The 56,250-nt window shown below is 65.4% G+C and carries 51 protein-coding genes and 3 tRNA genes (1 of these 54 only partly in view); 34 read left to right on the top strand and 20 right to left on the bottom strand.

All coding sequences use genetic code 11. The annotated features are described in order from the left end of the window. Positions 1-2: 2 nt before the first annotated feature. Both fabB and fabA read right to left on the bottom strand, forming a co-directional pair. The gene (fabB, locus tag AXZ77_RS13970; protein ID WP_098411610.1) at positions 3-1,232 is read right to left on the bottom strand and encodes a beta-ketoacyl-ACP synthase I; all 1,230 of its coding nucleotides are present in this window, start codon (positions 1,230-1,232) and stop codon (positions 3-5) included. 31 nt (positions 1,233-1,263) lie between these two features. Further along, the gene (gene fabA, locus AXZ77_RS13965) at positions 1,264-1,773 is read right to left on the bottom strand and encodes a bifunctional 3-hydroxydecanoyl-ACP dehydratase/trans-2-decenoyl-ACP isomerase (protein ID WP_078520236.1); all 510 of its coding nucleotides are present in this window, start codon (positions 1,771-1,773) and stop codon (positions 1,264-1,266) included. A gap of 151 nt (positions 1,774-1,924) precedes the next feature. On the opposite strand from fabA, the gene irrA reads away from it, so the two are divergent. Next, complete coding sequence (irrA, locus tag AXZ77_RS13960; RefSeq protein ID WP_078520235.1) at positions 1,925-2,350, top strand: iron response transcriptional regulator IrrA; 426 nt, start codon at positions 1,925-1,927, stop codon at positions 2,348-2,350. Positions 2,351-2,468: 118 nt separating this feature from the next. Here irrA and AXZ77_RS13955 read toward each other — a convergent pair whose 3' ends face one another. The 7 genes from AXZ77_RS13955 to AXZ77_RS13925 form a co-directional block, all read right to left on the bottom strand. Beyond that, positions 2,469-3,416, bottom strand: a complete 948-nt coding sequence (locus AXZ77_RS13955; protein ID WP_078601658.1) for an AEC family transporter — start codon at positions 3,414-3,416, stop codon at positions 2,469-2,471. Continuing rightward, positions 3,416-4,219, bottom strand: coding sequence for an MBL fold metallo-hydrolase (locus tag AXZ77_RS13950; RefSeq protein ID WP_098411609.1), 804 nt, complete (start codon positions 4,217-4,219; stop codon positions 3,416-3,418). The genes AXZ77_RS13955 and AXZ77_RS13950 overlap by 1 nt, the downstream gene beginning before the upstream one ends. Continuing rightward, a complete protein-coding gene (locus tag AXZ77_RS13945; protein WP_098411608.1) occupies positions 4,216-5,034 on the bottom strand; it encodes a TatD family hydrolase in 819 nt (272 codons plus the stop codon). Before AXZ77_RS13945 ends, AXZ77_RS13950 begins: the two co-directional genes overlap by 4 nt. Positions 5,035-5,056: 22 nt before the next feature. After that, positions 5,057-6,181, bottom strand: coding sequence for a DNA polymerase III subunit delta' (locus AXZ77_RS13940; RefSeq protein ID WP_098411607.1), 1,125 nt, complete (start codon positions 6,179-6,181; stop codon positions 5,057-5,059). A gap of 215 nt (positions 6,182-6,396) precedes the next feature. Next, entirely contained in the window at positions 6,397-7,011 is a 615-nt protein-coding gene (gene tmk, locus AXZ77_RS13935; RefSeq protein WP_098411606.1) for a dTMP kinase, read from the bottom strand. A 6-nt stretch (positions 7,012-7,017) separates the two neighbouring features. Beyond that, positions 7,018-8,193: a D-alanyl-D-alanine carboxypeptidase family protein gene (locus tag AXZ77_RS13930; RefSeq protein ID WP_098411605.1), complete on the bottom strand. Its 1,176-nt coding sequence runs from the start codon at positions 8,191-8,193 to the stop codon at positions 7,018-7,020. 15 nt (positions 8,194-8,208) lie between these two features. Beyond that, positions 8,209-9,174, bottom strand: coding sequence for an SPOR domain-containing protein (locus AXZ77_RS13925; RefSeq protein ID WP_255266510.1), 966 nt, complete (start codon positions 9,172-9,174; stop codon positions 8,209-8,211). A gap of 182 nt (positions 9,175-9,356) precedes the next feature. Here AXZ77_RS13925 and AXZ77_RS13920 point away from each other — a divergent pair. The 11 genes from AXZ77_RS13920 (at position 9,357) to AXZ77_RS13870 (ending at position 19,730) form a co-directional block, all read left to right on the top strand. Then, positions 9,357-9,446 (top strand) — tRNA-Ser (locus tag AXZ77_RS13920). A gap of 372 nt (positions 9,447-9,818) precedes the next feature. Continuing rightward, positions 9,819-10,979 (top strand): transporter substrate-binding domain-containing protein, encoded by a 1,161-nt coding sequence (locus AXZ77_RS13915; protein WP_098411604.1) that lies wholly within the window; start codon positions 9,819-9,821, stop codon positions 10,977-10,979. Then, on the top strand, positions 10,976-11,632 hold the full coding sequence (locus AXZ77_RS13910; protein WP_098411603.1) for an ANTAR domain-containing response regulator: 657 nt from the start codon (positions 10,976-10,978) through the stop codon (positions 11,630-11,632). The genes AXZ77_RS13915 and AXZ77_RS13910 overlap by 4 nt, the downstream gene beginning before the upstream one ends. A gap of 41 nt (positions 11,633-11,673) precedes the next feature. Beyond that, positions 11,674-12,909: an urea ABC transporter substrate-binding protein gene (locus AXZ77_RS13905; RefSeq protein ID WP_098411602.1), complete on the top strand. Its 1,236-nt coding sequence runs from the start codon at positions 11,674-11,676 to the stop codon at positions 12,907-12,909. A 105-nt stretch (positions 12,910-13,014) separates the two neighbouring features. Next, entirely contained in the window at positions 13,015-13,887 is an 873-nt protein-coding gene (locus tag AXZ77_RS13900) for a branched-chain amino acid ABC transporter permease (protein ID WP_078520226.1), read from the top strand. Between the two features lies 1 nt (position 13,888). Beyond that, positions 13,889-14,959, top strand: coding sequence for an ABC transporter permease (locus AXZ77_RS13895; protein WP_098411601.1), 1,071 nt, complete (start codon positions 13,889-13,891; stop codon positions 14,957-14,959). Next, positions 14,959-15,675 (top strand): ABC transporter ATP-binding protein, encoded by a 717-nt coding sequence (locus AXZ77_RS13890; RefSeq protein ID WP_038079765.1) that lies wholly within the window; start codon positions 14,959-14,961, stop codon positions 15,673-15,675. The genes AXZ77_RS13895 and AXZ77_RS13890 overlap by 1 nt, the downstream gene beginning before the upstream one ends. Then, complete coding sequence (locus AXZ77_RS13885) at positions 15,668-16,381, top strand: ABC transporter ATP-binding protein (RefSeq protein ID WP_078541793.1); 714 nt, start codon at positions 15,668-15,670, stop codon at positions 16,379-16,381. The genes AXZ77_RS13890 and AXZ77_RS13885 overlap by 8 nt, the downstream gene beginning before the upstream one ends. A gap of 45 nt (positions 16,382-16,426) precedes the next feature. Next, positions 16,427-17,425, top strand: a complete 999-nt coding sequence (locus tag AXZ77_RS13880) for an acetamidase/formamidase family protein (protein ID WP_078570139.1) — start codon at positions 16,427-16,429, stop codon at positions 17,423-17,425. A gap of 228 nt (positions 17,426-17,653) precedes the next feature. After that, positions 17,654-19,192 (top strand): amidase, encoded by a 1,539-nt coding sequence (locus tag AXZ77_RS13875; RefSeq protein ID WP_098411600.1) that lies wholly within the window; start codon positions 17,654-17,656, stop codon positions 19,190-19,192. Between the two features lie 232 nt (positions 19,193-19,424). Next, positions 19,425-19,730 (top strand): DUF4342 domain-containing protein, encoded by a 306-nt coding sequence (locus tag AXZ77_RS13870; RefSeq protein ID WP_098411599.1) that lies wholly within the window; start codon positions 19,425-19,427, stop codon positions 19,728-19,730. Positions 19,731-19,805: 75 nt separating this feature from the next. On the opposite strand, the gene AXZ77_RS13865 is transcribed toward AXZ77_RS13870, so the two are convergent. The 4 genes from AXZ77_RS13865 to AXZ77_RS13850 form a co-directional block, all read right to left on the bottom strand. Further along, on the bottom strand, positions 19,806-20,882 hold the full coding sequence (locus AXZ77_RS13865; RefSeq protein ID WP_255266509.1) for an alcohol dehydrogenase family protein: 1,077 nt from the start codon (positions 20,880-20,882) through the stop codon (positions 19,806-19,808). Positions 20,883-20,988: 106 nt separating this feature from the next. Then, a complete protein-coding gene (locus tag AXZ77_RS13860; protein ID WP_098411598.1) occupies positions 20,989-23,283 on the bottom strand; it encodes an arginine/lysine/ornithine decarboxylase in 2,295 nt (764 codons plus the stop codon). Between the two features lie 129 nt (positions 23,284-23,412). Next, the gene (locus AXZ77_RS13855) at positions 23,413-24,144 is read right to left on the bottom strand and encodes an anti-sigma factor (RefSeq protein WP_098411597.1); all 732 of its coding nucleotides are present in this window, start codon (positions 24,142-24,144) and stop codon (positions 23,413-23,415) included. Beyond that, entirely contained in the window at positions 24,141-24,695 is a 555-nt protein-coding gene (locus AXZ77_RS13850) for a sigma-70 family RNA polymerase sigma factor (protein WP_176536046.1), read from the bottom strand. The genes AXZ77_RS13855 and AXZ77_RS13850 overlap by 4 nt, the downstream gene beginning before the upstream one ends. Positions 24,696-24,957: 262 nt before the next feature. Here AXZ77_RS13850 and AXZ77_RS13845 point away from each other — a divergent pair, with 262 nt between their 5' ends. From AXZ77_RS13845 to minE, 6 genes are all read left to right on the top strand, one after another. Further along, positions 24,958-25,737, top strand: coding sequence for a DUF4394 domain-containing protein (locus AXZ77_RS13845; protein WP_098411595.1), 780 nt, complete (start codon positions 24,958-24,960; stop codon positions 25,735-25,737). A 219-nt stretch (positions 25,738-25,956) separates the two neighbouring features. After that, positions 25,957-27,273, top strand: a complete 1,317-nt coding sequence (locus AXZ77_RS13840; RefSeq protein ID WP_098411594.1) for a hypothetical protein — start codon at positions 25,957-25,959, stop codon at positions 27,271-27,273. A 3-nt stretch (positions 27,274-27,276) separates the two neighbouring features. Further along, positions 27,277-28,086, top strand: coding sequence for a hypothetical protein (locus tag AXZ77_RS13835; protein ID WP_098411593.1), 810 nt, complete (start codon positions 27,277-27,279; stop codon positions 28,084-28,086). Between the two features lie 230 nt (positions 28,087-28,316). Further along, on the top strand, positions 28,317-29,081 hold the full coding sequence (gene minC, locus AXZ77_RS13830; RefSeq protein ID WP_098411592.1) for a septum site-determining protein MinC: 765 nt from the start codon (positions 28,317-28,319) through the stop codon (positions 29,079-29,081). Beyond that, positions 29,078-29,920 carry a septum site-determining protein MinD gene (minD, locus tag AXZ77_RS13825; RefSeq protein WP_078520208.1) on the top strand — a complete coding sequence of 281 codons (843 nt, stop codon included), beginning with the start codon at positions 29,078-29,080 and terminating at the stop codon, positions 29,918-29,920. The genes minC and minD overlap by 4 nt, the downstream gene beginning before the upstream one ends. After that, positions 29,917-30,237 (top strand): cell division topological specificity factor MinE, encoded by a 321-nt coding sequence (minE, locus tag AXZ77_RS13820; protein WP_176536045.1) that lies wholly within the window; start codon positions 29,917-29,919, stop codon positions 30,235-30,237. Before minD ends, minE begins: the two co-directional genes overlap by 4 nt. Positions 30,238-30,244: 7 nt before the next feature. On the opposite strand, the gene AXZ77_RS13815 is transcribed toward minE, so the two are convergent. From AXZ77_RS13815 to AXZ77_RS13805, 3 genes are all read right to left on the bottom strand, one after another. After that, positions 30,245-31,168: a DMT family transporter gene (locus AXZ77_RS13815; protein ID WP_098411591.1), complete on the bottom strand. Its 924-nt coding sequence runs from the start codon at positions 31,166-31,168 to the stop codon at positions 30,245-30,247. Between the two features lie 294 nt (positions 31,169-31,462). Beyond that, positions 31,463-32,593, bottom strand: a complete 1,131-nt coding sequence (locus tag AXZ77_RS13810) for a YeeE/YedE thiosulfate transporter family protein (RefSeq protein WP_255266508.1) — start codon at positions 32,591-32,593, stop codon at positions 31,463-31,465. Positions 32,594-32,595: 2 nt separating this feature from the next. Further along, positions 32,596-33,537 (bottom strand): sulfurtransferase, encoded by a 942-nt coding sequence (locus tag AXZ77_RS13805; RefSeq protein ID WP_098411589.1) that lies wholly within the window; start codon positions 33,535-33,537, stop codon positions 32,596-32,598. A gap of 306 nt (positions 33,538-33,843) precedes the next feature. Here AXZ77_RS13805 and AXZ77_RS13800 point away from each other — a divergent pair, with 306 nt between their 5' ends. From AXZ77_RS13800 to AXZ77_RS19860, 11 genes are all read left to right on the top strand, one after another. Beyond that, positions 33,844-35,517: an FGGY-family carbohydrate kinase gene (locus AXZ77_RS13800; protein WP_218000489.1), complete on the top strand. Its 1,674-nt coding sequence runs from the start codon at positions 33,844-33,846 to the stop codon at positions 35,515-35,517. 134 nt (positions 35,518-35,651) lie between these two features. Continuing rightward, positions 35,652-36,386 carry a DeoR/GlpR family DNA-binding transcription regulator gene (locus tag AXZ77_RS13795; RefSeq protein ID WP_078520204.1) on the top strand — a complete coding sequence of 245 codons (735 nt, stop codon included), beginning with the start codon at positions 35,652-35,654 and terminating at the stop codon, positions 36,384-36,386. Between the two features lie 132 nt (positions 36,387-36,518). After that, on the top strand, positions 36,519-37,574 hold the full coding sequence (locus AXZ77_RS13790) for an autoinducer 2 ABC transporter substrate-binding protein (protein ID WP_098411587.1): 1,056 nt from the start codon (positions 36,519-36,521) through the stop codon (positions 37,572-37,574). A 76-nt stretch (positions 37,575-37,650) separates the two neighbouring features. Then, positions 37,651-39,165 carry a sugar ABC transporter ATP-binding protein gene (locus AXZ77_RS13785; RefSeq protein ID WP_098411586.1) on the top strand — a complete coding sequence of 505 codons (1,515 nt, stop codon included), beginning with the start codon at positions 37,651-37,653 and terminating at the stop codon, positions 39,163-39,165. Then, entirely contained in the window at positions 39,162-40,139 is a 978-nt protein-coding gene (locus AXZ77_RS13780) for an ABC transporter permease (protein WP_098411585.1), read from the top strand. The genes AXZ77_RS13785 and AXZ77_RS13780 overlap by 4 nt, the downstream gene beginning before the upstream one ends. A 16-nt stretch (positions 40,140-40,155) precedes the next feature. Further along, on the top strand, positions 40,156-41,172 hold the full coding sequence (locus tag AXZ77_RS13775; protein WP_255266507.1) for an ABC transporter permease: 1,017 nt from the start codon (positions 40,156-40,158) through the stop codon (positions 41,170-41,172). Position 41,173: 1 nt separating this feature from the next. Then, positions 41,174-42,268, top strand: coding sequence for a DUF4432 family protein (locus AXZ77_RS13770; protein WP_098411584.1), 1,095 nt, complete (start codon positions 41,174-41,176; stop codon positions 42,266-42,268). Continuing rightward, entirely contained in the window at positions 42,261-43,193 is a 933-nt protein-coding gene (gene rbsK, locus AXZ77_RS13765) for a ribokinase (RefSeq protein WP_098411583.1), read from the top strand. Before AXZ77_RS13770 ends, rbsK begins: the two co-directional genes overlap by 8 nt. Positions 43,194-43,375: 182 nt before the next feature. Then, positions 43,376-44,305, top strand: a complete 930-nt coding sequence (gene deoC, locus AXZ77_RS13760; RefSeq protein WP_098412562.1) for a deoxyribose-phosphate aldolase — start codon at positions 43,376-43,378, stop codon at positions 44,303-44,305. Between the two features lie 11 nt (positions 44,306-44,316). Continuing rightward, a complete protein-coding gene (locus AXZ77_RS13755) occupies positions 44,317-46,677 on the top strand; it encodes an aldehyde dehydrogenase family protein (RefSeq protein ID WP_218000488.1) in 2,361 nt (786 codons plus the stop codon). 117 nt (positions 46,678-46,794) lie between these two features. Beyond that, the gene (locus tag AXZ77_RS19860; protein WP_098411582.1) at positions 46,795-47,406 is read left to right on the top strand and encodes a GNAT family N-acetyltransferase; all 612 of its coding nucleotides are present in this window, start codon (positions 46,795-46,797) and stop codon (positions 47,404-47,406) included. A gap of 276 nt (positions 47,407-47,682) precedes the next feature. On the opposite strand, the gene AXZ77_RS13745 is transcribed toward AXZ77_RS19860, so the two are convergent. The 4 genes from AXZ77_RS13745 to AXZ77_RS13730 form a co-directional block, all read right to left on the bottom strand. Next, positions 47,683-47,757: transfer RNA gene (locus AXZ77_RS13745), tRNA-Glu, on the bottom strand. Positions 47,758-47,784: 27 nt separating this feature from the next. Next, positions 47,785-47,859: transfer RNA gene (locus AXZ77_RS13740), tRNA-Glu, on the bottom strand. Positions 47,860-48,030: 171 nt separating this feature from the next. Beyond that, on the bottom strand, positions 48,031-49,773 hold the full coding sequence (recJ, locus tag AXZ77_RS13735; protein WP_098411581.1) for a single-stranded-DNA-specific exonuclease RecJ: 1,743 nt from the start codon (positions 49,771-49,773) through the stop codon (positions 48,031-48,033). A 90-nt stretch (positions 49,774-49,863) separates the two neighbouring features. Further along, positions 49,864-50,562 carry a DUF599 domain-containing protein gene (locus AXZ77_RS13730; protein WP_255266505.1) on the bottom strand — a complete coding sequence of 233 codons (699 nt, stop codon included), beginning with the start codon at positions 50,560-50,562 and terminating at the stop codon, positions 49,864-49,866. Between the two features lie 84 nt (positions 50,563-50,646). Between AXZ77_RS13730 and AXZ77_RS13725 the strand changes: the two genes are divergently transcribed. The 5 genes from AXZ77_RS13725 to AXZ77_RS13705 form a co-directional block, all read left to right on the top strand. After that, complete coding sequence (locus AXZ77_RS13725; RefSeq protein WP_098411579.1) at positions 50,647-52,080, top strand: FAD-linked oxidase C-terminal domain-containing protein; 1,434 nt, start codon at positions 50,647-50,649, stop codon at positions 52,078-52,080. A gap of 87 nt (positions 52,081-52,167) precedes the next feature. Next, complete coding sequence (locus AXZ77_RS13720) at positions 52,168-53,247, top strand: FAD-binding protein (RefSeq protein WP_098411578.1); 1,080 nt, start codon at positions 52,168-52,170, stop codon at positions 53,245-53,247. Further along, entirely contained in the window at positions 53,247-54,524 is a 1,278-nt protein-coding gene (gene glcF / locus AXZ77_RS13715; RefSeq protein ID WP_098411577.1) for a glycolate oxidase subunit GlcF, read from the top strand. Before AXZ77_RS13720 ends, glcF begins: the two co-directional genes overlap by 1 nt. A gap of 69 nt (positions 54,525-54,593) precedes the next feature. Next, positions 54,594-55,391, top strand: coding sequence for a serine protease (locus AXZ77_RS13710; protein WP_098411576.1), 798 nt, complete (start codon positions 54,594-54,596; stop codon positions 55,389-55,391). A gap of 5 nt (positions 55,392-55,396) precedes the next feature. Next, positions 55,397-56,250 carry the 5' portion of a serine protease gene (locus AXZ77_RS13705; protein ID WP_098411575.1) on the top strand. 28 nt of this gene lie beyond the right edge of the window, so 854 of the gene's 882 nt are visible here — the first part of the coding sequence; the start codon lies at positions 55,397-55,399; its stop codon lies off the right edge, out of view.

Raw genomic sequence — 56,250 nt, 5'->3', positions numbered from 1 at the left:
CGTTAGTCCAAATATTTGCTCATCACGAGCGACGCGTTGGTGCCGCCGAAGCCGAAGCTGTTCGACAGGACTGAGTCGAAATCGACATTGTCGATCCGCTCCATCGCGATCTCTTCGGGTTTGATCGCCGGGTCGAGCTCGGTGATGTTGGCCGAGGCCGTGATGAAATTGTTCTGCATCATCAGGAGGGAATAGATCGCCTCATGCACGCCGGTCGCGCCGAGCGAGTGCCCGGTGAGCGATTTGGTCGAGGAGATCTTCGGCACGTTTTCCTCGCCGAAGACGCGGCGTACGGCCTGCACTTCGGTCACGTCGCCCGCGGGCGTCGAGGTGCCATGCGCGTTGATGTAGGAAACCTTGCGGCCTTCGGGCAGGGTGCCGACCGCGAGCTTCATCGACCGCTCGCCGCCTTCGCCCGACGGCGCCACCATGTCGTGGCCGTCCGAGGTCGCGCCGTAGCCGGTGACTTCCGCGTAGATTTTCGCGCCGCGCGCCTTGGCGTGCTCGAGTTCCTCCAGCACGACGACGCCGCCGCCGCCTGCGATGACGAACCCGTCGCGGGTTGCGTCGAAGGCGCGCGAGGCCAGCTCGGGCGTGTCGTTATATTTCGACGACATCGCGCCCATCGCGTCGAACAGACAGCTCAGCGTCCAGTCAAGTTCCTCGCCACCGCCAGCGAAGACGATGTCCTGCTTGCCCATCTGGATCAGCTCGGTGCCGTTGCCGATGCAATGCGCCGAGGTCGAGCAGGCCGAGGTGATCGAGTAGTTTACGCCCTTGATCTTGAACGGCGTGGCCAGACAGGCCGAGTTCGTCGAGCTCATGCAGCGGGTGACCATGAACGGCCCCATCCGCTTGGGCGAGCCCTTTTCCATGACGATGCGATGCGCCTCGAAGAAGTTCGAGGTCGACGGACCGCCCGAGCCCATGATCAGGCCGCTGCGCGGGTTCGAGATGTCGCTCTCTTCCAGACCGCTATCGGCCAGAGCCTGCTCCATCGCGATGAAGTTATAGGCCGCGCCCGGACCCATGAAGCGCAGGTTGCGCTTGTCGATATGGTCCTCGAGCGTGATCTTCGGCTGGCCTTTGACCTGGCTGCGGAAGCCGCGCTCGGCGTAATCCTCGGCGAATACGATGCCGGATTTGCCGGCCTTCAGGCTGGCGGTGACTTCTTCGGCATTGTTGCCGATGGGCGAGACGATGCCCAAACCGGTGATGACGACGCGGCGCATGCGGGCCTCCTGTCTTGTCTGTCTATGGGGGTCAGCTCTCGGAGAGCGCGACCTTCATGTCCTTGACCTCGTAGATCACGTCACCGTCGGCCTCGACGATCCCGTCGGCGACACCCATGGTCAGGCGACGGGTCTGAATGGCCTTGGTGAAATCGACCTTGTAGGTCAGCATTTTACGATCGGGGCGGACCATGCCGGTGAGCTTAACTTCGCCCACGCCAAGCGCATAGCCGCGACCCTGCCAGCCACGCCACCCGAGGTTGAAGCCGGTAAGCTGCCACAACCCGTCGAGGCCGAGGCAGCCCGGCATGATCGGATTGCCGGGGAAATGGCATTCGAAGAACCACAGGTCGGGGGTGATGTCGAACTCGGCGACAACGTGGCCCTTGCCGTGCTTGCCGCCATCGCCCGAGATGTCGGTGATGCGGTCCATCATCAGCATCGGCGGCGCCGGAAGCTGTGCATTGCCGGGGCCAAACAGCTCCCCGCGTGCACATTTCAGAAGATCTTCTTTCCCGAAGCTCGTCGGAAACCCAGCCATCGGCGCTCCTTCCCGGTTTTGGCGTGCTTTTGCATCCCTCTATCACCGCGTGGCCGCGTGGCGCAAGGGCGACGGTGACAGGCCGCGCCCCTGCGCGGTTGCATTGAAACCTGAGTGGAAAAGTCTCATATAGGTACCGAGGAGACATGACATGGCTGTGACGAATTCGACCGAACAGCGCCGCGGGCAGGACTGGCTGAGCCGTGGCGGGCTGCGCCCCACCCGTCAGCGACTGGCGCTGGCCACATTGCTCGTGGGCGATGGGGAAAATCGTCATGTCACGGCCGAAAGCCTATATGCGGCCGCCTGCGATGCGGGCGAGAAAGTCTCGCTCGCAACCGTCTACAACACGCTCAAGGCGTTCTGCGACGCCGGGCTGATGCATGAGATAACGGTCGATGGCGCGCGCAGCTATTTCGACACGCGCATGGACGATCACCCGCACTTCTTCTGGGAAGACGACAACCGCTTGTCGGATGCCCCGGCCGAGGAGTTGAAGCTCGCCTCGATCCCGCAGGCCCCCGAAGGCGCCGAGATCACCCGCGTCGACGTGGTGATCCGCGTCCGCAAGGCCTGATTGCCGCTTCCTCTTGGCGAAAATATCCCGGGGTGAATGGCCGTAGGCCAAAGGGGCAGAGCCCCTCGATACGTCAGTCTTGTCGCCCTCCGGCGACGGGGGGCAGAGCCCCCGAACCTCACGGCAGGATCGCGAGCCAGCCCCAGATCGTCAGAATCGACAGCGCCGTTGCGATCAGCACGGCAGAGGCTGCGACTCTGCGCGCCACCCCGTAGATATTCGCGAAGAGATAGGCGTTGACCCCCGGCGCCATCGCCGCCGTCAGCGTGGCCGAACGCAGCGCGGTCGTGTCCACCTTGAAGGCGAAATGCGCGAGCCCATAGGTGATCGCCGGATGCAGCATCAGCGACAGGCCCGTGACCATCGCGATGGCCTTCGCATCGCCCTCGGGACGATAGCGATAGAGCACGCCGCCCAGCCCGAACAGCGCCGCAGGCAGCGCCGCGCGCGCCATCATGTCCATCCCCTCGCGGATCGGATGGGGCAGGGGCTGGCCGGTCAGCGTGGTGAGAATCTTGATCGCAAAGCCCGTCAGGATACCGATCACCAGCGGGGTCCGCAGCACGCCGATCAGCGCGTTGAGCCCGACGCGCCCAAGCGACGTGCCGGTGCCCGACGAGCGCACCATCTCCATCGCGAGGATGCCGATCGTGTAGAGGAAGGGCGAATGCACCGAGATGATCGCGAAATTGCCCGACAGCGCATCGGTGCCATAGGCGCGTTCGGTGATCGGCACGCCCAGCAGAAGCGAATTCGAGAACAGGCAGGCAAAGCCGATGGCGACGCTCTCCGGCCCGTTGCGCCCCATCGCGCGCGCGCCGGTGATCCCGATCGCGAAGGAGATCAGCGCGCCTGCGTAGAACGCCGCCATCATCGCCCAGTTATAGCTCTGCGTCAGGTCGAGATTGGCGATCGAGCGCGCCAGAAGCACCGGCACCGCGAAGTTCTGCGCGAAGCGCATCAGCCCGTCGATCGCGCCCTCGGAGAACAACCCGCGCCAGGCCACGACGTAGCCGAAGCCGATCACCAGAAAGACCGGCAGGATGACGTCGATCAGAACGCTCATTAGAGGCCGAAATCCAGAACCATCCCGTCATGGGCAGGGCGAATGTGATCCGGGGTTTCCTCGGCGACCGTGTCGTGGTCGAGGTCGATATGCATGTTGGTCAGTACCGCGCTTGCGGGCTGTGCGCGCTCGATCCATTCCAGCGCGCGGGCCAGATGCGCATGGGTGGGGTGCGGCGTGCGGCGCAGCGCGTCGAGCACCCAGCAATCGAGGCCTTCGAGATAGGCCCAGGCCTCTTCGGGAATGTCCGAGACGTCCGGCAGATAGGCCAGCCCGCCGATCCGGAAGCCGAGCGCGTCGATATTGCCATGCTCGACCTGAAAGGGCTGAAACTCGATCGAGCCGCCCGCACCGGTAATCTGGAAGGGGCGCTCGCGATGGATCGATTTCAGCTCGCAAATCGGTTTGTAATTGCTGTCCGAGGGCTGGACGAAGGCATAGGCGAAGCGGTCCAGAAGGGCGGCCTCGGTATCGGCATCGGCCCAGACGGGCAGGCGGGTGCGCATGTTGAAGACGATCTGGCGCAGATCGTCGAGCCCGTGGACGTGATCGGCATGGCTGTGGGTGTAGACCACCGCATCCAGCTCGCCCACGCCCGCGGTCAGCAGTTGCTGGCGCATGTCGGGCGTGGTGTCGATCAGCACCCGCGTGGTGCCCGACTGGGCGACCCGCTCGACCAGCATCGAACAGCGCAGCCGGTGGTTCTTCGGGTTCGCCGGGTCGCAGTCGCCCCAATTGTTGCCGATGCGCGGCACGCCCCCCGAGGAGCCGCAGCCGAGGATCGTGAAGCGCATCCGACTCATGCAGCGATGCTCCCCCGCTCGCCATGCTCGGCGGCTTTCCAGAACAGGCGGTCGAAATTGGCCTGCGTCGCGGCGGCGAATTCCTCCAGCGGCAGGCCGAAGACATCGGCGCCGACCTTGGCGGTGTGGGCCGTGTAGGCGGGCTCGTTGCGCTTGCCGCGATAGGGCGGCGGCGCGAGATAGGGGCTGTCGGTTTCCACGAGGATCCGGTCGAGCGGTGCGGCGGCGAAGATGTCGCGCACTTCCTGCGATTTCGGGAAGGTCGCGATGCCGGACATCGACAGGTAAAAGCCCAGATCGACCGAGACCTGCGCGAGGCGCGGCCCCGACGAATAGCAATGCATGACGCAGGAATAGGGCTTGGCCTTCATGCCCTCGGTCAGGATCGCTTCCATGTCCTCGTCGGCATCGCGCGAATGGATGATCAGCGGCAGGCCGGTTTCCTGGGCGGCTTCGATATGCAGGCGCAGCGAGGTTTTCTGAACCTCGGCGCTCTCGGCGGTGTAGTGATAGTCGAGCCCAGTCTCGCCCAGCCCTACGAATTTCGGGTGCTTCGCCAGCGCCACCAGTTCGTCCACCGTGGCCATCGGTTCTTCGGCGACGCTCATCGGGTGCGTGCCTGCCGCGTAGAAGACGCCGCGATGCGCCTCGGCGATGGCACGCACGGAGGGCTCGTTCTTCAGCTTGGTGCAGATCGTCACCATCCGCGTCACCCCGGCGGCATTGGCGCGGGCGATGATGTCGTCGCGCTCACCGTCGAAATCGGGGAAATCGAGATGGCAATGGCTGTCTGTGATCTCGGGCGGGAGGGTCAAAATCGGCTCCTTTCGCGCCGCATCAGGAGGCGGCGGCTGTGATCTCCAAGACGATATCCATCACGAGCGCGGCAGGGTCAAGGTTGACCGCCCGGCCGTGGGCTGCCCGCGCGCCCATGCTCTGATGGAGGGCAGCCCATTTCATCGCTGCCTGATCGTCAGGCGACAATCGTGCGAGAAGCTGCGCCTCGCCGGGGGCCGCCTCGGGATGGGGCGGACCCATGACGCCTGCGCGCGCGGCACGCGACAGAAACAGGTCGATCAGGTTGAGCACGAGGATAAAGCGGTTCTCATTCGCCTTGCCCACGCAGCTTTCGGCCAGCGCCAGCGCGCTCAGACGGTCGAGCCGGGGCAGGGTGCCCATCAGATCGACGAGCTTGGCATAGGTGGTCATGCCGTCCTGATTGATCAGCCGGATCGCGGCGCCGACGGAGCCACCCGACAGCGCGGCCAGCGCGTGGTGGTCGAGCTCCGGCGGCTCGCCTTCCTCTTCGGCGGCGGCGATGGCGGCTTCCATCTGATCAGGCGTGAGCGTGCCCAGACGCAATTCGCGACAGCGCGAGCGGATCGTCGGCAGGAGCCGCGCCGGCTGATGCGCGATCAGCAGGAAGGTCACGCGCGGCGGCGGCTCTTCGAGCAGTTTCAGCACCGCGTTGGCGGCCTGGGTATTCATCTCGTCGGCGGCGTCGATGATCACCACGCGCCGTCCGCCCTCGGCGGCAGACAGATGCAGGAAGGAGCGCAGCTTGCGCACCTCATCGACGCGAATGTCCTGCGACAGCGCGGATTCGGTGGCGTTGGCGCCACGCTTGAGCACGAAGATGCCGGGCTCCGATCCGGCGTGGATGCGGCTGAGCGCCGGGTGGTTCGGATCGGGATCGAGGCTGGTGGGCTGTTCCGGCTCGCCGAACAGGCCCGGCCCGTCGTCCTCGGGCCGTGTCATCAGGAAGCGCGTAATCCGCCAAGCCAGCGTCGCCTTGCCCACGCCGCGCGGCCCGGTCAGCAGCCAGCCGTGATGCAGCCGCCCCATGTTGAACGCGTCGAGGAAATCCTCTTCGGCCCGCGTCTGACCGACCAGACGCAGCGTGTCGCGCGGGTGTCGCGCACCGGGCGCAAGGGTTGGATCGGGAAGGTCGGCGAGGCTCATGGCGGCACTCTAGTTGCGCGCGCGGGCGGTTTCCAGCGGGGTTTTTGCGGAAGGCTGTTGGCGCGGGGCGACCAGCCCCGGGCCGCGCCCGACCCTCCCACCGGGAGGGCGCATTGGCGATGACATCGCAGGCACGCTGGTTTTCCTGGGCTTTAGAGATAAAACGCCAAGCCACCAACGTAGCGAAGCGCCCACCCGAGGGTCTGGCGCCGCCCTTAGCTCTGCAGTTCTGCCTGCACGGCGCTCAGCACATCGGCGGCAATCGCGTCGGCCTCGCGCGCACCGTCGATTACCCGGAAGCGGGGTGCGAATTCCTCGGCCAAGGACAGGAAACCCGCGCGCATCTTTTCCTGCAACCCGACGCCGAAATCCTCGAACCGCTCCTCGGTGCCCTGACGCCCCTTGGCGCGGGCGAGGCCGGTGGCCGGGTCGATGTCGATCAGGACGGTCAGGTCCGGCTCGCGCCCGATCATCAGGGTGTGCAGCTGATCGACCACGGCGCGCAGATTGCCGCGCGAGAGGCCCTGATACATCCGGGTCGAATCCGCGAAACGGTCGCAGATCACCACTTTGCCAGCGGCGAGCGCCGGTTCGATCACACGCTCCAGATGGTCGCGGCGTGCGGCGGTGAACAGAAGGATCTCGGTCTCTGCGGACCAGCGGTCGGGATCGCCCTCAAGCACCAGACGACGGATTTCCTCGGCCCCCGGGGAGCCGCCGGGTTCGCGTGTCAGAACGACCTCGCGCCCCGCGTCCCGCAGGGTTTCGGCCAGCATCCGCGCCTGTGTGGATTTACCCGATCCGTCGATCCCCTCGAAGCTGATGAACATGCGCGCTTAGCTGTTCACCCGTTCCATCGCGGCCTCGAACGCCTTGCCCGACAGCCGCGCCAGCGCCGCTTTCACGCGCACGACAAAGCCGCCTTTCTTGACGTCCTCGGTGGCGACGAGCGGCACTTCATTGGCATTGTCGAGGCCCGGCACGGTGATCACCAGCTTGCCGACTTCCTGACCTTGCTTGATCGGGGCCTGCAGCGGGCCTTTGAACACGGCCTCGGCGGTCACCTTGTCCTTCGCGCCCGCAGGGACCAGCAGCGACAGATCGGTTTTCGGCGCAAGGCCGACGGTCGATTTGCCGCCCAGCCAGACCGGCGCTTCGGCGAGCTGGGTGCCCGCCTTCGCGACGTCCTTCATCACGAACTGACGGAAGGCCCAGTTCGCGACCGCTTCGCCTTCCGACCGGCGCGCCTGCTCGGAGGGCATGCCTGCCAGCACGAAGACGATGCGGCGCTCGCCCATCACGGCGGAGCCCACGAGACCGTAGCCCGCTTCCTGCGTGTGGCCGGTCTTCATGCCATCGGCCTTCCAGTCGGCGGCGCGGATGTCCAGCAGCGGATTGCGGTTCTCGGCATTGGCCGGGGCGCGGTCCTTGTAGTTGAAATGGGTCTCGCTGAAGAAGTGATAATATTGCGGGAAATGGGTGATGATCCGGCTTGCGACGATGCCGAGATCATGGACCGACATGCGCTGGCCGGGGTCGGGCCAGCCGTTCGAGTTGGCGAACATCGAGTTCTTCATGCCCAGCTCATGCGCGCGCTCGGTCATCAGATCGGCGAAGGAGGACTCGGAGCCCGCCAGCCCCTCGGCCACCACGACGCAGGCGTCGTTGCCCGAGTTGATGATGATGCCCTGGATCAGGTCGCGCACGGTAGGCCGATCGGTCGTGTTGAGGAACATCGTCGAGCCGCCCATCGACTGCGCATGTTCCGAGACCGGGAAGGTCGTGTCCATCGTGACCCGGCCATCTTCCAGCGCCTCGAACAGCAGATCGAGCGTCATCAGTTTCGACATCGAGGCCGGGGGCAGCGGGATATCCGCGTTCTTCGCCATCAGGACGGTCTTGGTCGACAGGTCATAGACCCAAGCCGCATGGGCCTTGGTGTCGAAGGCGGCGGCGGGCAGGGCGAACAGGCAAGCTGCAAGCGTGGCGGCGATCAGGCGAATGAAGGTCATATCTTCTGCGTAGTCCTATTTCGAGACGGGGTAGGCGTCGGGATAGCCCAGCCCGTGAATTTTGGTCTTGAGCGCGTCGAGGTCGGATTTCGTGGGCGCGGGGCCCGCGATCACGCGCCAGAAGGTCTTGGAATGGCTTTGTTCCTTCCTGATCTCGGCGATCACGCCCGCCTTGGCCATCTGGCTCTGGGCGCGTTTCGCATTCGCCTCGACGGAGAAGATGCCGATCTGGATATAGCCTGCGCCGGTGCTCATTTTCGGCGTGCTCGGCTGCGGAGCCGCCGAAGCCACCGGGGCTGCGGGGGCGGGCGCCGGGGCAGGGGCCGCGCCGATTGCGGGCTTGACCGGTTTCGCCGTGGGTTTCGGCGTGCCTTGCGCCTTCGCGATGCCCGCTTCGGCGGTTGCGGTCACCTCGTCGAGCGACTTCTGCTCGACCGTTTCGGGGGCTGCGATCACCGGCTTGTCGACGAGCGGCGCGGGCTTGTCTTCCTTGACCGGCACCGTCTCGCGGCGCAGCGCCACGACGGAGAGCTCGGTCGGCGCGCCCGCCAGCAGCCCCAGCGCATCGGCCGCGTCCGAGCTGACCTGCAGTTTCGGCCCGGGATTGTCGGTCTCGCGCTTGAACAGCGCGCCGATGACGAATTTGCCGTTCGACGGGTTGCGGATGATCACCCGCTCGGGGTCTTTGACGTCCGGATGTGCGACCCAGACGCCGCCCAGCGAGGGACGCCCGTCCCACAGGCCCTTTTCATCGACCGAGAAGACCTGCGGCGCTTCGACGTCGCGCTCGATCATCTTCTGGCCGTTTTCGGTGACGGTCTCGGCGTCGCCGGGGCTTGCGGTCTCGTCCGCAGGTTTCTTCTTGAACATCCCGAACGGGGAGCCGCCGCTTTCCTGACAGCCTGCCAGCGCGATCCCCGCGCCCAGCATCAGGGCAAAGCCCGTCACCCGCTTGCGCGTCATCTTCTTCTGCTCAGTCATCCTGTGCCCCTCTTCGCGCGGTTTGCCCGCCTCTTGCCTGCGCGTCTGCACCGCTTGCGCCATGCGTTACGCGCGATCCTAGCGATTTGCAGAGCCCGTGAAAAGCTGCCCCAACGCCCACGCGCGGAAATCGGCGCGCAAGACTTTCAGAATCGCGTGAAGCGGTCTAAGCGAAGCCGGTCGGAGGAGTGGCAGAGTGGTTTAATGCACCGGTCTTGAAAACCGACGTAGGTGAAAGCCTACCGTGGGTTCGAATCCCACCTCCTCCGCCAGAGCATCGCTTCCATGCCCAAGAACGACCCCGTCGCACGCCGGCGATGCCTCCGTCCGCAGGGGATGATCGCTCACTCTCCGGACATCGCAGCTTCAGGGAAGGCGAGACCTGTCTGAGCATCCGGGTTGCGCTCAATTTGCGGGCAGTCCGCTTTGGGAACAGCTTCAATAACGTGCATGTGTGGGCTCAAGACGGGGGCGGTCACGGCGAAGTCACAAGCCTATTGACAGGTTCGTGAACGATTCCCTAGCGTGAGGTAAGCGCCGAGCAAATGTGCTCGTCATGGCGCGTTGAACCCTCAGATATGTCGGCAATTCCGCCTCCAAAGCAGTTTCTGCTTCTGGGGGTTTTTGTCGTTGGAAGATCGAAAATGACACGTCTCGACCTACAGATCGGCCTGCTTTTCTCGACCACCGGCGCATACGGTAGAGTCGCGCATACGCAGCTCAACGGCGCGCAGCTTGCCTGCGACGAGATCAATGCGGACCCGAGCGCGGCGGTCACTTTCCATCCCATCCATATCGACCCCGAGAGCGATCTGCACAGATACGCGCCGGCGGTTCAGAGCATGTTCGATCGCGGCATCCGTCATATCTGCGGCTGCTACACCTCGTCGAGCCGCAAGGAAGTGATCCCGCTCTTCGAGAAGCATGACGCGCTGTTGTGGTATCCGACGCATTACGAAGGCTTCGAGAGCTCGACCAACGTCATCTATACCGGTGCGGCGCCGAACCATCACATGTCGCCGCTCATCGATTTCCTCTGCGCGCGCTTCGGCCGCCGCGCCTATTGCATCGGCTCGAACTATATCTGGGGCTGGGAAAGCAACCGGGTGATGCGCGAAGAGCTGCAGCGGCGCCGCGGCGAAGTGGTGGCGGAGCGGTATCTGCCGGTCGGCGAGACCGATATGGCCGCCATCATCGAGGAGATCCTCGAGACCAAGCCCGATTTCGTGTTCAACGCGCTGATCGGCGACTCCTCTTACGCGTTCTTCCGGGCCTTCCGCGAGACCTGCGAGGCGCGCGGGATCGAGCAGACCACGCGCTTCCCCATTGCAAGCTGTAACCTGTCGGAGCCCGAGCTTCGCGCGATCGGGCCGGTGGGGGCCGATGGGCAGATCAGCTCCAGCGTCTATTTCTCGTCCCTCGCGGGAGAGCGCAACACGCGCTTCGTCGAGGCCTATGGCAAAGCCTTCCCCGAGGGGCCTGTCGTCTCCGCCGAAGCCGAAGCCGCCTATATCGCCATTCATATGCTCGCGAAATCCATCGCCGATGCGGGCACCGCGTCGGTGGGGGCGGTGCTCGAAGCGGCTGCGGGTCAGGTTTTCGACGCACCGCAGGGCCGGGTCACGATCGACCCCGAAACCTACCATGCCTCGCTCACGCCTCGCATTGGCTTGTCGCGCGCGGATTTCGAGTTCGACATCCTGCTCGAAGCGCCCGAACCCATCGCGGCCGACCCTTACCTCGTGTCCTCGACGACGGCCTTCGAGCCGGCGGAGCGGCGCAGGAACGTGAGGGTGGTTCAATGAAGACACCCCGGATCGCGCAAAACTTCCGCGGCCGCAGGGCCGTCATCTTCACCACCGAGGGCCGCTCGCTGGGTATTCTCGAAGCCACGCTGCGCAGGCTCGGGCTGGAGCCGGATACCCGTCCCCTCCCGCTGCGCCAGGACTTCGAGCTGCCCGAAGATCTCAGCCCGGAGGCCGACCTCGTCATCATCGACGGCGACCTGAACCTGCCGCCTGCATGGCCCGAGAGTTACAATCTGTCGCCCCAGCATGCGCCGTGTCCGACGGTCGGGCTGGTCGGCACGGAAGCGCCGAGCCGTCTCAAGGCGATGCTCCAACTCGGGGCCGCGTCCTTCCTGCAAAAACCGATCCATAGCGGAGCCGTCTATTCCGCTCTCTATCTGGGCGTGAACGCGTTCGAGCAAATCGACGGCCTCAAGGCGAGCCTCGACGATATGGGCGAACGCCGCCGCAAACGGATTTACGTCATCAAGGCTGTCGCTGCGCTCATGCGCCAGCGCGGGCTTAACGAAGATGCCGCATATGACCTTCTGCGAAAGGACAGCATGCGCGCGCGCGTCAGCGTCGAGGACCACTGCGAGTCCCTGATGCTGGCAAACCCGGACAGCGATCTCGATCGCGGTGAAACGAAAAAGAGGTGTCAGGCGCGCTAGCCCAGCAAGGCACCCAGGAAAACCTCAACAAGGAGTTGAAAATGAACAGGAAACTGATCAGCACCGCTTCGGTGCTCGCTACCCTATTGTCTTTTGCCGGCCCTGTGGCGGCTCAGGATGCGGAGCCGATCAAGATCGGTGTGCTCGAAGACCAGTCGGGGGATTTCGCCCTCGCGACCATCGGCAAGGTGCATGGCATCCAGCTGGCCACCAAGGAAATCAACGACGCGGGCGGCATCGCCGGTCGTCCGATCGAACTGGTGACCTACGACACCCAGTCGGACAACACGCGCTATCAGGAATTCATGCGCCGCGTGCTGCAGCGCGACAAGGTGGACGTGGTCTTCGCGGGCTTCTCCTCGGCCTCGCGTGAAGCTTACCGTCCGATCGTCAACCAGTTCGACGGGCTGGCCTTCTACAACAACCAGTATGAAGGCGGCGTCTGCGACGCGAACATGATCGTCACCGGCGCGGTGCCGGAGCAGCAGTTCTCGACGCTGATCCCCTACATGATGGAGAAGTACGGCAAGAACGTCTACACGATCGCCGCCGACTACAACTTCGGCCAGATCTCGGCCGAATGGGTGCGCAACATCGTCAAGGACAATGGCGGCGAGATGGTGGGCGAAGAGTTCATCCCGCTCGGCGTGTCGCAGTTCTCGCAGACCATCCAGAACATCCAGGCCGCCAAGCCCGACTTCGTGGTGACGCTGCTCGTGGGCACGGCGCAGTCGTCCTATTACGAGCAGGCCGGTTCGGCGAATGTCGACCTGCCGATGGCGTCCTCGGTGAACGTGGGTCAGGGCTACGAGCATAAGCGCTTCACGCCCCCGAGCCTGAAGGACATGTATGCGACGGTGAACTATGTCGAGGAAATCGACACGCCGGAAAGCAAGGCCTTCGTCGAGAAGTTCCACGCGATGTTCCCCGACGAGCCCTACATCAACCAGGAAGCCGAGAACTCCTACGCGGCGGTCTATCTCTACAAGGAGATGGTCGAGAAAGCCGGCGGCTCCACCGCTCTGGAAGATGTGCGCGCCACGCTCGCCGATGGCAACCTGTGCTACGACGCGCCCGAGGGTGAGATGTGCATCGATCCGAAGAGCCAGCACACCTCGCACACGATCTATCTGGCCCATGTGCTGGAAGATCACTCGATCGAGTTCCCGAAGAAATGGGATGACATCAAGCCCTACTGGCTGGGCGATGTCGGCTGCGATCTGACCCAGAACGATCCGAGCGACCAGTACACCCCGTCGCACCTGCCGACGGAGTAATCCGACGCATCGCGGATGCGGGGCCCCTTGGCTCCGCATCCGTCCCCTCCCGGATTTTCCTGCCCGGATTTCCCTGAACGACGGCCACCAAGAAAGGGACGGTCTATGGAGTTCCTCTACTCTCTTTTCAGCTTCTTCTACCAGTTCGGAGACGCGTTCGCCTTCCTCGTGCTCAGCGCCTGCGGCCTCGCGGTGATCTTCGGCATGATGGGCGTGATCAACCTCGCGCATGGCGAGTTCATCCTCTGCGGCGCCTATGTCTCGACGAGCGCCACCCATATGGGCGTGCCCCTTCCGATCGCGATCGCGCTGGGCTCTCTGGCCGCCGGTATCGCCGGGATGATCGTCGAGGTCGTGGTGATCCGACCGCTCTACAAACGTCCCCTCGATACGATCGTGGCTACCTGGGGGATCTCGATGATCGTCACCCAAGGCACGCTGATCGTGCTGGGCACGACGATGGCGGGCAGCGGCACGCCCTTCGGCAGCTTCACCGTCGGCGACTATTCCTATTCGATCTACCGCATCGTGCTCGTGGTAATGGCGCTCGCGACGCTGGCCGCGCTGTGGCTGATGTTTACCAAGACGCGCTTCGGCATCCTTGCCCGCGCCACGATCCAGGTGCCGCATGTGGCCGAGGCGCTCGGGGTCAACACCAACCTGATCTACAGCCTGACCTTCGGTCTGGGCGCGGCGCTCGCGGGGCTTGCCGGTGGGCTTTACGCGCCGACGATGACGCTCGTGCCGACGATGGGGGCCGCCTTCATGGTCGAGGCTTTCGTGACCGTCGTTGTGGGCGGCGCAGACATCTTCCTCGGGACGGCGCCTGCCGCGGTCGTGCTTGGCTTCATCAAAGCGTCGCTGACCTCCTGGCAGGGCCAGCTTGCCGGTCAGATCGGCATGCTCATCGCCGTCATCATCGTGATCCGCATCCTGCCGCGCGGCATCAGCGGCAAGATCCTGAAAGAAAGGGCCTGACGTGAGCAGCGCATCCCGTTTCACTTCCATTCTGAAGCTCATCGAGGGGCCGCAAACCCTCGGCAAGGGACCGAAATTCTGGTCGGGCTTCAGCGTCGTCCTGCTGGCCGCCTGCGCCTATCCGTTCTTCGCGGACAGCTATGACGTCGGCAATAACGTCTACTTCTTCAACTGGCTCTTCATGGCGATGGGGCTCAGCCTGATCTGGGGCTATGGCGGGGCGCTCAGCTTCGGCCAGACCGCCTTCTTCGGGGTCGCGGGCTACGCCTACGGGGTCCTGACGATCAACCTCGGCGACGCCTACGGCCTGACGCTGCTCTCGCTCGTGCTGGCGGTTGGCCTGAGCGCACTCTTCGCAGCGATCCTTGGCTACTTCCTGTTCTTCGGGCGCATCAGCGGCGTGTTCCTCGGCATCGTGACGCTCTCGGTGACGCTGGTGCTCGAGCGCTTCATGGCGCAGACGGCGGGGCCGGAATGGGCGATCGGCAAGGCGCGTCTGAACGGCTTCAACGGCATGGGCGCGATGCCCTCGCTGACGATCCCGTGGCCGGGCGGCAATATCGTGCTCTATCCGGACGTGACCCTCTATTACGTCACGCTGGTGCTGCTGCTGGTCTGCTATCTCGGCCTGCGCATCCTCGTGAATTCGCGCTTCGGCAATGTCATCGTGGCGATCCGCGAGAACCCGATGCGCGCCGAGATGCTGGGCTATGACGTGCGCAAGTATCAGCTTGCGACCTTCGTGATCGGCTCCGCGCTCGCGGGCCTCTCGGGTGTGCTCTACACCTCCTGGGGCAACTACATCACGCCTGCCTCGATGGGGATGACGGCGGCCTCGCTGCCCATCGTCTGGGTCGCGGTCGGCGGACGCACGGACCTCACCACCACGGTCATCGGCACGCTCGCGGTGCTCATGGTGTTCCAGTCGCTCACGATCTACGGCAGCCAATATGCGCTGATCGTGATGGGAACGCTGCTGGTGATCACCGTCCTGATCGCCCCGCGTGGCATCGTCATCGCGCTGCTCTCGCCCTTCATGCGCCGGAAATCCAAACTGGAAGGAGAGCGGTGATGGCCATTCTCGAAACACGCCAGCTCAACAAGCATTTCGGCGGGCTCCACGTCACGGGCAATGTCGATTTCGCGCTTCAGCCCGGAGAGATGCATTGCCTGATCGGCCCCAACGGGGCGGGCAAGAGCACCTTCTTCAAGCTGATCCTGGGCGAACATCTGCCCGATAGCGGAGAGATCCTCTATGACGGCGAGGAGATCACCCGCGCGAAACCCTTCGAGCGCATCCGCAAGGGGATCAGCGTGAAGTTCCAGGTGCCCGGCATCTTCAAGGAGCTGAGCGTCCAGCAGAACCTGACGATCGCGCTTCAGCACCATGTCGCGCCCGAGATCCTGCAAGAGGAGATCGACCGGCTGCTGGAGTTCCTCAAACTCTCGCAGGATCGCAAGCAGCTCGCCGGCAATCTCAGCCACGGGCAGAAACAGTGGCTGGAGATCGGCATGGCGGTAGCGCTGAAACCGCGCCTGCTGCTGCTGGACGAGCCGACCGCCGGGATGACGCCCGACGAGACCTTCGCCACCGGCGAGATGCTTCAGGAGCTCAACCGCGAGGGCATGACCCTGCTGGCGGTGGAGCACGACATGGCCTTCGTGCGCCAGATCGCCCACCAGGTCACGGTGCTCCATTTCGGCAAGATTTTCGCGCAGGGCACCATCGACGAGATCGTCGCCGATGAACGTGTCGCCGCCATCTATCTGGGAGAAGTCGATGCGTAAGGAAGTCCTTCTCGACGTGATCGAACTCAATGCGGGCTACGGCGGCAAGCCGGTGCTGCAAGGCGTCGATTTTCAGGTCCGCGAGGGCGAGATCGTCGCCGTGATCGGGCGCAACGGGGTCGGCAAATCGACCCTGATGAAAACGCTGATCGGGCTGTTGTCGACCGACAAGGGCTCGATCAACCTCGACGGCGCGTCGATCGACCTGCTCTCGGCGCATAAACGGGCGCGCAAGGGCATCGGCTATGTGCCGCAAGGCCGCGACGTCTTCCCGCGCATGACCGTGCTGGAAAACCTGCTCGTCGGCGAAAGCATCGCGGGCAAGTCCACACCGGGCAAGGTCGACGAGATCTTCCGCTATTTCCCGATCCTCAAGGAGCGCGCCGATCAACGCGCGGGAACGATGTCGGGCGGTCAGCAGCAGCAGCTCGCCATCGGGCGCGTGCTGATGGGCGATCCGTCGATGATCCTGCTCGACGAGCCGTCCGAGGGGATCCAGCCGAACATCGTGCAGGACATCGCGCGCATCATGGTCGAGCTGAACCGCGAGACCGGCGTGACCGTCGTCTTCGTGGAGCAGAATGTCGACATGATCCGGGCGATGGCGCAGCGCTGCTACGTCATGGACAAGGGCCGGATCGTCGCCGAGCTCGACCGCGAGATGCTGCAGGACCGCGACACGATCCGACGATACCTGTCGGTCTGATCTCCCCGGAACAATCATGGAATTTGCAAGTAAAAGGAGCAACTTATGAGCTGGTTTGAAGAATCCATCATGGCGCGCAAGGGCGTGGCGAAAGGTCAGACCCTCGAGAAACGCACGATCACCGAGGAAGAGCAGGGAAGCTATCCCTACATCTACACCGCCGGGATCGAGCCGGTCCTGACCGTCGATCCGGGCACCGTCGTCAGCGCCGAGACCCACGACGCGTTCGAAGGCGCGATCAAGTCGGAGACCGACAAGCCGACCGAGATCCTGAACTTCCCGTTCCTGAACCCGCAAAACGGCCCGATCTACGTCAACGGCGCCGAGAAGGGCGACACGATCGCGGTCTATATCGAGAGCATCGTGCCGCGCGGGCCGCAGCCGCGGGGGACCACGGTGATCATGCCCGAATTCGGCGGTCTGGTTCCCACCTTCGAGACCGCGCTCCTGACTGCGCCGCTGCCCGAGGTGGTGCGCAAGCTCGACATCACCGTCGAGGAGGGCACGAAGTGGAACGACAAGATCAGCCTGCCTTACGAGCCCTTCATCGGCACGATCGGCACGGCTCCGATTGCCGAGGCGATCTCCTCGCTGGTGCCGGATTATTACGGCGGCAACATGGACCTTCCCGATGTCGCACCGGGCGCGGTCGTCTATCTGCCGGTGCAGACCGAGGGCGGGTATCTGTTCCTCGGGGATTGCCACGCAGCCCAGGGCGACGGTGAGCTTTGCGGCGTCGCGGTCGAGCACCCGACCGTCACCACCGTGCGCATCGACCTGATCAAGAACTGGACGATCAGCACGCCGCGTCTGGAGAACGAAGAGTTCTACATGACGGTCGGCTCGGCACGCCCGATGGAAGACGCTGCGCGCGGCGCTTACCGCGAGCTGATCCGCTGGATGGCCGCCGATTTCGGCTTCGACGAGATCGACGCCTATATGCTGCTGACCCAATGCGGGCGCGTGCGCCTCGGCAACATGGTCGACCCGAAATACACGGTCGGGGCCTCGGTCCTGAAGTCGATCGTCGGCATCGCTGAATGAGCTTAGGGCCGCGCCCCTATCCCTTGTTGCGCGGTCTTTAACCTGTCGCCTCTGCCTTGGAGGGCAGCTTCTTGGGTGGAGGCGACCTTTTTCTTCCCGGCTTCGACCGTCCCTGCGGCCTCAGCGGTTCGCGCCACGGGTCGAGCTTCGTCACTTTCGATCCACCCCGCCCGGCTCCGGCTCGGGCGATGGCGGCACCATGCCCGCCAAACGGAAAAGGAGTCTCTCATGTCCGCTCAAACGAAACCCGATCTGCCCGATCTCGGAACGCTCACCGTCGCCGCCGTTCAGGAGGGGCTGGCCTCGGGGACGTTCACCGCAGAGGCGCTGACCGAAGCCTGCATCGCTCAGGTCAAGGCGCTGAACGGCAAATACAACGCGATCATCTTCGAGAATGACGCAGCCCTCGAAACCGCCCGCGACATCGACCGGCGGCGCGCTGCGGGCGAGGCGCTGGGGCCGCTGGCCGGGGTGCCGATCGTCGTGAAGGATCCGATGGATATGGCGGGCATCCCCACCACGGCGGGCTGGCGGCTGCTCTATTCCGGGACGGGCGGCGTCGACCTGATGCCCGAACGCGACAGCCCCGTGGTGGCCCGGATGCGCGCGGCCGATGCGGTGATCCTCGGCAAGACCAACGTGCCGATCCTCAGCTGGACCGGAACGCATGCCAATGACAGCTGGGCCGGTCCCACGATCAACCCCGCGATCGAGGACCGCGCGCCGGGCGGGTCGAGCGCGGGCACCGCGGCGGCGGTCGCCACCCATATGTGCGTCATGGGCCTGGCCGAGGAAACCGGCGGCTCGATCCAGAACCCGGCCTCGGCGCAGGGGCTGGTGGGCATCAAGCCGACCATCGGGCTGGTGCCGAATGCCGGTGTCGTGCCGCTGTCGGGCAATCGCGACGTGGTTGGGCCGATCGCCCGCACTGTCACCGATGCCGCCCTCGGCCTCGATGTGCTGGCGGGGTTCACCACCGAAGATCCCAAGACGCTCGCCAGCGTCGACAAGATCCCCGAAGGCGGCTACGCCTCGGGCCTGTCGAAGGACGGCCTGAAGGGCAAGCGGCTCGGGCTTTACGGGCCGGGCTGGCGGAAGAACGAACTCTCCCACGAGGCGGCGGATCTTTACGATCGCGCGAAGAGCGAGCTTGAAGAGCTGGGGGCGGTTCTGGTCGAGGATCCCTTCGCAGGCACCGATTTCGCAAGCTATCGCGAGATCACGCCGGGCACGCCTTTCTTCGACGGGCGCGGGCTGGAATCCATCCCCTATGACATGACGAAATATCTCGAACGGCTGGGCCCGAATGCGGCGATCAAGACGTGGGAGGAGTTCGTCGAGGCCACGAAGGAGGAAAACGTGCTCGCGAAGGGGGCGATCCTCGGCTTCCTCAACGAGCTGCCCGATTTCGTCGAGGCGGTGAAATCCCCGACTACGCCGCCCGCGCTGCCCGCGTTCACGGCCTTGAAGCGGACCTATCTGCTGCTGATGGAGGAAGTCTTCGCCCGGCACGAACTGGACGCGCTCGTCTATCCGCAGATGCTCTGCGAGCTGCCGGGCCTGCATTCGGGCGACGCGATCCTCGAGACCACCGTCGGGGAGCTGAACATCGCGGGCATTCCGGGCGTCACCGTGCCCGCGGGCTACTACGCCTCCGGCGCGCCGTTCGAACTGATTTTCCTCGGCCAGCAGTGGAGCGAGCACGCCTTGATCCAATGCGCCTATGCCTATGAGCAGGGCACGCTGCACCGCAAACCTGCGGTCTGATCGGGGCCAATCGGCGTCACAGCATCACGTGGCCGTTGCGGAGTGAACTCGGCTTTTGCCCGAGCGCACACCGCAGCGGCCCTTTTGTTCTGTGCCTGACGAAGATCAAGGCGCGGGCTTTGGAATCATGTTCCTTTCCATCTGCGCAGCGAGCCGTGGCAAAGCGATGTGCCTGACGCGCGCTGCCGAAATTACCTCCGTGTTTACCCCCCAAATCGAGAGGAACAGTTCGATGGAAGATGACAAGAAGCCCGAGCGCACCGTTTGGGAAGAAATCGAGGTCGCTGGCAACCAACTCGTCGATCGCGTCAAGGAATTGGCGCAGGAGGGGAGCGTGCGCCAGCTGCGTATCAGCTCCGCCGGCGGGGATCCCTTCGTCGAGGCGCCCCTCAATCTCAGCCTCGTCGTCAGCGGGGTCGTGGTGCTCGCAGCACCTTGGCTGGCCGTCCTCGGCGTGATCGCCGGATTGGCCACCCGGGTGAAGGTGGAAATCGAGCGGGTCGAGGAACCCGACGAAGACGATAAGAAGGACGAGTAGGCCCCGGGGCGGGCGGAGCGGGAGCGCCATTCGCGTGGTGCTTGCGCTCCGACCCGGATATCCGGCGCCAAAGCTTCAGGACGGCGGGATCAGCACGATCTTCCCGGCGTGGCGTTTTTCCTGAAACACCTTCTGCGCCTCGGCGATCTGATCGAGCGGGTAGGTGGCGGCCAGCAGGGGCCGGATTTCGCCCTTCTCGACATAGGAGATCAGGTTGCCGAAGACCGGCGCATCCCATGCGGTGCAGCCGATCAGCGTGATGTCCTTGAGATATAGGTCGCGCATGTCCAGCTCCACGACCGGTCCGGCAATCGCACCCGACGAGGCATAGCGCCCGCCGCGCCGGAGCAGTTTCAGCATCGTGCCGAATCCCGGCCCGGCGACGTTGTCGATCACCACGTCCACGCTGTTTTCGCCGATCGCCGCTACGGGGTCGTCTTCGCGGCAGAGCACCTGATCCGCACCGATCTCCAGCACGATCTCGCGCTTGGTGGCGCTGGTGATGGCGACCACCTCCGCGCCGCGCCGTTTGAGAAGCTGGATCAGCGCCGAGCCCACGCCGCCCGAGGCACCGGGGACCAGTACGCGCTCTCCCGCGGTGACGCCTGCGCGGTGGATCATGTTCTCGGCGGTGCCGTAAGCGCAGGGCAAGGTGGCGAGTTCGGCGTCGCTCCAATCGCTGTCGGTGGCGAAGACCTCGCCTGCGGGCACTTTCACATATTGCGCGAAGGCCCCGTCGAAATTGGAGCCGAGCCAGACCGTGTCCATCGAGGAGAAATCCGTCGCGCGCATGCAGGACCGCACCAGAACGCGGGTGCCGATCCGGGCCGCGTCGCCACCGTCGCCCACCGCAACGACCCGGCCGCAGCAATCGGTGCCTTGGATGAGCGGGAAGGGCGTGGCCCCGCTCCAGCCGCCATCGGCGTGCGGAGCGTCCTCGCGCGAGTCCTGCGTGCCGGATTTGACCTCGGAAGAATACCAGCCCAGCCGGGTGTTGATGTCGGTATTGTTGATGCCCGCCGCGAGCACCTTCAGCAGCACCTCGCCGGGCCCCGGTTCGGGCATCGCGACCTCGCGGCAGTCGAGCCGCTCGTAGCCGCCCGTTCCGGTCGTGACTACGGCCATCATCGTGCCTTTGGGCGTGTCGCTCATGCTGCTTTCCTCCCGAAACCGAACCCTTGGTGAAATGAGTCAGGGCGCGGTCGGGACAAACCGAACCGCGCCCTGAGAATGATAGCCGAACAGGGGGCGCGCAGGCTCAGCGCGCCACGCAATCCGCGAAGTAATGCGTCTTGCCGTCCTCGCCCGTCTCCGTCACGAGGCCGTGGATGTCGGTCTCGAACCCGGGGCATTCGCTGGCGAATTCGCGGTTGAAGCGCAGGTAATCCACGATCTTCGCGTTGAAGACCTCACCGGGAATCAAGAGCGGGATGCCCGGCGGGTAGGGGGTCACGAGGCTCGTCGTGATCCGGCCTTCCAGCTCGTCGATCGAGACGCGCTCGGTCTTTCGCCGCGCGATATGCGAGAACGCCTCCGACGGGGTCATCTCGGGGTGATGGTCGGTCAGGTAGATCTCGGTCGAGAGCCGCGCGACGTCGTATTTCGCGTAAAGCGAATGGACGTGCTGGCTGAGATCCTTCAGCCCCATGCGCTCGTAGCGCGGGAACTTCGCCGAGAATTCCGGCATCACGCGCCATAGCGGCTGGTTCTTATCGTAATGGTCCTTGAACTGCTGCAGCGCGGCCAGCAGCGTGTTCCAGCGGCCCTTGGTGATGCCGATCGTGAACAGGATGAAGAAGCTGTAAAGCCCGGTCTTCTCGACCACGACGCCATGCTCGGCGAGGTATTTCGACACGATCGAGGCGGGGATGCCGCTGTCGTCGAAACGCCCTTCGATATCGAGGCCGGGGGTGATGATCGTGGCCTTGATCGGGTCGAGCATGTTGAAGCCCGGCGCCATGTCGCCAAAGCCGTGCCAGCTATCCGAGCCGGTGGTCTCCACGCCCTCGGCATCGGTCTTCTTGAGAACCCAGTCGCGGGTCTCGGCCATGCCGTCGCCATCGGCGCGGAAATCGGTCGGGCCCCAGACCTGGAACCACCAATCCTCGGGGCCGTATTCCTCTTCGACCTTTACCATGGCGCGGCGGAAATCGAGCGCTTCGACGATGCTTTCCTCCACCAGCGCGGTGCCGCCCGGAGGCTCCATCATCGCCGCCGCCACATCGCAGCTTGCGATGATCGAATATTGCGGGCTCGTGGAGGTGTGCATCAGGTAGCTCTCGTTGAAGAGATGCCGGTCGAGCTTTTCCTCCTTGCTGTCCTGCACGAGCACATGGCTCGCCTGCGAAATCCCGGCGAGCAGTTTATGCACGGACTGCGTCGCATAGGTGATCGACTTGGTCGTGCGCTCGCGCTTGCGACCCATCGCGTGATACTGGCCGTAGAACGGGTGGAAGGCGGCATGCGGGATCCACGCCTCGTCGAAATGCAGGTTGTCGACCCAGCCGTCGAGCATCCCCTTGATCACTTCGGTATTGTAGAGCACGCCGTCATAGGTCGACTGCGTCAGCGTCATGATGCGCGGCTGCACCGCGTCGATATCGTAATCGGCGAGAAGCGGGTTCGCGCGCATCTTCGCCTTGATCGCCTCGGGTTCGAATTCCGAGCGCTGGATCGGGCCGATGATGCCCCAATGGTTGCGCGTGGGCTTCAGGAAGACCGGGATCGCACCGGTCATGATGATCGCGTGCAGGATCGACTTGTGGCAGTTGCGATCCACGACGACGACGTCGCCCGGCGCGACCGTATGGTGCCAGACCATCTTGTTCGAGGTCGAGGTGCCGTTGGTCACGAAGAAGCAGTGATCGGAGTTGAAGATCCGCGCGGCGTTGCGCTCGGAGGCGCCGATCGCGCCGTTATGATCGAGCAGCTGACCCAGCTCCTCCACCGCGTTGCAGACATCGGCGCGCAGCATGTTCTCACCGTAGAACTGGTGATACATCTGCCCGATCGGCGATTTCAGGAAGGCGACGCCGCCCGAATGGCCCGGGCAGTGCCACGAGTAGGAGCCGTCCTCGGCATAGTCGAGCAGCTGCTTGAAGAAGGGCGGCTGGATGCTTTCGAGATAGCTCTTCGCCTCGCGGATGATGTGCTTGGCGACGAATTCGGGCGTATCCTCGAACATGTGAATGAAGCCGTGCAGCTCGCGCAGGATATCGTTGGGCAGGTGGCGCGAGGTCTTGGTCTCGCCATGCAGGAAGATCGGCACATCGGCATTCTTCCAGCGCACTTCCTCGATGAAGGCGCGCAGCTTCTCGACCGCCGGGTCCAGTTCGGGACCGGAGGAGAATTCCTCGTCGTCGATCGCCAGTACGAAGGCCGAGGCGCGGCTTTGCTGTTGGGCGAATTGCGACAGGTCGCCGTAGCTGGTGACGCCGAGCACTTCGAACCCGTCGGCCTCGATGGCTTGCGCGAGTGCCCGGATGCCGAGACCGGAGGTATTCTCGGAGCGAAAATCCTCGTCGATGATGACAATCGGGAAGCGAAATTTCATCAGGGGGGTCCTCTCTCGGGCCTGTCTGGGTCGGGCGAATGGGGCGCGTGTGCGCGCCCTGTTCATTTCAGCCGAATATAGGCAAGGTCAAGCCCGTGCGGGAGACCCTCCCGCACGGGCATGGCCCGATCAGCTCTGGATATGGGCGAAGCCCTTGCCGAGGATCGGGCCGGTCGGGCGGCCTGTGGGCGAGCCGCCCGCGGGTTCCAGCGTGATCTCGTAAAGCTGCTGCGGTGCGGGGTCCGGCAGGGCCGGGCCGGTCAACACCGCAGGCGCCACCCGGTCGAGCGTGCCGAGCGACACCGGGCCCGTCTCTGGCGAGGGAAGCGTCCAGGCCTGAATCGTTTTGCCCGAGGGCAGCGTCACATCGGCCACGAAGCGGATTTTGGCATCGCGATTGCCGTAATCCTCGATCACCGCCTGCGGCTCGCCCGATGCATTCATCAGAACGGCGACCACGCGCGGCTCTGGCGTCGGGCGCAACGTGCCCGCGCCCAGACCCACCGCGAGACCGATGATCCCCGCCGCGATCAACCAGCGCCGCTTCGGGCGCGGGGCTTGCGGCAGGTTGTCGGCTTGCGGCGGGACCGGCGTGATCGTCACCCCCCGCGGGGTCGCGTCTTCGTGCGCAGGTTCCGCCGCGATGCGTTCGCGCAGGCGATCCATGAAATCGTCGGGGAGGTCAGCCTTGGGCGCGGAGAGATCGAGCGGCAGAAGCCCGTCGCGCAGCGCCGCCACGCGGGCCTCCAGCGCAGGGTCGCGCGTCAGCAGTTCCTCGAACAACTCGGCTTCGGTTTCCCCAAGCAGGCCAAGGACGTAATCGTCTGCGATGGCGTTGAGGTCGGTCCGGTTCAGGCTCATGACAGGCACTCCCTCAGGCTGGCCAATCCGCGACGGATCCAGCTTTTCGCCGTGCCCAGCGGCACCGATTGGCGCGCGGCGATCTCGCCATGGCTGAACCCGCCGACATGGGCGAGCAGGATCGAATGGCGGCTGGCCGGGTCGAGCGCCTCCAGACAGTCGCGCAGGCGGCTGGAGCCTGCGAGCATCTGCCAGCCCTCTTCGGGCACGCTCTGTTCACGCGCATCCTGCAACGCCCCCAATTCCTCGGGCGAGAGCAGGCTCAGCCGTTTTCCGTCGCGCAGAATGTTCAGGCAGCGGCTGCGCAGGACGGTATAGACCCAGCCCTTGGCCGACCCGGGATTGCCGCTGAATTGCCCGGCCTTGCGCCAGATGCGCACCAGCGCCTCCTGCAAGGCTTCCTCGGCCAGATCGGTGCGGCCCAGAATGCGCTTGGCCACGCCCAGCATCCGTCCGCCTTCCAGCGCCACCAGCCGCTCAAGCGCGCCCGCATCGCCCTCGGCGCAATCGTGCAGCGCCTGCGCAACGGGGCAGCTTTCCGCATTCGTCATAAACGCTCCCATGTTCCGCCTGCCGCGCGGCGGTCTCTCCCGGACCAAGTTCTTCACGATTTTCTCCCGTTTCCAAGCTCTAGACCCGCGAAACGCTCGATTGGATGAAATTTATTTTGCGGACGACCGATGAAAGTGCGGGGGCACGACCTCGCAGAAAAAAATTTCGATTTCCTGCATCCGATCCGCATCTGGCCGGGTCTAGGGGGCATGGACGGCGCGAAAGGCGCTTGCCGCGAACAGGGAAACGAAAGGAATAACCATGCTGAAACTGACCCTCTCGACCGCTCTCGTCACCGCAATGGGCGCAAGTGGCGCCTTGGCGGCCTCGGCCATCGGCCTCGTGGGCGACAAGACGCTCGTGATGTTCGATACCGACACGCTCGAAGTCACCGGCACGATGGATGTCACCGGCACCGCGAAGCTGCACGGGATCGATCTGCGCCCGTCGAACAAGACGCTGGTCGCGGTGGATGCCGATCAGGCGCTCTACACGATCGACATGGAAAGCGGCGCTGCGACGAAACTCTCGCAGATGGACAAGATGCTGCCCGTGGACGGGCCGGTGATCGTCGATTTCAACCCGAAGGCCGACAAGCTGCGCTTCATGTCGGGCACCACCAATCACCGCGTGAACGTGGAAACCGGCGAAGTGACCGTCGATGGCAGCCTCGCCTTCGAGGGGGCTGACATGCATGCCGGTGAAGCGCCTGCGATCGCGGCTGCCGCCTATGCCAACAGCTACGGGATGCCCGACAGCACCGCGATGTATGACGTGGACTCTACCATCGTCGCGTTGATCCAGCAGACCTCGCCCAATGACGGCACGCTCGCCGCCATCGGTAAGTTCGGCATCGACATGCCGGGCGAAGGCTATGCGTTCGACATCCAGACCACCGAAGACATGACGAACACGGCGTGGCTCGCCACCGGGAACATGCTCTACACCGTCGACCTCGAGACCGGGGACGCGACGGGCAAGGGCATGGTCGAAGGGGCCGGAGGCGACATCCGTGACTTGACGATCCTGCCGGCGATGTAAGTGGGGCGCCGGCAGCGGCCGGTTCGTCAAGACGGGGCCATCCGGAGTCTTCCCGGGTGGCCTCAGTTTTTCCGCGATCAGGGCCTGCGTCGGACGAGGCGTCGGACGTGACGTTGCGGGGGAGCGAAGTAAACTATTCTGTCCAAACCCTTAAAATTCACGTCGCCGTGCCCCAATTGTGATCAATTCCGATCCCATTCCCGAGAAGGGCGAGCGCAGATGACAGATCCTAGCAAAAGACTGAGCGCGGCCGAGACCAAGGGCCTGCGCACCGCCAAGGAATTGGAGGGCCATCTTGCCTGGCTCGACACGATCACACCTGCGGCGCTGGGCGTGCTGGCGATCGCCTCGGGGATCTACACCTATCTCGGCGTGTCCTCGATCCTCGAGGATAACGGCGCGATGAGCTTCTTCGCGGCGCTGGCCTATTCCATCGCCGTCTCGGTCGGGATTTTCGTCTTCTGGAGCTACATGCTGCGGCTTCTGCCCGCGATGCGCACGGCCAGCGGCTTTGTCGGGCTGACGGTGTCGACCATCGTGGGCTCGCTCGCCATCGTCGCGATGTCGAGCTGGCTCAATGCGGCGGCGCTGGCGGGTTCGGCGGCGGTGGAGCAGCATCTGGACACCACCGTGCGCGACTACCAGTCCGCGCTGGAGCAGGCCCATGATATCACGCTCTCGGCGCAGGCGCTGGGCCGCGAGGTCGAACGCGCGCGGGCGGCCTTCGAGGCGCTGGCGGATCAGGAACAATCGGGCCAGCTCTCGGGCACGGCAGGGCGGGGCGCGGTGTTCCGCGTGCTGACCCAGAAGACCGAGGAACTGGCCAATCTCGAAGAGCAGATCCGCGCGCAGCAGCCGCTGATCGACGGCTCGTTTGAGACCGGCAACCAGATCCTCGGGCGGATGCGCGCGCTGATCGTGGCGCCCGGCCCGGTGGAGAAACGCTCGGTCGAATTCGCCGAGCAAAGCGTGCGGCTGGCGGGCGTGATCGCACGGCTCGATCAGCTGTCTGTCGCGCCGCTGGTGGCCCGCGCGGCGCAGGATTTGCCCGCCTCGGTGGTGCTGCCGGAACTGGACGGGCGCACGACCAATGTCCGCGATGCGCAGTCGTCGACCATCGATTCCGTGCTGGAAGCGCTCGATCAACGGGGGCGCACGCTCGAGCGCGCCGCCGACGAAGTTCTGGCCCGCGATCCGCCGATCCAGACCGCCTATAACCCGATCACCAGCGCCGAGGCCGTGATCCGCTACGCGGGCAGTTTCGTGCCCTCCTGGGCCGGGGCGATCGCGATCGACCTGCTGCCCGCCGTGCTGGTTTTCGTGCTGGCGGTGACGCAGGCCGCGATCCGCTCGGGCCGCGACGGGCTACCGATCGAGGAGACGCTGACGCTGGCCGATCTGAAGGCCGCGCTGAACGCGATGCGCGATGTCGAGCAGACGATGAGTGGCGCGGATGCTGAGATGCTCAAGCGGGTGTCCGAGAAGGTCGATCCGCCTGCGCCCGCGGATCCGCCGCCGCGCCCTGCGGAGAGCTGAGCGATGCGCCTGTCGCTGCCAAACTTCGACCGGTTCGACGTGCGCCGCTGGCTGCGCGCCGTCTTGCTGGTGCAGGTCGGCATCGCCGTGGTGATGATCGCGGGCGACTGGCTGGGGCGCTATCGCCCGCAGCCGCCCTCCGCCGTGCCCGAGATGACCGAGCCGGTCGCGCCGGGCGATCAGCGCCGCCGCTTCGATCCCGCGCGCCCGACGCCACGCCGGGATGCGCCTGCGCTGCCGCCGGGGATCGAGCTGCCGTCGAGCTATCCCGACCGGCTGACCTTCGCGCGCGAAGAGGTCGAGGGTATCGGCACGGTGCTGCTGCTGAACGGGGCCATCGCGCCGGGCGATGCGGATCGGCTGGAAACCTATCTCGGGCGTTTTGCCGAAGGCGACGCGACCGAGGAAACCCCGACGACAGTCGCGCTCAGCAGCCCGGGCGGCGAGGTGACCGAGGCGCTGGCCATTGGCCGCGTGCTGCGCGAGGCCGAGAAGAGCACCGTGATCCTGCCCGGCATGGCCTGCATGTCGGCCTGTCCCTATGTCCTCGCGGCAGGTCAGGAACGACGTGTCTCGCCCGACGGATATGTCGGGATGCACCAGCATTACTACGACGAGAACCTCTACATGCCCGCCTATTTCGCGGTCGAGGAAATCCAGCGCGGGCAGGGGCGGACGATGGAGTACCTGATCGACATGGGCGTCGATCCCGGCGTGATGATCTATTCGCTGACGACCCCGCCGGAGGACATCTACATCCTGCTGCCCGAAGAGCTTCTCGACAGCCAACTCGCGACGGCGATGCTCGAGTGATCCGGCGCGGCGATACCGCCTGACGACGCTGGGTCAACCTGCGGTCCGGGCCCGCCCCTGCGCCTGAACACGAAAACTTCGTCTACTTCCGGTTGACGGCAGGATTTAGCCGAGTAGAGAGGCCATCGCGATTTTGTGCTGGCGTTTGCAGTGCGTGATCCGACACAACAAAGAAAAACAACGCGGGTGCACGATGCGCCCCGACTCCTGAGCAGAAGCGAGCTACCCTCGTGTCAGATACCCTATCTCCGACCGGGCAGAAGCCTGCGCCGGTCTCGGTTCAGCCCTTTCAATTCCGCGGTCTGTTCCTGACCGCCATCGCGCTACGGCTCGAGACCGACGCGCCCGATGACGTGTTCTATGCAGCACTCGATGCGCAGCTTGCGAAAACGCCGCATCTGTTGGCCGGAGCGCCGATGGTGCTCGATTTCGCGCAGGTGCCGGAGTTCTCGAAACCGGCCGATGTGCGCGACATGATCGACAACCTCTTCGCGCGCGATCTGCAGATCTTCGGGGCGCAGAACGCCACCGAGGCCCAGCTAAACGCCGTGAAAGGCTACGGAATTATCCCGATCAAGGTGGGCCGCGAGACCGCGATGCCCGAGCCGAAGCCGCCAAAACCGCAAAAGCCGCAGCCCGCGGCGAAGCGGGCGGCGCCGCCGGCCCCGCGCAACAAGGTCGTGAAGACGCCGGTGCGTTCGGGGCAGATGATCGTGGCCGAACATGGCGATCTGACGGTGATCGGCTCGGTCGCGTCGGGCGCGGAACTGGTCGCGGCAGGCAATATCCATGTCTATGGCGCGCTGCGTGGTCGGGCCATGGCCGGCGCGCATGGCGATGAGAGCGCCCGCATCTTCTGCCGCCAGCTCGACGCTGAATTGCTCGCGATCGCGGGCCTATACAAAACGAGCGAAACCATCCCCGCGGAGCTTCGTCGCAAGCCCGTGCAGGTTTTCCTCGACGATGACAAACTCTGTGTGGAGGCGTTCGAATGACGCAACTCAAGGACGATTCGCCGCTCGGCAAGGTGATCGTGATCACCTCGGGCAAGGGGGGCGTGGGCAAGACCACTTCCGCCGCCGCAATCTCTGCCGGTCTCGCCAAGCGCGGCCATAAGACCGTCGTGATCGATTTCGACGTGGGCCTGCGCAACCTCGACATGATCATGGGCTGCGAGCGCCGCGTGGTGTTCGACTTCATCAACGTGATTCAGGGCGATGCGCGGCTCAAGCAGGCGCTGATCAAGGACAAGCGGGTGGAGACGCTCTCGATCCTGCCGACCTCGCAGACCCGCGACAAGGACGCGCTGACGCAAGAAGGCGTCGAGAAGGTGCTCGACGAGCTGCGTCAGGAATTCGACTACATCATCTGCGACAGCCCTGCCGGGATCGAGCGTGGCGCGCAGCTGGCGATGTTCTTCGCCGACGAGGCGGTCGTCGTGACCAACCCCGAAGTCTCTTCGGTGCGCGACAGCGACCGGGTGCTGGGCCTTCTGTCGTCGAAGACCCGCCGGGCCGAAAGCGATGGCGAGCCGGTCAAGGCGCAGGTGCTTCTGACCCGTCACGACCAGTCGCGCATCGACAAGGGCGAGATGATGACGGTCGAGGACGTGCTGGAGCTTCTGGCGGTCCCGCTGATCGGTATCGTGCCCGAAAGCACCGCCGTTCTGCGCGCGTCGAACACCGGTATGCCGGTCGTGCTCGACGAGCCCTCCAGCGCTTCGGCGGCCTATGACGACGCGGTCTCGCGCCTGCTGGGCGAGGACATTCCGATGCGCATTCCGGGCGAGAAGCGTCCCGGCTTCATCGGTCGTCTCTTCGGGCGGTCCGCATGAGCCTGTTCGGTTTCTCGCTCAAACCCCGCCGCGCGAAGTCGGCGCAGACGGCCAAGGACCGTTTGCAGATCCTTCTCGCGCATGAACGCGGAAGCGGGTCGGCGCAGGCCGACTACCTTCCCGATCTGCAACGCGACATCCTCGCGGTGATCCGCAAATACATGCAGATCGAAGAGGATGGCGTCGATATCCGGATGGAGCGCAACGACGATATCTCGAGCCTCGAGATCAATATCGAGATGCCCTCGGATGCGGAGAAAACCGCCAAATCCGCGAAGCCCGCAAAACCGGCTGCGAAGCCGGCGGGCCGGAAATAAGCGGTCTCTAGAGATGCTCCGGTGCGGCTGACTGGCTGCGCCGGAGAACGCTTTGCCGATGGCCCGCGTGCCAGAGATAAAGCACCAGGCTCCCGATCACGATCGCCCCGCCTGCCAGCATCGCGCGGCTCGGGGCCTCGCCCGTTCCCCACCAGACCCAGATCGGCCCGAGGATCGTCTCGAGCAGCATCAGCAGGCTGACATTCGAGGCCGAGGTGTAGCGCGAGGCAAAGGACAGCGACATGAAGGAGATCGGCAGCACCACGCCGCCTGCGAGAACGATCGCCCAGACCTGACCGCTGGCGATGCCGCCGCCGAGACCGAAACCGCCCGTCCAGATCAGCGCCGCGACGCCAGCGAGGGCAGCGCCCGTGCCGACCGCGAGAAGGATCGGCAGATGCGGATTGCGCCGGATCGTGACGAAGGTCAGCGACAGGCATAGCGCGACCCCAAGCCCCGCAAGCGCGCCGTAGACCGGATTGCCGCCCACGCTCGCCGGGGCAGGGCCGAAGACGGCCAGCCCGATCCCGCTGAGAACGGCGGCGATGGCGAGCCATGTCGACCAATGGGTCTTCTCGCGCAGGATCAGCCGGGACAGCAGCGCCGCGAAAACCGGCACGGTCGAGATGCTGAACAGCACGACCGAGACCGGGGCGGCGGCGATCCCCACGGCAAACAGCGTCATGTTCGAGAAATGGCAGGCGACCAGCACGAGACCCGCGCCGCTGGCGAGCGCGCGCAGGTCCCGCTTCAGGTGACGTCTGCGCAGGACGATCGAGGTCAGCCACATCGCGCCGCCCATCAGCAGGCCGCGCCACATCACCATCTGCGCGCCGCTCATCTCGGACCAGCGCATCAGCAGCGTGTCGGGCGAAATCGCCAGCGCGCCGAACAGCGCGAGCAAAATCCCGAACATCGGATGTCTGGTCATGATGGGGCTCCCTGCGCGCGGATCGCGCGTCTGGCGATCTCTAGCGGGCTACGCGCGCGGTTCCAAGGCCGGGCAAGAGAACACCGGCCCGAGGGAAGCGGGCCGGTGTCCCAGATCGCAAGGATTTTGGGAGATCAGTTCGGCAAGGCTCCGCAGAACCCGCCGCTTGCGACCTGACCGGATCCGAAGGCAAAGGCCGGGGGGCTTGGTAGGGATTGAGCGGCGCTCCGATCAGATCGGCGCCGATCAGAAGAAGCAGCCCCGCGAGGGCGGTGAAGGCAGTCGCTTTCCGGGTCATGCGCGCGCCTCCAGTCCAAGGAGGGGCCGCAGGCGGATGCCGACGAAAGCACCCGCGAAGGCGGCGGCGAACCAGACCCAGCCATGCAGGCTGCCCGTCGAGATCCCCGAGAAGAACGCGCCCACGTTGCACCCGAAAGCCAGCCGCGAGGAATAGCCCAGCAGGAAGCCTGCGATGATCGTCGCGACCCAGGCGCGGGCCGGGTAGCTCGGCAGTTTCTGCGACAGCCCGCCCTGACGCCATGCGGCGACGCCGAACGCACCCGCGATCAGGCCGATATCGGTGAGCGAGGTGTAGTCGGTCAGCAGGCTCTCCTTCACGCGGGTGATCGAGCCGGGGGCTGCGTAGAAGGCCGATTGCGTGAGGTCGAAGCCCATCCCGTTGACGCCCTTGGCGACCCAGAGGCCCAGCCCGTAGACCACGCCCCAGGGCTGCCCCGCGACCAGCAGGTTTGCGATGGCGAGCGCTGCGAGAACGAGGGCCGCGATGACGTAGCGCCGCGGCAGGCTCCGCGAGCCACGCTTGCCGAGGAAGAAGACGGTGGCCGCGACCAGCGCCAGCAGGACCAGCGTCACGGTCAGCCCGCTCGTGCCGCGCAGCGTCAGGATCGGCAGCGCGCCGAGATTGGTCCACCAGATCAGCCCATAGGCGCCGAAGAAGCTGCCGATGGCGAAGAACGGGAGCGCGAGCAGCCCGATCGGGTTGCCCGAGCCCGCATTGACCAACGTGCCCGAGCCGCAGCCCATCACGACCTGCATCGCCGCGCCGAAGACGAACGCGCCGCCGACCATCGCGAAGCCGATCGGGGCCTGCGCGCCGGTCAGCTCGCCCGGATGGCTCGAGATCGCCGGGATCGCGACGATGGACACCAGCGCGATCGCCAGAAGCTGCGCGAGGATGCCCGCAGGCTCACGCCGCACGATCATCGCGCGCCACGGGCCCGCAAAGCCGAAGCGCAGCCCTTCGAGCGCGATGCCGAAGCCCAGCCCGATCGCCAGCATGAAGCCGTAGCGCGCGCCGCCGAACAGCGCGAGAGCTGCGACCGCTGCAAGGGCCGCGAGGATCAAAGCACTGCGCCGGGCGATTCCGCCCGACGCTGCCTGCCGTTCAAGAATGGCAGTATTCATCATCAGCCTCCGGTGAGCTGGTTCAGCAGGTTGCGCAACAGGCCGGGCGTGTTCGCCATCTCACCGTCGGTCTTGGAATATTCCACCATCGAACCGGGGTAGATCTTCACGTTCTCGATGCCTGCGAGCTCGGACATGGCGAACCAGTCGGTCGCCGCCCAATGCCCGGTATTGCAGAAGGACACGACCTCTTCGCCATCCTTGATGCCCAGCTGCTCTTTCAGAGCGGCTGCGTCGGCTTTCGCGTCGATCACCGTCGCGCCGGAGCGGAAGAAGTTGGTGTAGGGCAGGTTCTCCGCACCGGGCAGGGTGCCGGGACGCGCTGCGGCGGAGTGGGCTTTCTTGCCCTCGAAAAAGGCCGGCGGACGCGCATCGACGAGCACAGCCTTGCCCTTGCCGTTGACGAGATCGCTCACCGCCGGGGTTTCCGCCGTCCAGCGGTCATTCCACGTCAGATCGAGATCGGTCGGCATCAGGTTCTCGGTCACGTCCGACATCGGCAGGCCCGCATTGGCCCAGGCGGTCGTGCCGCCATTGAGGATCGACAGATCGGTGAAGCCGGTGCTTTTCAGCGTCCAGTAGACACGTGCGGCGGCGCCGAAGTCGGTATCCGTGTCGCCCTGCGCGATGATCACGACGGGACGGTCGGGCTCGAGCCCGATCTGCTCGAAGGAAGCCTCCAGTTTGGCAATCGGCGGCACCTGACCGGGATTGTCATCCGGGCCGCGGAACAGCGAATAGGGCGCATAGACGGCCCCATCGATATGGCCTTTTTCATAGCTGCCGGTGCGGATGTCGAGCAGCACCGGATCGAGCGTGTCGATCTCGGCGCTCAGCTCGCTCGGGGTGACGAGCGGACCGAGGTCGCTGGCCATCGCGGCACTGGCGGCGAAGAGAGCAGCGCCGGTCGCGGCGGCTGCGGAAATACGTGCGAGACGGGTCATGGGAAACCTCGCTGGTTAGGGATTTTGTCCCAAATTGTTCAGGATTTCCGTGATAGCAAGTTTATGCCGGTCGCTGATCCTATTGCGCGGAAGGAAAATATTCCGGTATCGGCGTGGTTCGCGAGATTTGCGTCCCGTTCCGGAGGGCAGGTTGGACGCGCGGTCTGTCGCGGTGCTGAAGGGCGCGACCGCGTTTTTATTCGCAGGGGAACGGCTTTCGGCCCCGGTAGCCGGGATTTCGGCAGTGGGCCCGCTCCACGCCGTGAGAATCGCCTGCCGCGCCCCCGGGTTGGCAGTCGCCGCCCGATGCCGTTAAGGATTGGGCGAGGTGCGCGTCTGGGGAGGATCAACGTGAGCAAGTTATTCGTCGGTGTCGATGTCGGAACCGGTTCGGCGCGCGCAGGGATTTTCGATCGGGAGGGCACGCTTCTCGGCGTCGGCAAGCGCCGGTTGGAGATGTGGCAGGACGATCATGGCCATGTCGAGCAATCGAGCGCCCAGATCTGGCAGGCGGTTTGCGATGCGGTAAAAGGGGCCTTGGCGGCCTCGGGGACCGACCCGCGCGATGTCGCGGGGATCGGGTTCGACGCGACCTGTTCGCTCGCCGTGATCGGCCCGGAGGGCGGGCTGCCCGTGGGCGATCCTGATGCGCCCGAGCGCGATGTCATCGTCTGGATGGATCACCGCGCCCGCGATCAGGCGGCGCGGATCAATGCGGGCGATCACGACGTGCTGCGCTACGTGGGCGGGCGCATTTCGCCGGAGATGCAGACGCCGAAACTGATGTGGCTACGCGAGGAGCGCCCCGAGATCTACGCGCAGGCCGTGCAGTTCTTCGACCTTGCCGATTTCCTGACATGGAAGGCGAGCGGCGCGCTGGAGCGCTCCGCCTGCACGGTCACCTGCAAATGGACCTATCTCGCCCATGAGGGCCGCTGGGATCCGGCCTATTTCCACGCGATCGGCCTTGGCGATCTGGCGGAGGACGGTTTCGCCCGGATCGGCGCGCGCATCGTCGATCCGGGCACGCCGCTTGGGGCTGGACTGACCGAGGAAGCTGCTGCGCAGATGGGCCTGACGCCCGGAACGCCGGTCGCGGCCGGGCTGATCGACGCCCATGCCGGCGGGATCGGCACCGTGGCGGCACAGGGCGGGTCGGGCAATCCGGCGCACTGTCTGGGCTATGTGTTCGGGACCTCCTCCTGCACGATGACTTCGACGCGTGAGCCTGCCTTCGTGCCCGGCGTCTGGGGTCCGTATTTCTCGGCGATGATCCCGGGGATGTGGCTCAATGAGGGCGGCCAATCGGGCGCGGGGGCGGCGATTGCGCAGCTCGTGCAACTGCATCCGGCGGCAGCCGAAGCGCGTGACCGGGCTAAGGCCGCAGGCAAATCCGTGCCCGAATTCCTCGCCGATCTCGCGCTCGAGACGGCGGGTTCACCCTCGGAGGTGGCACGGCTTGCCGAAGCGCTGCACGTGGTGCCGGAATTCCTTGGCAACCGCGCGCCCTTTGCCGATCCCGATGCGCGGGCGGTGATCGTGGGACAGGGGATGGAGGCCGGTCTGGACTCGCTCGTGGCGCTTTATGTCGCGGGGGTGTGCGGGCTGGCCTATGGCCTGCGCCAGATCATCGAGGTGCAGGCCGAACATGGCGCGCCGATCTCGGAGATTTCGATCTCGGGCGGGGCGGGGGCGCATCCCGTCACCCGCCAGATCATCGCCGATGCGACCGGGCGCGACGTCGTGGTCACGCGCTGCGAGGAGCCGGTGCTGCTGGGGGCTGCGATGCTCGGCGCGGTCGCGGCGCAAGGCTTCGACGATCTGCAAGGCGCGATGGGAGCGATGTCGCAGGTCGCGACCCGGTTTGCGCCCGCAGGCGGCGCGGTGGAGCGTTTGCACGCGGCGCGGTTCAACGCCTTCCTGACGCTGCAATCGACGGCGCGATCCGTGCGCGAGACGATGGCCAAGGCGGCCGAGTGACGAGATTGGGTAACAAGGTGTGACGCTGCGGCGCAGTCTTGGTTGGAACGCAGTGCTTGCTTTCGCAGGTCCGGTTTCGGACACTCTGCGGATTATAGAATGCGTTTCGAAACCCAAATCTTGAAAGCCAAATCGTGACCAGACCCAGCCGCCAACAAGAGCGGATCGACCAGATAACCGCCTTGCTCGATGTCTCGCCCGCCCTGCGTTTGCGCGACCTGTCCGAGCAGATGGGCGTGACCGAGATGACCCTGCGGCGCGACGCGGCGCAGCCCGAAGCGGGGTTTGCCTGCCGGGGCGGCTATATCGTCACCACCCGCACGACCGAGCATTACGACTTCGACGCGCAGATGAACCGCGCCATCGACGCCAAGCGCGCGGCGGCGGGTCATGCGCTGGAGCTGGTGCCCGAGGGGGCTGTCGTGTTCCTCGATACCGGGACGACGCTGCCCCATCTCGCGCGGCTTCTGGCGCAGGGCAAAGCGCGGCGAATCATCACCCATTGTCTGACCACGGCGGAGATCCTGCAGGGGCGCAGCAGCGTCCCGGTCGAGTTTCTGGGCGGCGAAATCAAGTCGAGCACGCGTTCGTGTCATGCCGGAAATCCGCAGGACCGATTGGCGCCTTTGGGTGTTGATGTGGCGTTCCTGTCGGCGGGCGGGCTCGATTCCGACGGGGCGCTGAGCTGTTCGCACGAGTACGAAGTCCCCTTGAAACGTGCGGCGATAGAGCTTTCAAAACAATGTTTTGTGGTGATGGACGCCAGCAAGATCGGCCAGCGAAAGCCGGTCGTTTTCGCCACGCTCGACGAGGTTTCGGGCGTCGTTACCGAGGCCGGGCTTCTCGCTGCAGCGCAGCTTAAGATGTAGTTGACACTTCTCTTCACGATCTAGATGGTTCCGAGTTATGTTGCGATCGTAACATTACTTGGAGGGCCGGTTTCGGCATGTGCCTGAACCGGAAATTGCGGACGAGGAGGTCCGCGTGAAGGGAGAATTATCATGAAGTTCGGATTCATTCCGGCGGCTGCGCTCGCGGTTGCTGTCGCTACCCCCGCGCTCGCTCAGCAGGTTGTCGATACGAGCAATGTCGACAAGGAAATGCTCAGCTCCGACAAGACCTACCACATCGCGACCGTGGTGAAGGTGGACGGCATCGCGTGGTTCGACCGGATGCGTGACGGCGTGAAGCAGTTCGGCGACGACACCGGCAGCGATACCTGGATGGTCGGCCCCTCGCAGGCGGATGCGGCAGCGCAGGTGCAGCTGATCGAGAACCTGATCGCGCAGGGCGTGGACGCCATCGCCGTCGTGCCGTTCTCGGTGGAAGCGGTCGAGCCGGTGCTCAAGAAGGCCCGCGATCGCGGCATCGTCGTGGTCAGCCACGAAGCCTCGAACATCAAGAATGTCGATTACGACATTGAAGCCTTCGACAACAAAGCCTATGGCGCGGAGCTGATGGATCACCTCGCCAAGCAGATGGGCGAGAAGGGCAAATATGTCGCCACCGTCGGCTCGCTGACCTCGAAGTCGCAAAACGAGTGGATCGACGGCGCGATCGAGCGTCAGAAGCAAGCCTATCCGGACATGTCGCTCGCGACAGATCGTCTGGAGACCTATGACGACGCGAACACCGACTACAACAAGCTGAAAGAGGCGCTGACCGCGCATCCCGATATCACCGGTGTCGTGGGTGGTCCGATGCCGACCTCGGCGGGCGCCGGTCGTCTGATCGCGGAAGGCGGCCTGCAGGGCAAGCTGCACTTCGCGGGCACCGGTCTTCCGTCGGTCGCGGGTCAGTACATCTCGCAGGGCGATATCAGCTACATCCAGTTCTGGGATCCGGCGGTTGCTGGCTACGCGATGAACATGATCGCACTGGCCGAGCTGAAAGCGCGTGATGCGGGCAAGGACCATGCCGATATCAAGGCGGGCACCAACCTCGGTCTCGAAGGCTATACCAACCTCAAGGAAGCCGATAGCGCGGACGCGAAAGTGCTCTACGGGGCCGGCTGGGTCGGCGTGACCAAGGACAACATGGATCAATACAACTTCTGATCCCTGACGGTTCTCAAGCTCGGGTGGCGCGCGCAGTCGCGCCACCCGTTGCCGACCTGCCTGCGAGGAGACCCCCATGGCCACCGCTCCCCTGATCGAGCTGCGCAACATCTCGAAGCGCTTCGGCGGCGTGCGCGCGCTCGATGACGTGTCGCTGACGCTCGACGCCGCCCGCATCCACTGCCTCGCCGGCGAAAACGGTTCGGGCAAATCCACCCTGATCAAAATCGTCTCGGGCGTCTATCAGCCCGACGAGGGCGAGATCCTGATCGACGGCAAGCCGGTCGGCAAGCTCGACCCCGCGACCTCGATCGCCCATGGCGTGCAGGTCATCTACCAAGATTTCTCGCTGTTCCCGACGCTGACGGTCGTCGAAAACCTCGCGCTCAACACCTTCCTGCGCGAAGGCAAGACCCGGATCGACTGGCGCCGGGCGCGCAAGATGGCGCGCGACGTGCTGGCGCGGCTCGATGTGACGCTCGATCTCGATGCGACCGTCGAGACACTGCCCGCCGCAGGCCGCCAGATCGTGGCGATTGCCCGCGCGATGCTCGCCGATGCGCGGCTGATCATCATGGACGAACCCACGACGACGCTCACGGGGCGCGAAGTCGAACGCCTCTTCCGCATCGTGCGGGATTTGCAGGCCGACGGCATCGCCACGCTCTTCGTCAGCCACAAGATGCGCGAGATGCTGGAAATCTCCGAACGTCTTACCGTCTTCCGCAATGGCAAGAAGGTCACCGAGGGCCCGATCTCGGATTACGACGAACGCTCGATCACCCGGGCGATGACCGGGCGCGATTTGCATCAGGGGCATTTCATAGCCCCCGATGTCAGCGGGCGCGAACCGCGGCTGGAGCTGCGCAACGTGACCGTCGGTGACAAGGCGCAGGGCATCAACCTGACGCTGATGCCGGGCGAGATCGTCGGCATGTCCGGCCTGATCGGCGCAGGCCGCAAGGCCATCGCGCAGGCGATCTTCGGTCTGCGCAGCGACATGAGTGGCGAGATGCGGGTCGACGGCAAACCCGTGATGCCGAAGAACGTCCCCGAAGCGATCGCGGCGGGCATCGCCTATGTGCCCGAGGATCGCCTGTCGGAGGGGCTGTTCCTGACCCGCTCGATCCGCGACAACGCCATCGTCTCCTCGCTGAGCCGCTTCGCGCCGCATCTGTGGCTCGATGCCGAGAAGGCGGGGGAGGAGACCCACAAGATGTTCGGCGAGATGGCGATTTCCGCGCCGGGGATCGACGTGCCGGTGGGCACGCTCTCGGGCGGGAACGCGCAGCGCGTCATGATCGGCCGCTGGCTGATGACCGATGCGCGCGTGCTGATTCTGAACGGCCCGACCGTGGGCGTCGATGTCGGCTCGAAAGAGCAGATCCACGGCATCATTCAGGACCTGACCCGCAATAACGATCTGGCGGTGCTGATGATCTCGGACGACCTGCCGGAGCTGGCTGCGAACTGCAATCGCGTGCTGTGCATGACCGAGGGCCGCATCACCGGAGAACTCGCGGGCGACGCGCTGACCGAAGAGGCGCTCGACGCGGCGCTGTCCAATGAGAAACAAGGAGAGCCCGCATGAGATTCCTGCGCAGCTCCGACGCGATCATTCTGGCGATCCTTGCGGTCGCGATGATCTTCATCGGGTTGGTGAACCCGGCCTTCTGGCAAATGTCCAACCTGTTCAGCCTGCTCAAGGAAAACGTCGTGATCGGTATCATGGCGCTTGGCGTGCTGCTGGTGATGATCTCGGGCGGGATCGACGTGTCGTTCACCGCTTTCGCGGTCGCGGGGATGTATCTCGTGGTCCGCTCGATGGTGGCGCTCGATTATAACGGGCTGGTGCTGCCCTTCGCCTCGGCGATCATAATCGGCGGGCTTCTGGGCCTGATGAACGCGGGCATCATCCACAAGTTCAAGATGATCCCGCTGATCGTGACGCTCGGCACGGCCTCGGTCGTGCGCGGGCTGGTGCTGGGCTTTGTCGGCACCTCGAACGTGAACATCAACAAGATGCCCGAAGCGCTGGTGAATTTCGGCAAGACCGACCTGTTCGTGCTCGAGCGCGCGAATGGCTCGACCTACGGGCTGACCGCGATGATCGTGATCTATCTCGGCCTCGCCGTCGCGCTGCATCTGGTGCTGAAGCACACGATGATCGGACGCTCGGTCTATGCCTATGGCGCGGATCCGGAAGCGGCGAAACGTGTAGGCTTTTCGACCGGCCGCACGATGATCTTCGTCTATGTCACGGCGGGCGCGCTGGCGGGCTTTGCGGGGCTGTTGCACAGCTCGATGATCTGGCTCGCCAATCCGCGCGACTTCGTGGGGCTCGAGCTCGACGTGATCGCGGCGGTCGTGCTGGGCGGGGCGTCGATCTTCGGCGGGCGCGGCACGGTGCTTGGCACGGTGCTGGGCGTGTTCATCCTCGTGATGATCCAGAATTCGCTGATCCTGATGGGGATCGATACGACATGGCAGCGGGTCGTCGTGGGCGCGATGCTGGTTGCGGCTGTGACCGTGACGGCGCTGCGCGACCGCCGGGCTTTGGTGTGAGGCAGGGGAGATGATGATGAGCGAGACCAAGACCAACCCCGCCTCCGGACCGCGTAGCTGGTTCAAGGGCGAAGCCTCCCAGACCAACGTGATGCTGGCCGTGACCTGTGTGCTGGTGCTGATCGCGATGACGGCGCTGCGGCCTTCGATGTTCCTGTCGTCTTACAACTTCGAGTCGATGGCCTTCTTCATGCCGGAGCTCGGGATCCTGTCGATCGCGATGATGATCGCGATGCTGACCGGGGGGATCGACCTGTCCATCGTAGGCGTCGCGAACCTCGCGGGCATCACGGCCGGAACCCTTTTCGGCGCGATGGCGGGCGATGGCGGCTCGGGCGCATTGGGCCTTGGCCCGGTGACGCTGGGCGTGAGCGCGGCCCTGATCGTGGGGCTGCTGGCAGGGCTGCTGAACGGCTTCCTGATTTCGGTGCTGAAGATCACGCCGATCCTTGCGACGCTGGGCACCGGTCAGGTGTTCATCGGGATGTGCCTCGTGCTGACGGGCGGGCCTGCGATTGTCGGCTTCCCGCCGGGCTGGAACGCGATCGGCAACGGCAAGCTGCTGGGCATCCCGGTGCCGCTGGTGATCTTCGTGCTGGTCTGCATCGCGCTGTCGTTGCTGCTCGCGCGGACCTCCTTCGGGCTGCGGCTGAAGCTGATCGGGACGAACCCGAAAGCTGCGGTCTATGCGGGCGTGAAGCGCGGCCAGATGATCCTCTATTCCTACATGCTGACGGGGATGCTGGCCGCGATGGCTGGGATCCTGCTGTCGGCGCGGACCAATGCGGCGAAGTCGGATTACGGCGCGTCCTACCTGCTGCAGGCGGTGCTGATCGCGGTGCTGGGCGGGACCAACCCGGCAGGCGGTCGCGGCAATGTGCTGGGCGTGGCCCTTGCACTGATCTCGCTGACGCTGTTGTCCTCGGGCTTCCAGATGATGCGGGTCTCGAACCACCTGATCGATTTCGTCTGGGGCGCCTTCCTGATCGGGGTCATCGCCCTCAACTCGTGGCGTCGCCGGAAAGGAGCGTAAGATGAGCGTGATCATTCCTCTTCCGCGTGAGCGGTTCGGGCCGGCCCCGAGCGTGCTCGCCAAGACCGACGGTTTCACCGTCACCGGCTGGCGCACCGCGCTTGGCATCGAGATGATCGGCGTGGACACCCCGCGCGGCCGGGTCGAGATGCTGCCCTACATGGGCCAGATGCTCTGGGATGCGGTGTTCGACGGCGTGCGCCTGACGATGGACAGCGCCTTTCCCGAGCCGCGCCCGGCGCAGGTGATCGTCGAGACCTATGGTTGTCTCGCCTATCACAGCGGTTTGCTGCGCAACGGCTGCCCCGGTCCGCAGGACGACCATCCGCTGCATGGCGAGATGGCCTGCGCCACGATGGACGCGGCCCATCTGGAGATCGGCGAAGACGGGCAGGGCGCGTTCGTGCGCCTTGGCGGTCACGTCGATTACATCCGCGGCTTCGGGCCGCATTACCGGGCGATGCCCTCGATCACGGTGCGGGAAAACACGCTGATCGAGATGGCGATGACGGTCGAGAACCGCTCCGCCCTGCCGATGGACCTGATGTATATGTGCCATGTGAACTTTGCCTTCGTCGAAGACGGGCGCATCCATCAGGCAGCCCCTTTCACACCGGAGCGCACGCGCGTCCGCCGCGACGTGCCCGCCCATGTGCAGCCGACGCAGGCCTATACCGATTTCATCGAACGGCTGGCCGAGGCGCCCGAAGACAGCGCGACCCTCGACGCGCCCGAGAAATGGAACCCCGAGCAGGTTCTCTATATCGAGCGCCCGGCTGCCGATGCATCGGGCGAAAGTCATGCGCTGCTTGAGCGGCCCGCGGGCGACGGCTTCGCGATGAGCTGGCGGCCCGATCAATTCGACCACCTCGCGCGCTGGATCCTCAACGGCGAGGACGCCTCGGTCGCGGCCTTCGCGCTGCCGTCCACCTGCGAGCCCGAGGGCTACACGGCGGAGAAGGCGAAGGGCCATGTCCGCAGCCTCGCAGCCGGAGAGACCGCGCATTTCGCGACCCGCTTCGGCTATACTGACAAGGCCGAGACCACCGCGCTCGCCAAGACGATTTCCGACCTGACGGAGAAAGAGAATGCCTGAGAAGATAGCCGTCGTCGGCTCGAACATGATGGATCTGGTGACCTATATCGACCGGATGCCGGGACGCGGCGAAACCTTGGAGGCCCCCGATTTCGCGATGGGGTTCGGGGGCAAGGGCGCGAACCAGGCGGTTGCCGCCGCGCGTCTGGGCTCGGATGTCGCGATGGTCACCTGCGTGGGCGATGACGGATTCGGCCCGCAGGTCCGCGCCAATCTGGAAACCAACGGGATCGACACGACCCATGTGCGCACTGTCGCAGGCTCGGCCTCGGGCGTGGCGCCGATCTTCGTCGAGCGCGATGGCGAGAACGCGATCCTGATCGTGAAAGGGGCCAATGCGGCGCTGGCCCCTTCGGATGTCGATGCGGCGGCCGAGACGTTGCGCGCGGCCTCCGCGATCCTGATGCAGCTCGAGGTCGATCTGGAAACCGTCTATCACACCGTGGCCTTCGGGGCGCGCGAGGGGGTGACGACGATCCTCAACCCCGCGCCTGCGCATCCCGATCTGGATATCGCGCGGCTCGACGGGCTCGACTGGTTCTGCCCGAACGAGAGCGAGCTGGCGATGCTCTCGGGTCTGCCCACCGGCACCGATGACGAGGTGATCGCCGCCGCGCGCAGCCTGATCGAACGCGGCATCCACAACGTCGTCGTGACGCTCGGCGGGCGCGGCGCACGCCGGATCACCGCTGACACCGTCGAAGAGATCGCCCCAGTTTCCGTCAGCCCGGTCGATACCACCGGCGCGGGCGACGCTTTCATCGGCAGCTTCGCGCATTTCCTCGGTCAAGGGATGGAGCCCACCGCGGCGCTGACCCGCGCCGCGCGCTATGCCGCATTGTCGATCACCCGTCGCGGCACGCAAACAAGCTACGCGACGCCCGCCGAATTCGACGACTTTCTTTCCGAGCATGGGCTCGGCTGACTTATGCTGATCTTGTCCCGATCGCGCACGCCCGGGAATTACTCCGGACGTGGCGGCGAGGCTGTGACGAGTCCCGATTTAGGAGACACGCAATGAAGACCGAAATGAAAACCGAGACGCGCGCGGAAGGGGCTTTGGTGCCCACTGCCGCTGCCGCAGGGGAGCATGTGCGCAACCCCGGCATGGCGCTCGATGTGGGCATGTTCGAGGCCCACCGGGTCAACCGCGCCGCCGCCGAGCGCCGCTGCGCGACGCTCACCACCCGGCGCAGCGTGAAGAAGGCGCATCAGGCGGCGTGGCTGGTCAACGCGGTGCGCTGCGTCGATCTGACGACGCTTGCGGGCGACGATACCGAGGGCCGGGTGAAGCGGCTTTGCGCGAAGGCGCGCAAGCCCTTGGCTTCGCATATCGAGGCGGGGCTGGACCTGAGCGCGGGCGAGCTGACCGTGGGCGCGGTCTGCGTCTACCCGACGATGGTGCCGCACGCGGTCAAAGCGCTGGAAGGGTCAAATATCCCCGTGGCCTCGGTCGCGACGGGCTTCCCGGCGGGTCTGATGCCGCTGCATCTGCGGCTCGAGGAAATCCGCTGGGCGGTGGCGCAGGGCGCGGCCGAGATCGACATCGTGATCAACCGCGAACTGGCGCTGACCCGGAACTGGCAGGGCCTGCATGACGAGATCGCCGCGATGCGCGAGGCCTGCGGCGACGCGCATATGAAGGCGATTCTGGCGACTGGTGAGCTGGAGACGCTCAACAACGTCTATTCCGCCTCGATGGTCGCGATGCAGGCGGGGGCCGATTTCATCAAGACCTCGACCGGCAAGGAAAGCGTCAACGCGACGCTGCCCGTCAGCCTGACCATGCTGCGCGCGTTGCGCGATTACGGGATGGCAACCGGCCACCGCATCGGCTTCAAACCCGCTGGCGGGATGAAGCAGGCGAAAGAGGCGCTGGCCTGGCAGATCCTGATGAAAGAAGAGCTGGGCCGCGACTGGCTCAACCCCGACCTGTTCCGCTTCGGCGCAAGCTCGATGCTGGGCGATATCGAGCGCCAGCTGGAGCATTACGTCACCGGCCGTTACGCCGATAGCAGCCGTCACGCGCTGGCCTGAGGAGAGACAAAATGAGCATTCAGAACATCCTCGAAACCATGGAGTATGGCGTGGCCCCCGAAGACGATAGCCAGGCGCGCAAATGGCTCGCCAAGCATGAGGGCGGCTTCGGCCATTTCATCGACGGCGCGATGACCAAGCCGGGCGATCTGTTCGAGGTTCGCGATCCGGCAAGCGACACGGTGCTGGCGCGCGTCACGCAAGGTTCGGCGTCGGACGTGGATGCCGCCGTCACCGCCGCGCGCAAGGCGCAAAGCGGTTGGGCGAAGCTGTCGGGCCATCAGCGCGCGAAGCACCTCTATGCGCTGGCCCGCCACATCCAGCAGCACTCGCGCCTTCTGGCGGTGCTGGAGACGCTCGACAGTGGCAAGCCGATCCGCGAGAGCCGCGACATCGACATCCCGCTGGTCGCGCGCCATTTCTATCACCATGCGGGCTGGGCGGAGATCCTCGACGACGAACTCCCGGGTCACAATGCGCAGGGCGTCTGCGGGCAGATCATCCCGTGGAATTTCCCGCTCCTGATGCTGGCGTGGAAAGTCGCGCCGGCGCTGGCCGCGGGTAACACGGTCGTGCTGAAGCCCGCTGAATACACGCCGCTGACCGCGCTGGCCTTCGCCGAGATCGCACAGGAATGCGGCATCCCGAAAGGCGTGATCAACATCGTCACCGGCGATGGCGAAACCGGCGCTGCCATCGTCGGCCATGAGGGCATCGACAAGCTGGCCTTCACCGGCTCGACCGATGTGGGCCGTATCCTGCGCGAGCGCACGGCTGGCTCGGGCAAGGCGCTGACGCTGGAACTGGGCGGCAAATCCCCCTTCGTCGTCTTCGAGGATGCCGATCTGGATGCCGCCGTCGAAGGCGTGGTGGATGCGATCTGGTTCAATCAGGGGCAGGTCTGCTGCGCGGGCTCGCGCATCCTCGTGGCCGAGGCAGTGGCCGAGCGGTTCGAGACGCTGCTGCGCGCCCGGATGAAGACGCTGCGCACCGGCGATCCGATGGACAAGAGCACCGATATCGGCGCGATTGTGCATCCCTCGCAGCTCGCGCGGATCCGGAATCTGGTCGAGAAGGGCGCAAGCGAGGGCGCGACGCTGACCCAAGGCTCCGCCCCGCAGGGCTGCTTCTTCCCGCCGACGCTGGTGACGGATGTCGAACCCGCAAGCGTTCTGGCCACCGAGGAAATCTTCGGCCCCGTCGTCACGCTCACCACCTTCCGTACGCCGTCCGACGCGGTCGCGCTGGCCAACAACACGCGCTACGGACTGGCGGCCAGCATCTGGTCGGAGAACGTGAACCTGTGCCTCGACATCGCGGGGCAGGTGAAAGCCGGGATCGTCTGGATCAACTCCACGAACATCTTCGACGCGGGTGCGGGCTTCGGCGGCTATCGCGAGAGCGGCTTCGGCCGTGAGGGCGGGCGCGAAGGCATGCGTGCCTATCTGCGCAACCCCGCGGCGGCCACCGGCAAGGGTAAGGGCACGACGCCCGCCGAGCTGGAGACCGGCCCCGCCGACACGATCAAGGGCGGCGAGATCGACCGTACCGCGAAGCTTTATGTCGGCGGCAAGCAGGCGCGGTCCGATAGCGGCTACAGCTATCAGGTGAAGGGCGGCAAGACGGTCGTGGGGCTCGCAGGGCTCGGCAACCGCAAGGACATCCGCAACGCGGTCGAGGCGGCGCATAAGGCCAAGGGCTGGGGCAAGGCCACGGGCCATAACCGGGCGCAGGTGCTCTATTACATCGGCGAGAACCTCTCGGCGCGCGGCGCGGAATTCGCGGCCCGTCTGGAAAGCTTCGGCGCCTCGCGCAAAGCCGCTGAGGCCGAGGTCGAGACGGCGGTGGAGCGTTGCTTCTGGTATGCCGCCCAGGCCGACAAGTTCGATGGCGCGGTCCACGCGACGAAGTCGGAATTCGTGACCCTCGCGATGAACGAGCCGATCGGGGTGATGGGGCTGGTGGCTCCCACCGCGCAACCGCTTCTGGGGGCGATCTCGCTGGTGCTGCCCGCGATTGCGATGGGCAACCGGGTCGTTCTGGTCCCGAGCCAGACGCATCCGCTGGCCGCGACCGACCTCTATCAGGTGCTCGACACCTCCGACGTGCCGGGGGGCGTGGTCAACATCGTCACCGGCCCGCGCGACGAGCTGGCGAAAACGCTGGCCGCCCATGATGGCGTCGATGCGATGTGGTATTTCGGCAATGCCGAGGGCTGCCAGATGGTCGAGGCGCAAAGCGCCGGGAACCTCAAGCAGACCTGGGTCGAAGCCGACGACGCACGCGACTGGGGAGCCCGTGCGGGGCAGGGGCGCCTGTTCCTCGACCGCGCGACGCAGGTGAAGAACATCTGGGTGCCCTACGGCGCGTGAGGCCTCTGACAGAGCATCGAGAAAGCGGCGCCGAGAGGGTCAGCCCTTTTCAGTAAATGGTGCGCGTGAGAAACTTGAAGGCTCGAAGCGCAATGGTCGCTTCGAGCCCGAACTTGCATGATACCACGTTACGCGGGAAGGTCAGCTTTGGCGCTGTTGGGCTTCGATCGCGCTCATTTCAGATGCCACCGCAGGACCGCCGCAATGCTGAACTCTTCCATAGAAATTGGTGATTTCCGCATCTCAGAAGCAGATCAGCTCGGAGTCATATTCTTTGAGGCCGTGCGCGAAGGAGCTAGGGAATTCTATAATTTTGAGCAGCGGCGGGCTTGGGCGTCGGGGCCGCCTTCGGGACCGGACTGGGCATCACGCCTGACCGCTCAGAGAACTATGGTAGCGCGTTTGGCAGGCCAGCCCGTTGGCTTCATGACCTTGGACGATGATGGCTACATAGATCTTGCTTTCGTTGCGCCCGGCCACCAACGAAGGGGCGTCGGTGGATCTCTCTATGCCCGGATCGAGGCAATCGCTCGAGACGGCAAGATGGCACGCCTTCACTCCCACGCGAGCTATCTTGCCCGAGGCCTCTTTGAGCAGCAGGGGTGGGACGTGGTTCGCGAGCAGCAGATCGAAAGGGCTGGCGTTACATTGACGAACTTCCTGATGGAAAAACGCCTCCATTATCCAGTCCGGCGCACTGGCATTGCTGTGCGTTCTCACGAAAGCTGACCGTGAGGACCGGGCGGCGAGGTTGCGCGCTGTCATGCTTAGCCGGCATCCGCCGCAGACAGCTTCCGAAGAATTTGTCGGGAACTGCTGATCGACATGGCGTCGCGCCTACAAGGCGTTCGGCCTCACGCTGCACCATTTACTGCAAAGGGTTGGCGCCTAAACGGGCCGCTTTTTCATGCGGGATCGGCGCGCGCAAAGCCGCGCCAGGCGGCAATCGCAAACAGACGCGACCAAACGGCGCGTGATGAAATTGTTTTGAGATCAGGGGAGTAGTGGCAGTCCGTAGGGGAATCGAACCCCTCTTTCCAGGTTGAAAACCTGGCGTCCTAACCGATAGACGAACGGACCGCACAACGCTCAGTCAGGGCTCGGAAGTGGCAGTCCGTAGGGGAATCGAACCCCTCTTTCCAGGTTGAAAACCTGGCGTCCTAACCGATAGACGAACGGACCACTCTGAACCTTCCGGGCATACCTGCCTAAGGTGGAGCGGTGTTTAGGCCAGAGAACCGTGACTCGCAAGAGGGTAATTGCGGATTTTCGGAAAGTTTTTGTCCCTCCGTTACGGCAGCGGCGAAGCCTTGGAAATATAGCCGTTTTCCGCGTGCGATGGCGGGGTGGCGGTTACGCTTCGGCGGCGTCTTCGAGGCGCAGCTGCACCTTGTTGCGTCCGCCCCATGTGTTGATCTCCAGCCGCCCGGCGAGGTGGAAGCGTTGCGCGCCCGGCTGGCTCAGCGCGGGGCCGAGCGGGCCGTCGAAGGCGCCGAAGCAGATGGCCTCGATCCGACCGCCCATACCGTCGCCGAAATTGAAGCGCAGGTGGCTTTCCCCGATCCGGCGCGCGCCCACGACTTCCATATCGGCGAAGGCGAAACGCGGGGCAGGGGCGCCCTGGCCGAAGGGGCCTGCACGGTCCAGATCTTCGATCAGCTGCGGGGTCGCGGCGCCCGGCATCAGCATCCCGTCGAGGCGCAGGTCGCGCGGGCCGATTTCGCCCGCGCCCTGTTTGGCCAGAAGCTCTGACAGGCGCGCCATCGCGGGCTCCAGCTTGTCTTCCTCGACCGTGAGGCCCGCCGCCATCTTGTGCCCGCCGCCTTTCAGCAGCAGCCCCTCAGCGGCAACGCGCTGGATGGCGGCCCCGATATCGACGCCCGCGACCGAGCGCGCGGAACCCTTGCCGATCCCGTCATCCACCCCGATCACGACCGAGGGGCGGTTCGTCGCCTCTTTCAGCCGCGCCGCCACGATGCCCACGACGCCCGGATGCCAGCCCGCACCCGCCGCCCAGACCAGCGGCGCGTTCAGCCCGCGTCCCTCGGCCTGGCTTAGCGCGGCTTCGCGCACGGCGTTCTCGACCTCTCGGCGCTCGGTGTTGAGCTGGTCGAGCCGCTCGGCGATGGATTGCGCCTCATGCGGGTCGGTTGTCGACAGCAGCCGCGCGCCCAGATCGGCCGCGCCGATCCGTCCGCCCGCGTTGATCCGCGGGCCAAGCACGAAGCCCAGATGATAGGCGGCGGGCGCGCGGTCGAGCCGGGCCACATCCGAGAGCGCCACGAGGCCGGGCCGTTCGCGCCGGGCCATGATCTTGAGGCCCTGACGCACCAGCGCCCGGTTGCAGCCCGTGAGCGGCGCGACATCGGCGACCGTCGCCAGCGCCACCAAATCCAAGAGCGTCATCAGCGGCGGTCCCTGCACGCCTTCGCCGCGCAGCTGCCGGTTCGCCTCCACCAGCATCAGGAAGACGACCGAGGCCGCGCAGAGGTGGCCCAGCTCGCCGGTCTCGTCCTGCCGGTTCGGGTTCACCACGGCCAGCGCAGGCGGCAGCGTCTCGCCGCCGAGGTGGTGGTCGAGGATGACGACATCGGCAGGTTTCGCGGCGGCGACGGGCTCATGGCTCAGCGTGCCGCAATCGACGCAGACGATCAGCGGATGCTCGGCGCCGAGGCTTTCCATCGCGGGCACGTTCGGCCCGTAGCCCTCGTCGATCCGGTCGGGAATATAAAGCGTCGCCTCGCGCCCCATCGCGCGCAGCCAGTTGATCAGCAGCGCCGCCGAGGAGCCGCCATCCACGTCGTAATCGGCGAAGACCGCGATCTTCTCGCCGGACTTCACCGCCTTGAGAAAGCGCGCGGCTGCCTGCTCCATGTCGCGCAAGGATCGCGGATCGGGGAGCAGCTCGCGGATAGTGGGTTCCAGAAAGCCCTCGCTCTCCTCCGGCGTCACGCCACGCGCGACGAGGATACGGGCGAGCGGCAGGGGCAGGCGCGTCTGTTGCGCCATCGCTTCGGCCAGCCGGTCGGCCTCGGGTGTGGGGCCGATCCAGCGGCGGCCTGTCAGGGATTGCTCGACGGAAAGGAAACTGCTCATGCCTTCGGGTGTAGCCAAATCACGCGAGCCCTGCCAGCCACTATGAAGGGGCGCTTGCTCGGGCCGTCACTCAGGCCGTCATTGGGGCCCTCACTCAGGTATGTCTTGCAGCAGAGCTTGGCGCGAGTCCGAGGCGAATTCGCGCCGCCAGAGCATCCCCGTTGTGAACAGCGTCGCCGCAATGAGCGCATAGGGCCCAAGCAACCACGCCAGCGTCGTCAGCGCGAAATAGACCGAGCGCAGCCCGCGATTGAAGCTTTTCGCGGCGTTGATGTTCACCTGCGCCGCCTGTTCGGCGCGCGGATAGGCCAGCGGATCCTCGGGCTCGTTGGGCACCGCCGCCATCGCGATCGCGGCATAGGAGAACAGCCGGTGCGACCAGACGAATTTCAAAAACGCATTCGCGCCGAACAGAACGGCGGTGAGGATGCGCGCCTCCCACAGCAGATCGGGGCCGCGCGCGATGTCGAAATCATCCGCGAGATTCGTCAGCGGCTGCGGATTCGCGATCAGCGCCAGCCCGGCACCGATGGCGATCAGCGAAGACGAGGCGAAGAAGGTCGTCGATTGCCGCAGTCCATCCACCATCGCCGAATCGAAGATCCGCGGCTGGCGGGTCACCAGCTGACGCATCCATTCGCGACGGTAATTCTCCATCAGCTTGCCCATCGAGGGGCGGGCGGCGCTCGGATGTTCGGTCGTCCAGCCGATCCCCATCCAGCAGGCGACCAGAAGGGCGAGCGCCGCGAGGTCGAGCGGCCCCAGCGGGCCGATATGAAACGTCGTCATCATATCGACAGTTAGCGCGATGCAGCTTCTCTTGTCACCGGGGCTTATTGGTTATATTTTCTGACCAACCGGGAGGAGTTTGCCATGGAAATGCCCAAGCCGAAGGAGGATCTGCTGGCGCGCAAGCCGCAGATCATCGCCCGCCTGCGCGAGGTTCTGCCCGCGGATGCGGTGATCGACGACCCCAGCGAGACGCGCGCCTATGAATGCGATGCGCTTTCGGCCTATCGCTGCCAGCCGCTGGGCGTGGTGCTGCCGCGCTCGACGGCGGAGGTCGCGGCGGCGCTGAAGGCCTGCCACGAGCTGGGCGTGCCGGTGGTGCCGCGCGGCGCGGGCACCTCGCTTGCGGGCGGCTCGATGCCGCAGGCGGATTCGGTGGTGCTGGGCCTCGCGCGGATGAATGCCGTGCTCGAGACTGACTACCCGAACCGTTTCATCCGGGTCGAGGCGGGGCGCACGAACCTCTCGGTCACCGGCGCGGTGGAAAGCGACGGCTGGTTCTACGCGCCCGATCCGTCCTCGCAGCTGGCCTGCGCGATCTCGGGCAATATCGCGATGAATTCCGGCGGCGCGCATTGCCTGAAATACGGGGTGACGACGAATAACCTCCTTGGCGTGACGCTGGTCACGATGGAGGGCGAGGTGGTCGAAGTTGGCGGGCCTTATCTGGACGCGGGCGGGCTCGACCTTCTGGGGCTGATCTGCGGCTCGGAGGGGCAATTGGGCGTCGTGACCGAAGCCACGCTGAAGATCCTGCCCAAGCCCGAAGGCGCGCGGCCCGTGCTGATCGGGTTCAACTCGAACGAGGTCGCGGGCGCCTGCGTCGCCGATATCATCAAGGCGGGCATCCTGCCCGTCGCGATCGAGTTCATGGACCGCCCCTGTATCGTCGCCACAGAAGCCTTCTGCCATGCGGGCTATCCCGATTGCGAGGCGCTCCTGATCGTCGAATGCGAGGGCTCGGAGGCCGAGATCGACGAGCAGATCGGCATGATCCGCCAGATCGCGACCCGGCACGAGCCGGTCGAGTTCCGCGAGGCGCAATCGGCCGACGAGGCCGCGCGGATCTGGCTGGGCCGGAAATCCGCCTTCGGGGCGATGGGGCAGATCAACGATTACATGTGCCTCGACGGCACGATCCCTGTGTCGGAGCTGCCCTTCGTGCTGCGCCGGATCGGCGAGCTGTCGAAGGAGTACGGGCTGGACGTCGCGAACGTCTTTCATGCGGGCGACGGCAATATGCACCCGCTGATCCTCTATAACGCGAACAAGCCGGGCGATCAGGAGCTCTGCGAGAAGCTGGGCGCCGAGATCCTCAAGCTTTGCGTCGAGGCGGGCGGCTGCCTGACCGGCGAGCATGGCGTGGGGATCGAGAAGCGCGACCTGATGGATGTGCAGTTCGAGCCCGCCGATCTGGAAGCGCAGATGCGGGTGAAGGACGTGTTCGATCCGAAATGGCTTTTGAACCCGGCGAAGGTGTTTCCGCTGGGCGCGAGCGCGAGCCGCCGTGCGAGCTGATGGCGCGAGCTGAGGGCGGGGAGGGGCGCTGCCCCGCTCGCTGACGCGAGCCCCCGGGATATTTTTGCCAAGAGGAAGGCAGATTTTATGAGAGTTGAGAACGAGGCGCAGCTGGCCGAGGCCGTCCGGGATGCGGGTGGCGCGCTCGCGGTGCGTGGAGGCGGCACGCGACCTGTGGGTCGGTGTCTGGGCGAGCCGCTGGAAGTCGGGATTTCGGGCATCACGCTTTACGAGCCGGGCGCGCTGACGCTGGTCGTGGGCGCGGGGACGCCTTTGGCCGAGGTGGAGGCGGCGATTGCCGCCGAGGGTCAACGCCTGCCCTTCGAGCCTTCGAATTGGGGGTCGGTTCTGGGCGCCCCGGGCACGAGCACCGTGGGCGGTGTCGTGGCGGCGAACGTCTCGGGGCCGCGCCGGGTGCAGGCCGGGGCCTGTCGCGACAGCCTGATCGGGACGCGCTTCGTCGATGGGCGCGGGCAGATCGTGAAGAACGGTGGCCGGGTGATGAAGAACGTCACCGGCTACGATCTGGTGAAGCTGATGGCCGGAAGCTGGGGCACGCTCGGGGTGATGAGCGAGGTGGCCTTCAAGCTGCTGCCCGCCGCGCCGTCTCAGGCGACGGTTGTTATCGACCTTCCGGCCGGGGCCGCGCAGGTGGCTCTGGCGGCGGCCTTGGGCTCGCCCTTCGACGTGTCCGGTGCGGGCTGGCTGCCCGGCATCGGTGCGGTGGTGCGGGTCGAGGGGTTGGCCGAATCCGTCGCCTACCGGGCGGAGCGGTTGCGCAAGCTGATGGCGCCGTTCGGTCCGGTGCGGATCGAGGAAGACGGCTCGGCCGCGATCTGGGCCAGCCTGCGCGATCTGGAGCCGTTCATCGGCAAGGACGGCGATCTGTGGCGGCTCTCGGTGAAGCCGTCGGAGGCCTCCGAAATCGTCGCGCGTCTGGGTGGCGAGGTGCTGCTCGACTGGGGCGGTGGGTTGATCTGGGCGCTTTTGCCGGAAGGGAGCGACGCCCGTGCGTTGGCCGCGCCCTATACCGGCCATGCCACCTGCATGCGGGGCGCTGCGGGCGTGACCTTCGAGCCCGAACCCGCGTCGATTGCCACGCTGACCACCGCGCTGCGGGCGCAATTCGACCCTAAAGGTATTCTGAACCCCGGAAGGATGGGCTGATGCAGACGAATTTTTCGCCCGAACAGCTGAAAGATCCCGGCGTCGCGCGCTCGAACGAGATTCTGCGCGCCTGCGTTCATTGCGGGTTCTGCACCGCTACGTGTCCTTCCTATCAGGTGCTGGGCGACGAGCTGGACAGCCCGCGCGGGCGCATCTACCTGATCAAGGACATGCTGGAGAACGACCGGCCCGCGGATGAGAAAACGGTCAAGCATCTCGACCGCTGCCTGAGCTGTCTGGCCTGCATGACGACCTGCCCCTCGGGCGTGCATTACATGCATCTGATCGATCATGCGCGCGCCCATGTCGAGAAGACCTACAAGCGTCCGATGATGGACCGGCTGCTGCGCTGGACGCTGGCGAAGATCGTGCCCTATCCGGGGCGCTTCCGTCTGGCGATGGGCGGGGCGAAACTGGCGAAACCTTTCGCGGGGCTGCTGCCGGACAAGCGGCTGCGCGCGATGGTGGGTATGGCGCCCAAGACCATCCCGCCCGTCAGCCGCAATGACGATGCGCAGGTCTTCGCCCCGATGGGAGAGAAGAAATACCGCGTGGCGCTGCAGATCGGCTGCGCGCAGCGGGCGCTCAACACCGATATCAACGATGCGACGATCCGGCTGCTGCGGCGGCTGGGCTGCGAGGTGGTGATCCCGAAGAACCTGGGCTGCTGCGGGGCGCTCTCGCATCACATGGGCCGCGAGGATGAGAGCCATTCGCAGGCCGCGCGCAACATCCGTGCCTATCTGAGCGAAGGCGATCTGGATGCGGTGATCATCAACACCTCGGGCTGCGGCACGACGGTGAAGGATTACGGCCATATGTTCCGCAACGATCCGATGGCCGAGGAGGCGGCAAAGGTCGCGGGTCTGGCCTGTGATGTGTCGGAATTCCTTGTGAAAATCGGCCTGCCTGAGGGTAAGGGCGGGATGCGTGTCGCCTATCACGCGGCCTGTTCGCTGCAGCACGGCCAGCAGATCAAATCCGCGCCGAAGGACCTGCTCAAGCGGGCAGGCTTCGAGGTGGTCGAGCCTGCCGACAGCCATCTGTGCTGCGGCTCGGCGGGCACCTATAACCTGCTGCAACCGGAGATTTCCGACGAGCTGAAAAAGCGCAAGGTGGCGACGCTCGAGGCGAAGCAGCCCGAGGTGATCGCGGCGGGCAATATCGGCTGCATGGTGCAGATCGGCGGCGGCACCGAGGTGCCCGTTGTCCACACTGTCGAACTTTTGGACTGGGCCACGGGCGGGCCGAAGCCACCGGCGCTTGCGCAGGCCTGATCCACGCCACAATCTGGCCGCATCGGGGCGCTACGAAAGGCAAAACGCCCCGCAATCTTCGGAGCCCCGATGCGCCTTGTTGCTCTCGCTCTTGCCTGTCTGACCGCGCTGCCTGTGCTGGCGCGGGCCGAGACGATCACCCATGCGACGCCCTTGCGGGCGCTGGAGACCGGTGACGATACGCGTGGCTGGCAGGCGGTGGGGCGGCTCGATCTGGGCCATGGCAGCTTTTGCACCGGCACGCTGATCGCGCCCGATCTGGTGCTGACGGCCGGGCACTGCCTCTATGACAAGCGCAGCGGCGCGCTGATCGATGCGCGCGAAATCGAGTTTCGCGCGGGCTGGCGCAACGGTCGCGCCGAGGCTTATCGCAAGGTGTCGCGCGCGGTGCTGCACCCTTCCTATCACTATGGCGGACCGGTGGGCGTGAAGCGTTCGGAATTCGATCTGGCGCTGATCAAGCTCGCTCAGCCGATCCGCCTGCCACAGCTTCAGCCCTTTGAGGTGTCGCGCAGCGCGCCCTATCGCGGCGAGGAAGTGGGCGTTCTGTCCTATGCGCAGGGCCGCTCGGAGGCGCCGTCGCTGCAACGCGATTGCTCGGTGCTGGAACGTGCAGGCGCGACGGTGGTGATGAGCTGCTCGGCCGATTTCGGGGCCTCGGGCTCGCCGGTCTTCAGCTTCGCCAATGGCCGCCCCGAGATCGTCTCGGTGGTCTCCGCCAAGGCCCAGATGGGCGCGCGCCCGGTCTCGATCGGGGCGCTGGCCAATGGGGTCGCCGATCTGCGGCAGGCCATCGAGAGCCGCGACAACGTCGCCACCACCCGCGAAATTCGCGCGGGCGGGGCAAAATTCATCAAGGCGAAGTAAGCGCGATGGGCATTCGACGGATCATCGTGGGTGTCGTGGCTCTGGCTCTGCTGGGCGGCATGGGCGAGGCGCAGGAGGCGCGCAATTCCGCGCTCGACCGTCTGTCGCAGCGTGCCGATCTCTTCGGCTGGGAGGCCGTGGGCAAAGTCACCATCGGCGCTGACGGCTACTGCACCGGCGTGTTGATCGCGCCCGATCTGGTGCTGACGGCGGGCCATTGCATCTTCGACCGGCGCGCGCAGGCGCCGCGCGACCCCGCGAGCCTTGGTTTTGCCGCAGCCCAAACCGACGGGGCGGAGATCGCCGCGCGCCCGGTCGCCGCGATGGTCGCCGATCCGGACTATAACCCGTTCGTGCCGCTCTCGGTGGACACCGTGCGCCACGACGTCGCCCTTCTGCAGCTCTCCGCGCCGATCCCGACCTCGGTCGCAGCGCCGTTCCGCGTGGGCGCCGTGCCTGCCGCGGGGGCCGAAGTGTCGGTCGTGTCTTACGCGCAGGGCCGGGCCGATGCGCTGTCCTGGCAAAAGGCCTGCCGCGTGTTCGGGCAGGCCAAGGGGCTGATCGGCTTCGATTGCGATGTCTCTCACGGCTCCTCGGGGGCACCGGTCTTCGATCGCTCCGGGCTCGCCGCAGGCGGGCGGGCGCAGATCGTGTCGCTGGTCTCGTCGGGCTCGCGCAGGAATGGCGTTTCGCGTGCCTACGGGATGGAATTGCCCGCGATCGTGGCGCAGCTCAAATCCGCACTGCGCAGCGGGCGGGGCGTGATCCGCGCCGTATCCCCCAGCGCTTCCGCCGCGCCGCAGATCCGCCGCACAGAGCCCGCGCAGGGCCAGCCGCGGATCCTGTCTGGCGGGGGCAC

The organism is Thioclava sp. ES.031, from assembly GCF_002563775.1.
Classification (GTDB): domain Bacteria; phylum Pseudomonadota; class Alphaproteobacteria; order Rhodobacterales; family Rhodobacteraceae; genus Thioclava.
This window is presented reverse-complemented; position numbering and strand designations above follow the sequence as displayed.

What these genes read in the sequence shown, in the direction of transcription:
- fabB (WP_098411610.1), bottom strand. Translation starts at nt 1,232, where the DNA reads ATGCGCCGCGTCGTCATCACCGGTTTGGGCATCGTCTCGCCCATCGGC.
- fabA (WP_078520236.1), bottom strand. Translation starts at nt 1,773, where the DNA reads ATGGCTGGGTTTCCGACGAGCTTCGGGAAAGAAGATCTTCTGAAATGT.
- irrA (WP_078520235.1), top strand. Translation starts at nt 1,925, where the DNA reads ATGGCTGTGACGAATTCGACCGAACAGCGCCGCGGGCAGGACTGGCTG.
- AXZ77_RS13955 (WP_078601658.1), bottom strand. Translation starts at nt 3,416, where the DNA reads ATGAGCGTTCTGATCGACGTCATCCTGCCGGTCTTTCTGGTGATCGGC.
- AXZ77_RS13950 (WP_098411609.1), bottom strand. Translation starts at nt 4,219, where the DNA reads ATGAGTCGGATGCGCTTCACGATCCTCGGCTGCGGCTCCTCGGGGGGC.
- AXZ77_RS13940 (WP_098411607.1), bottom strand. Translation starts at nt 6,181, where the DNA reads ATGAGCCTCGCCGACCTTCCCGATCCAACCCTTGCGCCCGGTGCGCGA.
- tmk (WP_098411606.1), bottom strand. Translation starts at nt 7,011, where the DNA reads ATGTTCATCAGCTTCGAGGGGATCGACGGATCGGGTAAATCCACACAG.
- AXZ77_RS13930 (WP_098411605.1), bottom strand. Translation starts at nt 8,193, where the DNA reads ATGACCTTCATTCGCCTGATCGCCGCCACGCTTGCAGCTTGCCTGTTC.
- AXZ77_RS13925 (WP_255266510.1), bottom strand. Translation starts at nt 9,174, where the DNA reads ATGACTGAGCAGAAGAAGATGACGCGCAAGCGGGTGACGGGCTTTGCC.
- AXZ77_RS13915 (WP_098411604.1), top strand. Translation starts at nt 9,819, where the DNA reads ATGACACGTCTCGACCTACAGATCGGCCTGCTTTTCTCGACCACCGGC.
- AXZ77_RS13910 (WP_098411603.1), top strand. Translation starts at nt 10,976, where the DNA reads ATGAAGACACCCCGGATCGCGCAAAACTTCCGCGGCCGCAGGGCCGTC.
- AXZ77_RS13905 (WP_098411602.1), top strand. Translation starts at nt 11,674, where the DNA reads ATGAACAGGAAACTGATCAGCACCGCTTCGGTGCTCGCTACCCTATTG.
- AXZ77_RS13900 (WP_078520226.1), top strand. Translation starts at nt 13,015, where the DNA reads ATGGAGTTCCTCTACTCTCTTTTCAGCTTCTTCTACCAGTTCGGAGAC.
- AXZ77_RS13890 (WP_038079765.1), top strand. Translation starts at nt 14,959, where the DNA reads ATGGCCATTCTCGAAACACGCCAGCTCAACAAGCATTTCGGCGGGCTC.
- AXZ77_RS13885 (WP_078541793.1), top strand. Translation starts at nt 15,668, where the DNA reads ATGCGTAAGGAAGTCCTTCTCGACGTGATCGAACTCAATGCGGGCTAC.
- AXZ77_RS13880 (WP_078570139.1), top strand. Translation starts at nt 16,427, where the DNA reads ATGAGCTGGTTTGAAGAATCCATCATGGCGCGCAAGGGCGTGGCGAAA.
- AXZ77_RS13875 (WP_098411600.1), top strand. Translation starts at nt 17,654, where the DNA reads ATGTCCGCTCAAACGAAACCCGATCTGCCCGATCTCGGAACGCTCACC.
- AXZ77_RS13870 (WP_098411599.1), top strand. Translation starts at nt 19,425, where the DNA reads ATGGAAGATGACAAGAAGCCCGAGCGCACCGTTTGGGAAGAAATCGAG.
- AXZ77_RS13865 (WP_255266509.1), bottom strand. Translation starts at nt 20,882, where the DNA reads ATGAGCGACACGCCCAAAGGCACGATGATGGCCGTAGTCACGACCGGA.
- AXZ77_RS13860 (WP_098411598.1), bottom strand. Translation starts at nt 23,283, where the DNA reads ATGAAATTTCGCTTCCCGATTGTCATCATCGACGAGGATTTTCGCTCC.
- AXZ77_RS13855 (WP_098411597.1), bottom strand. Translation starts at nt 24,144, where the DNA reads ATGAGCCTGAACCGGACCGACCTCAACGCCATCGCAGACGATTACGTC.
- AXZ77_RS13850 (WP_176536046.1), bottom strand. Translation starts at nt 24,695, where the DNA reads ATGACGAATGCGGAAAGCTGCCCCGTTGCGCAGGCGCTGCACGATTGC.
- AXZ77_RS13845 (WP_098411595.1), top strand. Translation starts at nt 24,958, where the DNA reads ATGCTGAAACTGACCCTCTCGACCGCTCTCGTCACCGCAATGGGCGCA.
- AXZ77_RS13840 (WP_098411594.1), top strand. Translation starts at nt 25,957, where the DNA reads ATGACAGATCCTAGCAAAAGACTGAGCGCGGCCGAGACCAAGGGCCTG.
- AXZ77_RS13835 (WP_098411593.1), top strand. Translation starts at nt 27,277, where the DNA reads ATGCGCCTGTCGCTGCCAAACTTCGACCGGTTCGACGTGCGCCGCTGG.
- minD (WP_078520208.1), top strand. Translation starts at nt 29,078, where the DNA reads ATGACGCAACTCAAGGACGATTCGCCGCTCGGCAAGGTGATCGTGATC.
- minE (WP_176536045.1), top strand. Translation starts at nt 29,917, where the DNA reads ATGAGCCTGTTCGGTTTCTCGCTCAAACCCCGCCGCGCGAAGTCGGCG.
- AXZ77_RS13815 (WP_098411591.1), bottom strand. Translation starts at nt 31,168, where the DNA reads ATGACCAGACATCCGATGTTCGGGATTTTGCTCGCGCTGTTCGGCGCG.
- AXZ77_RS13810 (WP_255266508.1), bottom strand. Translation starts at nt 32,593, where the DNA reads ATGAATACTGCCATTCTTGAACGGCAGGCAGCGTCGGGCGGAATCGCC.
- AXZ77_RS13805 (WP_098411589.1), bottom strand. Translation starts at nt 33,537, where the DNA reads ATGACCCGTCTCGCACGTATTTCCGCAGCCGCCGCGACCGGCGCTGCT.
- AXZ77_RS13800 (WP_218000489.1), top strand. Translation starts at nt 33,844, where the DNA reads ATGCCGTTAAGGATTGGGCGAGGTGCGCGTCTGGGGAGGATCAACGTG.
- AXZ77_RS13790 (WP_098411587.1), top strand. Translation starts at nt 36,519, where the DNA reads ATGAAGTTCGGATTCATTCCGGCGGCTGCGCTCGCGGTTGCTGTCGCT.
- AXZ77_RS13785 (WP_098411586.1), top strand. Translation starts at nt 37,651, where the DNA reads ATGGCCACCGCTCCCCTGATCGAGCTGCGCAACATCTCGAAGCGCTTC.
- AXZ77_RS13780 (WP_098411585.1), top strand. Translation starts at nt 39,162, where the DNA reads ATGAGATTCCTGCGCAGCTCCGACGCGATCATTCTGGCGATCCTTGCG.
- AXZ77_RS13775 (WP_255266507.1), top strand. Translation starts at nt 40,156, where the DNA reads ATGAGCGAGACCAAGACCAACCCCGCCTCCGGACCGCGTAGCTGGTTC.
- AXZ77_RS13770 (WP_098411584.1), top strand. Translation starts at nt 41,174, where the DNA reads ATGAGCGTGATCATTCCTCTTCCGCGTGAGCGGTTCGGGCCGGCCCCG.
- rbsK (WP_098411583.1), top strand. Translation starts at nt 42,261, where the DNA reads ATGCCTGAGAAGATAGCCGTCGTCGGCTCGAACATGATGGATCTGGTG.
- deoC (WP_098412562.1), top strand. Translation starts at nt 43,376, where the DNA reads ATGGCGCTCGATGTGGGCATGTTCGAGGCCCACCGGGTCAACCGCGCC.
- AXZ77_RS13755 (WP_218000488.1), top strand. Translation starts at nt 44,317, where the DNA reads ATGAGCATTCAGAACATCCTCGAAACCATGGAGTATGGCGTGGCCCCC.
- AXZ77_RS19860 (WP_098411582.1), top strand. Translation starts at nt 46,795, where the DNA reads ATGATACCACGTTACGCGGGAAGGTCAGCTTTGGCGCTGTTGGGCTTC.
- recJ (WP_098411581.1), bottom strand. Translation starts at nt 49,773, where the DNA reads ATGAGCAGTTTCCTTTCCGTCGAGCAATCCCTGACAGGCCGCCGCTGG.
- AXZ77_RS13730 (WP_255266505.1), bottom strand. Translation starts at nt 50,562, where the DNA reads ATGACGACGTTTCATATCGGCCCGCTGGGGCCGCTCGACCTCGCGGCG.
- AXZ77_RS13725 (WP_098411579.1), top strand. Translation starts at nt 50,647, where the DNA reads ATGGAAATGCCCAAGCCGAAGGAGGATCTGCTGGCGCGCAAGCCGCAG.
- AXZ77_RS13720 (WP_098411578.1), top strand. Translation starts at nt 52,168, where the DNA reads ATGAGAGTTGAGAACGAGGCGCAGCTGGCCGAGGCCGTCCGGGATGCG.
- glcF (WP_098411577.1), top strand. Translation starts at nt 53,247, where the DNA reads ATGCAGACGAATTTTTCGCCCGAACAGCTGAAAGATCCCGGCGTCGCG.
- AXZ77_RS13710 (WP_098411576.1), top strand. Translation starts at nt 54,594, where the DNA reads ATGCGCCTTGTTGCTCTCGCTCTTGCCTGTCTGACCGCGCTGCCTGTG.